This window comes from Snodgrassella alvi, assembly GCF_002777745.1.
In the GTDB taxonomy this organism is placed as follows: domain Bacteria; phylum Pseudomonadota; class Gammaproteobacteria; order Burkholderiales; family Neisseriaceae; genus Snodgrassella; species Snodgrassella alvi_D.
This window is the reverse complement of record NZ_MEIO01000049.1, coordinates 1-57,671: the sequence shown is the minus strand read 5'-3', so window position 1 is coordinate 57,671 and position 57,671 is coordinate 1. Positions and strand designations below refer to the sequence as shown.

Below are 57,671 nucleotides of genomic sequence, written 5' to 3'. Positions count from 1 at the left end.
GGAGAACGCTGTGTCTGGTTTCTTGGTACAACGCTGGATTCTTGGACTATTATGGTGCCACGTCATGTGTGGAAGCTACCGTGGCACCCCGGCAAAATGAGTTTTAATTGTGGCTTCGACCAGAATTCTGGCTGTTATCGTCACTATGAAATGCATACTCAGGCAGATTGGGCTCCCGCACAAGTACAATTAAGCCAGTACCCTGATCAGGAATTTCATTTTCAGGGTTTTCCTGATACCGAAACAGCTCTGGTCTATCTGACTCACCCACTGGCGGGTTTTTACTACCGTCGCAATGGTAAATTGGGTACTTATCGGGTTTGGCATGATCGTCTGGACGTGAAACCGGCAAAACTTGAATCAGCGCAATTTGGTCTGTTAAGCCGGATGAAATTGGTTAATGAGGATGAACAGCAGCACCCGTATAGTGTTCTGCTTCAACCAATTAATAAATTTACAATTTATCTCCCTCCTACAGCTTTATAGATTCAAGGTATATAAGAAATCGGATTTGATTATTGATCTTACTATTTAAGGCAAAGGTCAGTCAGAATAATTAATTTTGTCAATGCGCAAAGTAATCATTTAAAAAAATAGCAAGATATTGTCTGGCTTACATGATTTAACGGAAACGGCCGGATTTAATGGTTAGCCCCTGTTGAATTCTGGATGCCAGACTATAATTGCGTAATGCATGAGTTAGAGCCACAGCCAGTGCATCCGCAGCATCTGCCTGTGGTGTACCAGACAAGGATAGCATTTGTACCACCATGTGCTGTACCTGCTCTTTGGCTGCTTTACCCTGCCCTACTACTGCCTGTTTTACCTGTAGGGCAGTATATTCAAACACTGGTAATTCACCTAATGTCAATGCGGCGATTACTGCGCCTCGCGCCTGTCCTAACACCAGTGTGGCTGCTGGATTAACATTAACAAATACCTGTTCTACAGCAGTTTGTGTTGGCTGATAAGTTGCAATAACTTCCCGTAGGTTATGCACAATCACCCGGATACGCTCAGCCAGAGTAGCGCCCACAGTGGTTTTAATACAACCAGAGGCAACGTAGATATGCTGGCGACCGATTACATCAATAACCCCAAAACCGGTAACACGACTCCCGGGATCAACACCTAAGATACGGGTAGTAGTTTGCTCTGACTGCTGTGTTTGCATACTTATACTGCTTAATTACGAAAAATAGAATTGGTACTGGCAGGAAAATCAAATACTCTGTAAAAGCGGATTTCGCCAGCTGAATAAATAATGTTACTGTATATTGGCTATACCTGTTAGTTATTCACCACAGATTTTATTAACTAATTGATTAGCTTTATGTAATCTTTCTACTGTTCCCACATCCAGCCAATAGCCAGCATGATATTCACCACTAACTTGGCCTGTCTGCATGGCGGTACGCAATAAAGGTGCCAGTTTGGCACGAGTGTGTGGCTGAATATTGTTAAACAAGGCTGGATGATAAACGCCAACACCACTAAAAGTTAATGTCGGTTTATGAGATTGTGGTTGGATTACATTTCCTGTTTGAGTGAGGCTAAAATCACCTTCAGGATGGTGTTGTGGATTTTCAACCAGCCACAAATGCGCTAGTTTGCCTGTTTGTTGTATTTTTTTACCAATCTTTATAGCTTGGGCAAAATTAATATCGGTTAATACATCGCCATTAATAACTAGAAACGGCTTGTGGCCAAGTAAGGGTAAGGCGGTGGTAATCCCTCCAGCAGTTTCTAGACCTCCTTCTTCTTCAGCAGAATAACGGATATTCACTCCGTAGGTATCTCCTGTACCCAGAGTGGCTTCGATTTGCTGCCCTAACCAAGCATGGTTAATCACGATATCGCGGAAACCAGCGGCTTGTAAGTGCCGCAAGTGATGACCAATTAACGGTATTCCACTCACATTTAGTAAGGGTTTTGGGGTGGTGTCGGTAAGCGGACGCATACGTTCGCCGCGTCCGGCAGCAAGAATCATGGCTTTCATGGTCATTTAGTATTCCGTGATATAAGTGCACAGGTTGGATGAAGTGCAACCTATAATACAACAGGCAAAGCTGGTTGCTTTGCCTGAATGATAAGAGTAATAATAAATTAAAGGATCGACTTCAGTCTAAATCAGGTTTAATTCTGCTCCCGTATCGAAAATTGCTGCACCTTTTTCACCCTGCTCATACAGATTAATCCGCAAGCGTAAATCATTCGGCGAATCAGATTGACGCAAAGCTTCTTCAAAATCAATGATACCATCAACATATAATTGGAACAGACATTGATCGAAAGTTTGCATACCATCATTACCTGCTTTGGCCATCAGTTCTTTTATCTGCATTAATTTACCCTTATAGATATAGTCCTGAACAGTAGCTGTATTAATTAACAGGTCAGTCACAGCGCGGCGGCCTTTGCCATCTTTTTTCGTGGCCAGACGCTGGCCAATAATACATACCAGATTCAGAGCCAGATCCATCAGCACCTGTTTATGCTGTTCCTCCGGATAAAAATTCATAATACGTTCAATGGCCTGATTAGCACTACTGGCATGCAAGGTAAAGAAACACAGGTGACCAGTTTGCGCCATTTTCAACGCATACTCCATGCTTTCATCACTGCGCACCTCTCCCACACATACAACATCAGGCGCTTCACGCAAGGCACTTTGCATGGCATTGTCCCAACTTAAGGTATCCACACCTACTTCACGATGGGTAATGATACTTTTCTTGGGTTTGTGGACGTATTCAATCGGATCTTCGATGGTCAGAATATGGCCAGCAGAATTTGCATTGCGATAGTCCAGCATAGCGGCCATAGTGGTGGATTTACCGCTACCAGTAGGACCTGCCAGAATAATCAGACCACGTTTTTTCATTACCAGCTCATCTAACACTGGCGGCAGAAAAAGGCTCTGAGTAGTGGGAATATCGGTAGTAATCCGGCGTAATACCAAACCAACCCTACTCTGCTCATGATAGGCATTAACCCTGAAACGCACGCCATTTTTGGCTATTATGCTGTAGTTCAAGTCCAGCTCTGCCATGAACCGCTGACGTTGCGCCGTTGTCATGGTTGACATGGCAATTTTAGCGGTTTCTTCTCCTGTTAATGGTTTAGTCGGTGCGGGCACAATCTTGCCATCAATTTTCCAAGATGGAGGAAAACCCGGGCTGATAAAGATATCTGCTGCATTCAATCGTACAGCTTCCACAGCCATTTTTTCCAGCACTGGATGAATATGGACAGTTTCCCGCTCCAGTGTGACAGGAGGCGGTGTACTGGCAGCAGCGCTTGGACTGATATCTGTTTTATATGATTCTGTCATTGTATTTCTGGATTTTGCTGTTTTTTTGATCTCAGATGCAAGTGAAGCAGGTGTGGGTATTTTTTCAGCAACCGGTGCTGACACCTCTTCTGCAACTATTCCCGTTGTTGCCTTTGTAGCCGATTTGGCCGGTGATACCGGTTGTTCCGCTGCATCAGAGGGAACAACCGGAGTAACTACTGCGCTGGAAGTCGAGGTGACCGTCGCTGTAGAGGTGACCGTCGCTGTAGTAGCGGCGGGATGTTGATACTGATTAACCATATCTGCGAGTAAATCAGATAAACCGGACTCTTTGGTGGAGTCTTTCAACATACCCATAGCAACACGCCTTCCTAAATAAAAAAGATAGATAATTATCCCACCAATTGGTCTGGATTCGCTGCTTTGGAACGGGCAACTTCTAAACTGATACGTCCTTCGCGCAGCAATTGCTGTAAACACTGATCCAGTGTCTGCATCCCGACTTTCTGTCCGGTCTGCAAGGTAGAATTAATCTGAGCAATCTTATTCTCACGGATCAGATTACGTACTGCCGGTGTACTGATCATGATTTCGTGAGCTGCCACACGACCATTGCCATCCTTGGTTTTTAACAGAGTCTGGGAAATCACTGCCTGCAAGCTTTCCGAAAGCATGGAGCGAACCATTTCTTTTTCGCCTGCCGGAAATACATCCACAATACGGTCAATTGTTTTGGCCGCACCTGTGGTATGCAAGGTACCGAACACAAGGTGACCGGTTTCAGCAGCTGTTAGAGCCAAGCCAATGGTTTCTGGATCACGCATTTCCCCCACCAGAATCACATCTGGGTCTTCACGCAGGGCTGAACGCAAAGCATTAGCAAAACTGTGTGTATGTTGATGCAATTCGCGCTGGTTTACCAACGATTTTTTACTCTGGTGTACAAACTCAATCGGGTCTTCAATTGTTAGAATATGTCCAGCATCATTATTATTAATGTAATCAATCATTGCAGCCAGCGTGGTTGATTTACCGGAACCGGTAGGTCCAGTTACCAGCACCAGTCCACGTGGCTTCTCTGCGATTTTCTGAAAAATCGCTGGTGCTCTGAGTTCTTCAAGTGTGAGAACTTTACTGGGAATAGTACGCATAACAGCGGCGGGACCGCGTTCAGTGTTGAAAGCATTGACACGAAACCGCGATACATTGGGTAATTCAAACGAAAAGTCCGTTTCCAGATTTTGCTGATAATCCTTGCGCTGATAATCGTTCATGATAGAGGCAATCATTTTGCCTACTTCTTCTGCACTCTGTTCGGGCAGATTAATACGGCGAATATCACCATTAACGCGTATCATGGGAGGCAGACCAGCACTCAGATGCAAGTCGGAAGCTTTATTTTTAACGCCGAAGGCCAATAAATCTGTTAGCTGCATATTTACTCCGTTATGCTTGCCCACGTCATGCAGGCATAAAATATTATTCTTATTCTAATCAAGTTAGCGTCTCTTTAAAATGAAAATATTTGTCACCTTGATAAAATTTATATAAAAACAGCTAGATTGAATCCAAAAAACTGAAAATATTATTCAATATGAAAAATGCAGACTCTCTAATTAAACACTGGCAGCAGGTACTGGCTGACATAATCAGTGTGCGTCAGCAAACCGCAGCACCCCAGTCTATACAACTCATCGCTGTCAGTAAAACCTTTCCTGTCAATGATATCGCTACTCTGTATCAGGCTGGCCAACGTGATTTTGGTGAAAACTATATTCAGGAATTCACTGAAAAAACCAGCCTACTGGCCGATTTGGATATTGTCTGGCACATGATTGGCCATATTCAGTCAAATAAAAGCCGCATTGTGGCAGAACGGGCACAATGGGTGCATACCATTGATCGTGAGAAAATTGCCCGGCGGCTGCACGAACAGCGTCCAGAACATTTACCGCCACTAAATGTCTGTATTGAGGTTAATATTGCTGCCGAAGCTAATAAGCATGGTATTAGCACAGACAGTGCCGAATTACTGACTTTGGCCACAACCATCAGCTCTTTTCCACGTCTGAAACTGCGCGGTCTGATGTGTGTGGCTAAAGCCAATAGCACCGAGATTGAACTGAGACAGCAATTCAACCAGATGCAAACCTTATTGCAGCAACTGTGTGAGGCAGGATTTGCCGTTGATGTGCTGTCTATGGGTATGAGTGCGGACTTAAATACCGCGATTGCCTGTGGCGCTACCCATGTACGGGTAGGTAGTGCTATTTTCGGCCGCCGCAGCTAGGAACACATAGAAAATAATTAATTAAAAACAAAGAAATCAGATAAAAATTATGCCGGTAAGTATTTCTTACCGGCAGTAAAACTGCAATAGCCAATATTGGTTAAAACCTATACACAGATCAGGCTATTTTTTCAGCCTTAAACTGATATGTTGGCTGAGCGATTTCATTCTGTGCTGCAACCACTTGCAACTCATACTGCTGGCGTTTTAAGGTTTCCAGCATTACACCATAAACTGCTGCGGTAGTATGTTCAAACGACTCAAGCAGAGATTTACCAGACAGGTAATCTGCCAGAAAAATTCCACTGGTCATGTCACCTACACCTACGGGCTGGCGCGCTCCAAAATCGACCAACGGTCGATGAATATGCCAAACTGCTTCATGAGTAACCAGCAGCATTTCGAAACGGTCGGTCTGATAACCAGCGCGACTCAGATGCTTTACCAGCACAGCCTTGGGCCCTTGATTACATAACGCGCGGCAGGCTGCAATAGCCTCTTCAATATTATGAATGCGTTGTCTGTTGTTTAACTCTTCTAGCTCAAACAGGTTTGGAGCAATCATATCGCTCAATGGCAATGCTATATCACATAAAAATTCAGCCACACCACCAGCCACAATACAACCTTTTTCTGGATGTCCCATAACTGGATCACAGAAATAAATTGCGTGCGGATTAGTCTGCTTCACTTTCTTGACAATATCAATAATGGCATTGCCCTGTTCGGCTGACCCCATATAGCCACTTAATACTGCATCACAATTTTTCAGTTCATCAATTGCTGCAATGCCATCGACAATATCCAGCAAATGCGAAGCTGGCATTACCGTACCTTTCCATTGCTGATATTGGGTATGATTGGAAAACTGTACAGTATTTAATGGCCAGACATTCACTCCTAAACGACGGATTGGAAACACTGTAGCACTGTTGCCGGCATGGCCAAATACCACATGAGACTGAATTGAAAGTATATTTTTCATATTAATGCCATTTAATAATCCGGTAAATCAGGATGCCTGATTTGAAAATAATTGGCTAACTAGCCATACGTGCTAAACGAAGCTGATTATACGCAGATTATACTAGTCGAGATAAATCATTACCTATAACAACAACTCAAGCCGGAATTTTGCTTTTCACATCAATGGCGACATATATTTGTCCATACCCTATCTTATGCACCATACAAGCGATACTGTATAGGTTATTTATACAAAGTACATACGAGCAACCCGCACCCGACGAACCATATGTTTATAGCGGCTGTTAAATCTGAATAATATTTAATGACATAATTCATGAAATCATTTTCAGGTTGGACAATTCCTGTTCAGTATTCGAAGACAGAGGTTATGGTACTATGTATTAATTCGGAGATAGGTGTTTATTTTTTCCTGTCTATACAATGTCATGGCACATAACTAATCCATATCGCTTTATGGTCGGAGCCATGCCAGCTATAGCTCCCTGTCGCCACTATTTTATCTGGTTGCCGTACCAGTGCATGGTCAATCGACAGCAAAGCTGGCAGCCAGGTTGGCCGCGCTCGCGGGCTGGTCAGATGTACATCAGCTGCCTGAATAAAATCACGAAAAACTGGTGAAAAAGCACTGATATTCATATCACCCAGCACGATGACATTATTTTTTTCCTGCTTAATCATGGTAGCTAGTGCCTGCAACTGATTATTGCGCTCTTGTACCAGTGTCGCGGTAATCGGCGGTGGCGGATGAATACCATATACCACCAGACCATTTTGCAGTTGGGCGCGGATATAGGGATAAATATCGTTATCGGTGGTATAGCGTACTTCACAGCTTGTTAAAGGCAGATGTGAATACAGAGCCATACCAAAAGGAGAATCATTATACTCGGCACAATGCTGGGTAGTTGCTGCCAATGGCTGAAGTGCCGTACCCCAAGCCAGAGAAGTTTCCGTCAGAAAAATAATATCACTATTATTTCTCAACAGCCATTTGCTTTCAGTATCTATATACGCATTGATATTCAACACGTTATAGCTCAAGAAACGTACAGGTTTTGCTTGCGTGGTATCGGCTGAATGAGTATTGAACCATGGTGTTAAACACCAATAACAACCAGCAGCAGCAACAATAGCAAACACTAAACGCTGTTTTTTGCTTGGACAACAAAAACATACCAGAAAAAATAACAGCACATAAAACGGGGTGAAGTGCGAAAACAGTTCAAATATCCAATATACAGAACCCAACTGGCCAATAAATAGAGCAACTAAGGCTAACCAAGCCAAAATGTGTATGCGTTTCTTCAAACCGCTCATTAATTTAGAAATAGGTAGGTGCATTGAATTACATTCAGTTATATTTGAAATAATTTATTCTTATTGCAGAAAGTTAGTATATTACACTCGGGCTACATGATAATGATGCTAACACTTCCTTATCCATATTGAGAAGACAAAAATTATTTGAAAGAAATTCAAAACCAAAAGCTAACTTTTTAAAGGTGGCTTTTAATTTGATGCAGGCAAATCCAGTGATTCCCGTTCACTCTTATAGGTAAATAAGCACAGCAATTGCAAAACCATATCATTGCTGTATGGAATCTGATGATTTCAATACTGTTTTGATATTAACTTTGACATTTACTCTCTATCGTCTAGAGTCTCTTTTTTTAACTAGTTGTACAAACTCACCGCGATAGCTTTGCGGGTCTTTATCTTTAGCATTATTCGCCCAGCTGACTATCTGCTGGTAAAGTGGCCGAGACAATTCAGGGTTATGACGTAACTTTTACCCATATGCAGCTACAGCTGCCGTAAACCGCGCTTCTATTCCAGCTTTGCTAAAGGAGCTAACCAGCGCTTTCTTGTTTATAGGTAAAAACTAATCCACTTTTTTCCGGCATCAATATCACCGGCATCTACCTTGTCATGATCAAAGTCTTCCTGTTTTAACTGCCGTTTTTCATAGCCAATCTGATGATACTCCCATACTTGCTGTTGATTAAATTCTATTTGCGCTGTGGCATCTTTTGCTACAACCACTAAGGTGGCACTCATCTCTTGCTGCACCACTTTTTGCGCTGCTTTCAGATTGCCAATATAGCTGTAGTTACCATTACCTGCATCAGCTATCTGCACCATCATGGCATCATTAAAAATATCGTCACCAAAACCTAATGTGGATAAAGTTATCCCTTACTCTTTTTCGGTAGTCACAAATGCCTTCAACTCTTCATCGCTACTAATACCAACATTAAAATCACCATCTGTAACCAGCAATTTCCGATTAATCCCGCTATTGATTTTGCTATGTTCAGTCATTTTATAAGCTAGTTTCAGTTCTTCCCCGCCTGCGGTACTGCCTCTGGCCTCAAATTTATCAGTAGCGGCCAGAATTTTGGCTTTATTGCCACCTGATGTCGGTTCCAAAACAACACCAGCACTTCCTGCATAGCTAACAATGGAAGCTTTATTGGGTGGGCGCAGCTTGTTTACCAATAATTTTAATGAATGTTTCAATGAATCCAATCTATCCGAACCATACATCGAACCGCTGGAAAATAATTAATAAACTCTTCTACCCGCTCGGTATCCGGATACAACTGCTGCCCACGGATATAAATCGCCTGCTATTTGCATACCTTGCTGTATCCATATCCAAACTAAAAGTACTGACTGGCTCTGCAATCACCTGTTTTATCGGATTAGCTGAATAATTTTTATATTGTGCAGTATCTGGCTGAATGCTGCTACTATACACATAATTTGCAGTTTCATAGTTAGGATTCATTGCCTTTAAACTTTCATGCCTTTTAAATCCTATTTTGGAATCATAATCTGCTATTGGAACTGGCGCTTGAGCATTTGCTGTCGCTATGTCTTGTTCCTCATGTTCTGAGTGCATCGTCTTACAAGCACCCAATATGCTTCTATCAATATCATGAGAACACTGCGACTGGTCATGCGAATTGTTGATTTTATCGTTGCCATAAATCTCTTGAACTCTTCTATCTTTATTAAAATAAATTATGTTATCAACATATAATTTGCATATACCGTATTGTTTTTATTCATCTAAAATGAATTTAATAAACATCAATTTATGACAGGAATGGATACCTTGCTTTATGCGCTTACCTGACGATTTTTATCGTATGCATGTAACCAGCAAATAATAGTTATTGTAAAATTAATATTGATTTAGTTTATCAGGCTAGTAGCGATATTATTGATTCAGCTGTCCGATGTTTAATAAAAAGAGGAAAAATATATGAGCATTTATTTTCTTGGCGGTGGCAATATGACGTCTGCGATTGTTGCCGGCATGAGCAAACAAGGTGGCTATGATATTGTAGTCATTGACCGTAATCAGGAGAAGCGCGAGCATTTGAGCAACTGTTATCAGGTATGCAGTAGTGAGAAACTACCTGAATTGACTGCTACTGATGTCTTAGTGCTGGCGGTTAAACCACAGGATATGCAGCAGGCTACCGCCGGTATCAAAGTAAATGGTGCATTGGTACTGAGCATTGCCGCCGGATTAACCGTGGATATTCTGCGCCAGCTTTTAGGTAATCACCAGCGTATCATCCGGATTATGCCCAACACCCCGTGCCAGATCGGCTTAGGTATTTCCGGATTATTTGCACCAGCCACCATAGATACAGCCGACAGGGCTGTTGCAGAAAACATTATGCGCACCACGGGTGATGTAGTATGGCTGGAAGAAGAAAGTGGCATTAATCGTATTGCTGGTATCAGCGGCAGTGGCCCAGCCTATGTGTTCTATTTTCTCAATGCCCTGCAACAGGCAGCCATACGTGAGGGTTTCAGCGCAGAGGAAGCACGTCATTTAAGTCTGGGCACATTCAAAGGTGCAGTATCTCTGGCAGAACAATCTGGTCTTGAATTTGTCCAGTTACAAAAAAATGTGACTTCCAAAGGTGGCACTACGTTTGCAGCTACCTCGATATTTGATCAGCATCAATTGACACAAGTAGTGGCTGATGGGGTGTCCGCCAGTATTGCGCGGGCAGAAGAAATGCAAAAACAACTGGTTCCTTAAGGTATAGTGTGATTAGTAAAACATTATTTTTATTAGCCAGTGCTCTGGCCATTATGTGCTGGGCACGGCTTTTGTTACAATGGGGTAAATTACCTTTTCTGCATCCGTTAGCCCAGTTTTGCGTGCACAGTACCAACTGGCTGATACGTCCTTTGCGCAGAATCACTCCGCCACTGGGTCAATGGGACACTGCCTGTATTCTGGCTACCATCATCATTTATTATCTGGCTACAGCACTTAGTCTGTTTACTACCTTTACATGGATACAGCCGGATGGGCGTATTATCGCTGCCAGTCTGCTCTTTAGTATTCTGTTTTCGCTGAAAGCTCTGTGCTATGCATTATTTATCGGGCTGGTAATACAGATGTTTTTAAGTCTGTGCAAACCTTATTCAGTATTACTGCTTACCTTACACCGTATTTATATGCCACTAACCCGTCCATTTGCCTTTCTGCGAATTGGTAAATACGATTTTTCTGCGACAGTTGTTTTGATTGTATTATGGCTTTGTCTGGAATGGTGGTTACCACAGGCAACCAACAAAATTTCATACTGGCTGATTAGTGGATAATGTAGTTGAATGCAAAATTACGAAGAATTTATAAAAACATGCTATCATGCCCGAACTTTTTTAACAGCATGACAGTCAGCATCTGTTGTGTTCAAAGACAGATCAAGCTGTCAATTCCTGAGCTAATTGCTTAATCGAGCTACGCAAAAGAAAGACTGTATACAATGGCTAAACTCACAGAACAAGATATCCAAGCCTGGAATGGCCCTGAAGAGGAGTACATGAATGAAGAACATCAAACTTTCTTCCGTGATTTGCTGTTGAAACTTCAGGATGAACTGATTCATAACGCCAACAACACCGCCGGTCATTTACAGGAACAGGCTACTACGCCTGACCCGGCAGACCGTGCTACGCTGGAAGAAGAATACGCACTGGAGCTACGTACCCGTGACCGCGAACGTAAGCTATTGAGCAAGATTCAGGCCTCTCTACGCCAGCTGGATGAGGGTGATTATGGTTTTTGTCAGGATACAGGTGAACCTATCGGCCTGAAGCGGCTACTGGCACGCCCTACTGCAACTCTGTCAGTCGAAGCACAGGAACGGCGTGAACGGATTAAAAAACAGTTTGTGGACTGATTGTAAATAGATAACAGCCAAAACGCTTTCTATCCAGAAAGCGTTTTTTATTTTATAGTACTAGACATAGTGTCCATATCATTTGTATATCTGTCAGTTTTATATCATAGAAAATATTGCATGTATTAGTTATAAGTAATTTGCATTTCACTAATAATTCTTAAAAAACCTAATAATATTTTTGTATGGTCAATTTTATTGGACCTATCCACATAAAAATATAAATTATTGATTTATTAGCTTAAATCAACAAATAACAAATTTAATCTTTAATTTGTATCAATAACTAATATATTATTCGGTCAATGCATTAATATAAATTCTGTATCTTTGCTTTGATCACAGGTGATAATTCTTGAGATTATTTATTGTCTTTTGACCTGATGGCTAAATTTCTGTTATCAAAACGCAAAAATATTAATGACTATTTAGCTGTGATTAACAATATGAGCTGGTATGCTGCTTAAATAAATGGGAGACGTAATGATTTATTGTCAAGGTTGTGGTAAATAAATACAGAAACAGCAAAAAGTTGTCCTCATTGCGGAGCAGTAGTAAAAAATAACACTTGTACCAAAAGTCGTATTGTTGCCGCTTTACTTACTTTGTTTCTTGGTGGTTTAGAAATACATAAATTTTACTTAAATCGAAATCTGCAAGGCATATTGCACCTAGTTTTCTGCTGGACATACATCCCAAGTTTTATCGCCTTTATTGAATTCATTGTTTATTTATGCACATCCGATGAGAAATTTGCAGAAAAATACAGTAGTTAGAACATAATTATTCGTATCAAGGATTATTTAGTAGCTGATGATTTTTACTGTCAGCTTGTGAATTTAGAAAAGCTGTTTTTTAAATTTCACGGGTTGATAATATCAAATAAATTATTTCCCACACGTAAGTAATGCTTTTACTGGTGCAAAATCCTGACGATGCTGTGGCAATACACCAAATTGCTTTAGAGCAGCCAGATGTGCGGCTGTACCATAACCTTTATGCTTGGCAAAACCATACTGGGGATAGCGCTGATCAAGTGCATACATTTCCGCATCCCGCGCCGTCTTAGCCAGAATCGAAGCAGCAGAAATAGCAGCTATTTTCAGATCACCTTTTACTACTGCCTCTGCCGGTAGTGTCAAATCAGCTGGTATACGGTTACCATCTATCCAGACTTTGGCTGGTGTGACATCCAAGCCTGCTACTGCCCGTGTCATAGCGCGCATAGTTGCAAACAGAATATTATATTGATGAATTTCAGTTACATCAGCCGCTGCCACTGACCAAGCCGTTGCCTGCTGCTTAATCAGCACAGCCAGCGCATCGCGTTTCTTCTCAGATAATTTTTTTGAGTCTGTAAGACCGGGTAAGTCATAATCTGCAGGCAAGATAACTGCTGCGGCATAGACACTGCCAACTAAAGGTCCGCGCCCCGCTTCATCCACACCTGCATGACTAGGCAAAACTGCTAAATCTATACTCATATCTGCCCCGTTGCATGCTGTAATACGGCCTGTGCAGCCAGTTCATCTGTATTTAAGCGTAATTGCTGATGCAATGTTGAAAAATCAGCCTGCAAATTTTGTATTTCCTGCGGCGATTCATACCAGTGAATCACTGCTTGCGCCAGTTTTTGCGCTGTAGCGTTACCTTGTAGCATTTCGGGTACTACGCCTCTACCTAACAGGATATTTGGCAAGCCAACATACGGAACCTTGATTTTATGTTTGACATAAGCATAAGTTAAGGAGGAAATTTTATAACTGATTACCATCGGACACTGGCATAAAGCCACTTCCAGTGTGGCTGTTCCACTGGTAACCAGCGCCACATCTGCTGCCTGACAAGCCATTTCTGCATGTGCAGACATTAAACGAACTGGCAATTTCTGCCAGATTGGCTGAACCAGTATGGCTTGCATCCGCTGCCGTGTTGCCGTCGTTGCCAGTGGCAATAAGAACTGTGCCTGCGGATAACGCTGATAAATAATTTCTGCTGCCTGCAAAAACAGTGGTGCCATAAAATCAATTTCACTGACGCGGCTGCCCGGCATTAAGACAAATACTGGTGCCTGTTCAGGCAATTTCAGTTGCCGCCGTTTTGCCATTCGGTCAACAACCAATGGCAAAGTCTGGGCAAGGGGATGGCCGACGAAGCGGGCACGACCACCGGCCTGCTGATATAGCTCTGGTTCCATCGGAAACAGACACAATACCTCGTCTACTTGCTTAACAATTTTTTTTACTCGCTTACGCCGCCATGCCCACACAGATGGGCTGACATAATGTACGGTAGCAATGCCAACATGCTTTAAGCTTTCAGCAACGCCCAAATTAAAATCTGGCGCATCAATACCGACAAACACGTGCGGGCGGATTTTTTTCAGCGCCTGAATTAAACCGCGACGAATGGCGAGAATTTCCGGTAACTTTTTTACTACCTCAACAAAACCGCGTACCGCCAGTTTTTCCTGATCATACAGGCTCTGTATACCCGCAGCCAGCATTCTCGGCCCGCCGATACCGACAAACTGTACATGCGGATAGCGCGTACGAATAGCATTCATCAGATGAGCACCCAGTAAATCACCGGATGCTTCTCCGGCACACAAGGCTATGGTTAACAAGGGCTGTTCAGTTGCAGTTTTATTCATAGCGGGTTAGCAGTTTTATAAGCAACTATATGGTAAAGCGTAATGTATAGTAAGTTTAGCAGGCGATACCAGATTATAAAAGAATGGCGTATAAAATTTAAAAGCCCAAGCATATGGCTTGGGCTTTTATAATGGGGTGGCTGATGGGGCTCGAACCCACGACAACTGGAATCACAATCCAGGGCTCTACCAACTGAGCTACAGCCACCATAAAAACTTTTTCAAACTTTGGTGCGCCCGACAGGAATCGAACCTGTAACCCCCGGCTTAGAAGGCCGGTGCTCTATCCGGTTGAGCTACGGGCGCGTACTCTCAAATCTATCCGGACAAGGATTCAGTCGATATGGTCGGGGTGGTGGGATTCGAACTCACGACCCTCTGCTCCCAAAGCAGATGCGCTAACCAGGCTGCGCTACACCCCGACGAGAGAGGCGAACTATACAGCTCTAAAAAACTATCGTCAAGAGGTAAAGCAGATTTTTTTGCCATATTTTTGAATTATTGCCGATTTATGTTGGTGGCAGTAGATAAAAGCAGATGAAACCGCCGAAAAAAAATGCGACAATACTATTTTTCTGAATATTGGCTGCTGACTGCTGGCCAGCAGCATAATCTTTCCTTTTTTGTCTGGAATATTCTGATGACCGCACAACTCATTGATGGTAAAAAAATTTCCCAACAAATTCTACAAAATCTGGCTGCGCGCGTACAACAGCGGCTGGACAACCGGCTACACCGTCCCTGTCTGGCTGTGGTGCTGGTAGGCGAAGATCCAGCCAGTGCAGTATATGTACGCAATAAAAAACGTGCCTGTGAAACCATCGGATTTGAATCACGCAGCTACGAGTTGCCGGCACAGACCAGTGAAGCTGAATTACTGGCACTGATCGACGAAATGAATGCTGACAACGGTGTTGACGGTATTCTGGTGCAATTGCCTCTGCCTGTGCATATTGACGGTCAGAAGATACTGGAACGAATTGTGCCACACAAAGATGTAGATGGTTTTCATCCGTATAATGTAGGCCGTTTGGCAGTGAAAATGCCGTTAATGCGCCCATGTACACCTAAAGGAGTGATGACATTACTCAATGCTTATCAGGTTGAAATAACCGGTAAAAAAGCCGTCGTGATTGGTGCTTCAAATATTGTCGGCCGACCGCAGGCATTAGAATTGCTACTGGCACGTGCAACCGTAACAGTTTGTCATAGTGCTACTCAGAATCTGGCGCAGGAAGTTGCTGCCGCCGATATTGTGGTAGCAGGTGTCGGCATTCCAGAGTTTGTCAAAGGTGAATGGATTAAACCGGGTGCAGTGGTTATAGATGTGGGGATTAACCGACTGGAAAACGGGCAGCTATGCGGTGATGTAGAGTTTGAGACAGCCAAAGAACGTGCTGCAATGATTACGCCGGTACCGGGTGGAGTTGGCCCCATGACTATCGCGACCTTAATGGAAAATACACTGCAAGCGGCGGAAATTCACGATACACAGCAGCTCTAACATCACGCAACACAATTTAGAGGCGACGCTGCTTTGCAGTGCAATGCATAACATAGAAAGCATATATCGGCTTTTTAACCGGTGTATTGTTATGATGCAGTAGAATAAGACAGCTATACTGCATCAAAGATTATTCTATAAGCACTGGCAAAAATCCCCGGACACTGTATCAACCAGCGACACACGACAAGCTGGCAGCGTTTCTGAAGCAGTTGTCTTGGTTTATTTAACAAACTATTGTGGTATTAATGTAATGTATCAATTTTTTCTGGACGCATGGGCTGCCCTGCGTCTGTGCTTTTATCCTAAAACGCATTATCGTTACTCTCCGTTAATTATAGTGCCGGTTTTGCTGACGCTAGGCTTGATCAATATGGCCAATATGTCGCAGCTTTTGGGACATCAGGCTGGTATAACCGTTTTCATTCTGGCATTAACAGTGTTGCGCTGGGGTATTCTGGGTATGACAATGCAGACCATTTTAGGCTACTACAGCAAGCAGCCGGGGCAATGGTATGGTTATGTACTGGTTACTGAGGCGCTGATACTACCAATGATAGCGATGCTGTACTGGCCACAGGCATTAGCCACTGCGGGATCTTTCTGGCTGATATGGACAATGGTGGTGCAGGTATCTGGTTTTGTACGTATCAGCCAGCAAAATGTTTTCAAAGTAGCCTTGGCTTATATTATTTATTTTTTAGTTACCAGTCTGGCAGGGGGTATGCTGCTACTCGTATTCAGCACTATGGGCTGGCTGGATATAAACAGCATGGCACAGTCTTTCCAGCAAATATTGACCATGCCCGCTGCTGAAACAGGCATACGCTAATGCAGATGTGGAATCAGGCTGGTTCCGCTATAATAATACATGGTGTTTTTTGTGCGATTTAAACTATTTAGCACTGTTGAAACCCGAAATCACCTGACCGGTTTTGTTGATTTGAAAAGGAATAAGCATGACATTAAAAGTTGCCATTAATGGTTATGGCCGTATCGGCCGCCAGGTATTGCGTGCAATTTATGACTATAACCTGCGCAACCAGTTTGAAATTGTCGCGGTAAATGCCAGTGGTTCACTGGAAACCAGTGCCCATCTGACAAAGTTCGATACGGTTCATGGCCGTTTTACCGCAGATGTTTCATGTGATGATGATGCTTTAATCATTAACGGCGATCGTATCCGCTTTTTCGCTACCCGCAATCCGGCAGAACTGCCCTGGGGTGAATTAGGTGTTGATCTGGTATTGGAATGTACCGGTGCATTTACCAGCAAGGAAAAAGCCAGTGTTCATTTACACAGTGGTGCGAAAAAAGTTCTGATTTCTGCACCCGGGGGTGCCGATGTGGATGCTACTGTGGTATATGGTGTGAACCATCAGGTACTGACACCGGAAATGACAGTGGTATCCAACGGCTCCTGCACAACCAATTGTTTGGCACCAGTCGCCAAAGCCATTAATGACGGACTGGGCATGGTGAAAGGTTTGATGACTACCATTCATGCGTTCACCAATGATCAGGTTCTGACAGATGTTCGGCATAAAGATTTGCGCCGTGCCCGCAGTGCGGTGGAAAACCTGATTCCAACCAAAACCGGTGCGGCCAAGGCTGTGGGACTGGTACTACCTGAATTACAGGGTAAATTTGACGGTTTTTCGGTACGCGTACCCACAATCAATGTCTCACTGGTTGATTTAACCTTTGAAGCGGCACGTGATACCAGTGTAGAAGAAGTGAATGCCATCGTTAAAGCTGCCAGTGAAGGCAGTATGCAGCACATCCTAGGCTACAATACTTTGCCACTGGTTTCTACCGATTTCAATCACATGCCTCAGGCTTCGATTTTTGACAGTACTTTAACTAAAGTAACCAATGGCAATATGGTCAAAGTGCTGGCATGGTACGATAATGAATGGGGCTTTAGCTGCCAGATGCTGAATACCGCCCGTGCCATGTTTGGCATGGAAGTTACGCCGTTCGCCTAAGCTATTGTCGGCAGATGCAGGCTGTCTGAACCCACCGGGCTATTTCAGACAGCCTGAATGCATTCCGGACAGACGAAACGCAAACAATAAACTTCAGCTACCCAAAAAACGATAATCATGGCAGATTGAACTGATCAAACCAATAATTTTACTTTCCCAGTAACAAGCAAAACACGGATACTCTCCTCCTGCGTGATTGAGGCACAGATTATGCTTAACTATCATTTGCAACCCTACTCTCTGACTCAGCATTTGTGGCAAGTGCATTTCAGCTTTACACAATCGGATAGTCAGGATTTCAGCCTGAGTTTACCCAACTGGTTACCCGGCAGTTATATGATTCGTGATTTTGCCCGCCACATCATCACTTTATCGGCTTGTTGCAACAACACACCAGCATCAGCTGAACAGGTCAATAAAAATACCTGGGTTTGCAGCGGACAGGCTGGTAATTGGGAAATCTGCTATTTGGTTTACGCCTTTGATACCTCAGTGCGTGGCTCATTTTTAAATACTGAACGAGGCTTCTTTGATGGTGCTTGTCTGTTTTTACGCCATAACCAGCGTCAGCAGGAAACATGCCAGCTAAGTATTACCGGCTTGCCTGAAAACTGGGACATAGCTACTACTATGCCGCAAACATCACAACCACAGGTTTATCAGGCCAGCAATTACCGAGCACTGATTGATTATCCGGTGGAAATGGGTCATCTGCTGCGTCTACCATTTACAGCAGGCGGTATTGAACACGAAATTATCATCAGCGGACACTTTTCTCGGTTTGACCAGCAGCGTTTGGTAGATGATGTAGCCAAAATATGCGCCAGTGAAATAGCCATGTTTGCCGCACCGGCGCCATTTGAGCGTTACAGCTTTCTATTATTTGTCGGAAACGGCATTTATGGCGGACTGGAACACAGATCATCTTCGGCACTTATGGCTGATCGGCATGATCTGCCGCAAACAGATGGCAAAAATAATGATGCCTATATCACCTTACTGGGATTGTTCAGCCATGAATATTTTCATGCATGGAATGTGAAATCCATCATTCCAGCAGTTTTTGCCAGCAGTGAACTGAACACAGAAGCATATACACGTCTGTTATGGGCATTTGAAGGCATTACCTCTTACTATGATGACTGGTTTCTGGTTCGCAGTGGTGTGATTACTCCAGCTCAATATCTACAACTACTGGCCAAAACCATTACCCGAGTGCAACAAGGTACTGGCAGGCTGAAGCAAAGTCTGGCAGAGTCCAGCTTCACTGCGTGGACAAAATTCTATAAACAGAATGAAAACAGTGCTAATGCTATTGTCAGCTACTATCAGAAAGGTGCATTGGCAGCCCTGTGTCTGGATCACTATATCCGCCAGCAAACCGGACAGCAGAAAAATCTGGACGATATTATGCGTGCCTTATATCAGGACTGGCGTGAGCGGGGCATTGGTCTGACAGAAAATGAATGGCTGAAAATTGCCCAACAGGCTACTGGTATAGATTTAGCTCAGATTTATCAGCAATATATTATGACTACCACTGATTTACCCCTGTCTGAACAGTTGCAGCAGGCCGGAGTACAATTACACTGGGCGGCCTTGCCACGCCAGCATGGCGGTGCATATGTCGAACACATCCCCGCCAACGAACAGGCCTGTGCAGACTTGGGTGCCCGTTTTCAATCAGCAGCATTTGGCATCAGCCTACAGCAGGTATTTAATCTGGGTAGTGCCGAGAATGCAGGCTTGTGTGCTGGTGATCAGCTTATCGCTCTTAATGATGAAATCATTACTGATTTCAATAATCAGTGGGCACGTATTCATATTGGCGAATCAGTACGAATACATTTTATACGTGATGGACTATTACAACAGACTACCTTACTGGCACAGACAGCAGTAACTGACACAGCACTATTAAGCATTGATAATGCGATGCTGTTACAGCAGTGGTTACAGCCGCAGTCTTAGATTTAACCAGAGATTTTTACATTATCTACCTATTTACAAACGTTGTGTATTCATGCCTGCTGACAACTTACATCTAACTCTTGTCCTGCCGAGCTTATTGTGGCCACATCATGAAACTATTGTGCCAAAATTACAGTTGCCAGCACTGAATACCTTACGGCAGTGGAGCAAATATTTCTCACAATCTACCAGCAGAAGCCAGCTTTATCGGCAATATTTGTGGCAAGGTTCATGGCTGCAACTGGCAAGCCAGCAAATAAATTCAGACTCAAATAATTATAGTCTGATTGCCATTCCCATCAGCCAGACAGCCGGTATGCATCAGCTCCAGTATTTGGATGGAAAAATCCTTGGCCTGTCCATAGAAGAAGCGAAAGCTTTCTGTGAAGTGTTAAACACATGGTTACGGAAAGACGGCTGGCAATTTTGGCCAACAAACCCGGATTTATGGCTCGTTACCACTCCCCAGAAAATTGAATTTACTCTGCCATCCTTGCTGGATTTGTCTGGCAGCATTGATGGTACAGCAAAACCCACTGGAACCGACGCAACCTTGATCCTGCAACGGCAAACTGAACTGCAAATGTTACTGTATCAGCACCCATTGAACCAGCAGCGTATTGCACGCGGCCTGCCTGTCATCAATGGTTTCTGGTTTGAAACAGACTGCACCGGTACAGCTAACAACGAAATCCCACTTTATACTGACAGTTCATGGGCATTTCATGCGCATAATCTGCCAACCAATTACATCGAGTTAACTAACTTCACGCCCAGCCAGCAGGAAGTTGTACTGTTTAACGACCAATTGTGCTTACCGGTTAATCAAGGTGATCTTTATACCTATATGCAAATACTGCAACAATGGGAGCAGAACTGGTGGCAACCGCTACTGACAGCACTGCAAAACAGGCAAATTCACCAATTGGATATCCGATGCGAAGAGGGACTACTTAAAATTTGCAAACCCTGGTTACCCCCTTTCTGGCGCAAAACGAAACCTTTTAGCGGATTAAGCTTATGAAACCGGCTCGTATTCTTACCCGTCCAGTTGATACCGTTGCACAACAAACTTTACTTACACAGGGAGTTGAACCTTTACTGGCAAAACTGTATGCAACCCGAGCGATTAAAAACAAAAATGAAACTGAATACAGCCTGTCTGCACTGCTACCGTTTCAGAGTCTGAAAAATATTCAGACTGCCAGCGAACGGTTAGCACGAGCAATAAAGCAGCGGGAAAAAATTCTGATTGTTGCTGATTATGATGCAGATGGTGCCACAGCTTGCGCACTGGGTATGCGTGGATTACAGGCAATGGGCGCCAAAACTGATTTTCTTGTGCCTAACCGTTTCGACCACGGCTATGGGCTGACACCACAAATTGCCGAACTGGCTGCTCAGGCTGGTACTGATTTACTGCTTACCGTAGACAATGGTATCGCCAGCGTAACAGGAGTACAACGAGCACAACAGCTGGGCATGGATGTTTTGATTACCGACCATCATTTACCTGGCGAACAACTGCCTGAATGCATTATTGTTAACCCCAACCAGCCTGGAGATCATTTCCCAAGTAAGGCTCTGGCAGGTGTAGGGGTTATGTTTTACGTGCTGATGGCCTTACGCCACTATCTGCGCCAGCATAACTGGTTTAGCCAGCATCCTGAACCGAATCTGGCTCAATGGCTTGATCTGGTGGCATTAGGCACCATCGCTGATGTCGTTCCCCTTGATCAGAACAACCGCATTCTGGTTGCACAGGGTCTCAGGCGGATGCGTGCAGACAAAATGCAGGCCGGTATACGCGCTCTGTTTCATATAGCAAAACGCAAAGTGCAGCAGGCACATGCATTTGATCTGGGCTTTGCTATTGGCCCGCGTCTGAATGCGGCTGGCCGGCTGGATGATATGAGTCTGGGTATAGCTTGTCTGCTAAGTGACGATATGGAAAGCGCAACAGATTTAGCTGGACAGCTGGATGATTTAAATCGTGAACGCCGTCAGATTCAGCGCAGCATGCAGGATGAAGCCAATCTGCAACTGGCGACAATTAACACAGAAAACAGCTACAGTATTGTCGCTTATCATGATAACTGGCATCAGGGCGTAACCGGTATTGTTGCTGGACGGTTACGCGAAACTTTCCATCGTCCCAGTATCGTTTTTGCCCAGGCAGAAGACGGAACATTACGGGGCTCCGGTCGTTCCATCGCTGGTTTACATTTACGTGATGCACTGGATCTGGTCAGCAAACGTCGGCCGGAGATCATTCAAAAATTTGGCGGCCATGCCATAGCAGCCGGATTGAGTATAGCTCGAATACACCTACCAGCTTTCCAGCATGAATTTGAGGCAGTCTGTCAGCAACTTATCCAGCCGGCAGACCTCAATCACATCTACCAAACCGATGGTTCATTAGACAGTAAGTACCTGAATTTAGAAACAGCACAACAACTAGCCTCTCTGGTATGGGGACAAAATTTTCCTGAACCATGCTTTTGCGATGAGTTCAGGGTGATCCGGCAACAAAGCGTTGGTACTGGTCATATTAAAGCAGTGTTACGCAAGAACAACTGTGAATGTGAAGCTATGTTTTTTCGCTGTAACACCACCCTGCCAGAACACATCCGCGTGGTTTACCGGCTGATTGCCAATGAGTGGCGCCAGCAAATGGAACTACAATTATATGCAGATTACTGGGAAATTTGTGCCTGAACAGATATACAGGCTGTTTAAATACACAAATTCACTTATAATTAGCACAATTAAACATTAACATGTATTTACTATAGGATATCTGTTACTGGTTCCAAGGTAGTATGCTGGACACCCCAGTCTGTAAAGTGAAGCCGGAACAGGTGCAATATCTAACAAGTGTAAACTCAAAAGTTATTAAGACGGAAAGTAATTTGTATGAGTGTAGGATTGATTCGGGTATTGTATAAGCACCAGATTATTGATGCAGAAAAAGCAGAAAAACTGCGTCAGGAGTTGGAGCAAAAACGCCCGGTTATATCGGCACTGTTGCAGTCTGGTGCCATGAATGCCGATAAGCTGGCCAGTTTCCTGTCCAGTGTATTCAGTATTCCTTACCTGAATCTGGAACTGTATAACCAAAACCTGGTACCGTTAGATTTAATCAATCTGAAAATCATGCAGCAATACATGTGTGTACCAATACTGAAGCGTGGTAATCGCCTGTTTCTCGCTGTATCCGACCCTACATCCATCCAGCATTATCAGAAAATTGCTGCCGATGCAGGCTGCACACTGAATCTGATTATTGTTCGTGATGACCAGTTACGTCAGTTATTGGAAAATCTTGATCATGAATCAAGCAGTCTGCTAGAAGGCATGGACTCAGTCGGTGACAGTGAAGAGATTAGCAGCAATGCGATGTCTGCTGATGATGAAGATGGCGAAAATGGTCCGGTTGCCAAATTTGTCTTCAAAGTTCTGGGGGATGCACTGAACAATGGTGCTTCAGATATCCATTTCGAATTTTATGAAGAAATAGCACGAGTACGTTTCCGTATTGATGGGCAATTACGTGAAGTAGTCCGTATGCCACTGAATATTCGCAGTCAGATTTCCTCACGTATTAAAGTAATGTCCAAAATGGATATTTCAGAAAAGCGTATTCCTCAGGATGGCCGTATTCAGATTCAGTTCCGCAAGGGTGCCAAACCAATTGATTTTCGTGTCAGCACATTACCTACCCTGTTTGGTGAAAAAATCGTAATGCGTATCCTGAATTCGGATGCGGCCACCCTGAATATTGAACAACTTGGTTTTGAGTCATTCCAGAAAGAATTACTGCTGGAAGCCATTCATCGCCCCTATGGCATGGTGCTGGTTACCGGTCCGACCGGTTCGGGTAAAACCGTATCACTGTATACCTGTCTGAATATACTCAATACCGACAGTGTTAATATTTCCACCGCTGAAGACCCGGCGGAAATTAACCTGCCCGGTATCAATCAGGTTAACGTCAACGATAAACAGGGGCTGACATTCGCAGCAGCACTAAAATCTTTCCTGCGTCAGGATCCGGATATCATCATGGTGGGTGAAATTCGAGATCTGGAAACCGCAGATATTGCCATTAAGGCCGCACAAACTGGCCATATGGTTTTCTCTACCCTGCATACTAATAATGCTCCAGCCACATTGTCACGTATGCTGAATATGGGTGTAGCCCCGTTTAATATCGCCAGCTCAGTTAATCTGATTATGGCTCAGCGTTTAGTACGGCGTTTATGTACCTGTAAGGCACCTGCAGAACGTCCGCCTGAATATGCCTTGAAAAAAGCGGGCTTTTCAGACGAAGATCTGGCCAAAGATTGGACATTTTACCGGCCGGTAGGCTGTGAACGTTGCAAAGGCAAAGGTTACAAGGGACGTGCCGGTGTTTATGAAGTCATGCCAGTTAGTGAAGAAATGCAACGGATCATTATGAACAACGGTAATGAAGTGGATATCAGCAATCAGGCACTCAAGGAAGGGCTGGTAGATTTGCGTCATGCCGGCTTGCTTAAAGTAATGGAAGGCATCACGTCTCTGGATGAAATTCTGGCAAGTACTAATGATTAAAACTGATTACCTATTTATTCAATTAAGTCAATACTGTGGGAAAACATTATGAATAAGTCAACAGCAGTATCTAAAGCCAAATCCTCTGGTATCAATTTCAGTTTTGAAGGTAAAAATATCAAAACCGAACAGATCGTGCGCGGAGAAGTAGTCGCAAAAAACGAAGCAGAGGCTCGGGCCAAGCTGAACCGGCGTCAGATTCGTGTCATTCAGATTACCAAGGTTAAGAAACAGCGTCAGAAAAAAATCAGTCAGGCGGATATCACTGTTTTTACACGACAACTATCTACTATGATGAAATCTGGCTTACCCTTAATGCAGGCATTTGATATTGCAGCCAAAGGCCACTCCAATCCAGCCATGACTCAGTTACTGACAGAGATTCGTGCAGATGTCGAGCAGGGTACATCTTTGGCTGACTCTTTTGCTAAACATCCCAAATATTTTGACAATTTCTACTGTAATCTGGTGCGGGCAGGTGAAACTGGTGGTGTACTGGAAGGACTATTAGACAAACTGGCTGTATACAAAGAAAAAACCCAAAATATCAAGAAAAAAGTTAAAAGTGCCTTAACTTATCCGGTTGTTGTAGTAATTGTTGCCATAGCACTGGTTTTTGTGATGATGATGTTTGTATTGCCATCTTTTGCCAAAGTATACGAAGGTATGGGTGTACCATTACCTGGGTTAACTCAGGTTATGATGAATATCTCTGACTTTCTTGTGCATTATGGCATTTTTATTCTTATAGCGTTAGTTATTGCGGGAGTTGGCCTCTATAAATGGTTTCAAAACTCAGCAGACCTGCGAAAACGCTTTGATCATATGTTGTTAAAACTACCTATCTTTGGGCAAATTGTGCGTAAAGCAACAATAGCACGCTGGTCCCGTACTATGGCAACACTATTTGCTGCCGGTGTACCATTGGTAGAAGTATTGGATTCTGTAGCCGGGGCAGCAGGAAATATTGAGTATGAGGAAGCTACTCAGGAAATCCGCGCCAAAGTAAATCAAGGTATTTCACTTACCTCTGCCATGCAGGCAACAGAGTTATTTCCCAATATGGTAATGCAAATGACTTCTATTGGGGAAGAATCCGGTTCACTGGACTCTATGCTGAACAAAGCTGCTGAATTTTATGAAGATGATGTGGATACAGCTGTTTCACAATTATCTTCACTTATGGAGCCAATTATCATGGTTGTACTTGGTGGTATCGTTGGTGTGATTCTGGTAGCCATGTACCTACCACTCTTCAATATTGGTAATGCGGTAGGTTAATGACAAATGTTAACTGATACCCTGTTTTTTGGCGTAGCAGCACTAATATTGGGTTTTGTTATTGGTAGTTTTCTTAATGTAGTCATCTATCGCTTACCAATCATGATGGAAAGAAACTGGCAGACTGAGGCACGGATGGCATTACAGCTGCCAGCGGAAAACTCTGCCCGCTTTAATCTGTGTATACCACCCTCTGCCTGTCCGCACTGCCAACAGAAAATTCGCTGGTGGCAGAATGTACCGCTGTTAAGCTATCTACTGTTACGCGGTCGGTGTGCCGCCTGTGCAGTCCCCATCAGTCCTCGTTACTTTTGCGTAGAGTTATTAACTGGTCTGGCTTTTGCAGCAGTTGTCTGGCGTTATGATGTTACACTTGTCGCTGCAGGTGGTGTAGTACTGACAGCCGCGCTGATTACCCTGACTTTTATTGATGCTGATACCCAGCTTTTGCCTGACCAGATTACCTTGCCACTACTTTGGCTTGGTTTACTGTTTAACTGGTACAGTGGATTCGTCTCATTATCTGCTGCTGTCTGGGGTGCTACACTGGGCTATATGAGCTTATGGTCACTTTTCTGGTTATTTAAACTGCTAACTGGTAAAGATGGCATGGGCTATGGTGATTTCAAATTACTGGCTGCTCTTGGTGCCTGGATGGGAGCATCAGCATTGCCATTAATTGTATTCATGGCAGCAATTGTCGGCATTATTGCCTCGCTTATTCTTAAAGTTGCCCGCAGCCAGCCAATGGCTTTTGGCCCAGCACTGGCCATTGCCGGCTGGATTGTGTGGATGGCAAACAGCCAGATTAACCAATTGATTCACTGGTGGCTGCGTCTTTCCGGATTCGGTGCATGACACTCTGGATAGGTTTATCCGGCGGGATAGGCAGTGGTAAGTCCAAAGCGGCAAGCTGCTTTGCCGCTTTGGGCGTACCAGTACTGAATGCAGATGAGATTTCACATCAGATCACTGCACCACAAGGTCTGGCTTTACCTGCAATCCGGAAACGGTGCGGGAACAATTTGTTTCAGGCTGACGGAAGTCTGGATCGCCAGCAGCTGCGTAACTGGGTATTTGCCGATCCTCACAACCGAAAATTATTGGAAAATATTCTTCACCCCCTAATCTGGCAAAGCCTGCAACAAGCCAAACAGCAAATCAGTTCTAACCAACATTACGGAATTATAGAAATTCCCCTGCTGGCAGAAAAACCGGAATTTCAACAGCTGGTACAGCGGATACTCATTATCGAAGCACCGGTTGATATATGTATTCAAAGAGTTCAGCAACGTAGTGGTCTGGACGAAACGACAATCCGTGCTATCATGGCACAACAGACTGACAGTAATAGCAGAAAAGCCATTGCAGATGACATTATTATCAACGCTGGCAATTGGCAGGAACTTAATCAGAAAGTCATTCAGCAGCACCACTTCTATCAAGCTCTAACACCATCCAAGTTATGACAGATCTCATCCATTTCGAACATCCTTTGTCCGAGCGCGTCCGTAATTTTTTACGTATTACACACTTGTTCAAGCACTTCCATGAGGTAATGGTACGCAGTGAAATCTGGGCACATCATTGTGCGCTGTTCTCATTGTTTGAAATCATGGAAGCAGCAGCGCGTGCCGAGCTGAAACTGGATATTTTACAGGAACTGGAACGCCAAAAAGGCTTGGCACGACAACGTGGTGAAGAAGGTAAAGATGCACTGGAAGCCATCCAGACTGCAATTTCAAATCTGCAAAGTGTCCAGCAAAAATTCGGACAGCATTTACGTGAAAATGAATGGTTGATGGCAATCAAACAACGCATGTTTGTTCCAGGCGGTACCAGTCCGTATGATTTACCTTCATATTATTACTGGCAGCAGAAACATCCCGCAGAACGTGAAAGCCAGTTACGCCAGTGGATCCAAAGCCTATTGCCCACTTATGAAGCCATCAGGCTGCTATTGGAAATTCTGCGCCACAATAGTCTGTCGGTAGAATGTCTGGCAACAGCTGGCAATTACCAGCATAATAGTTTGGGGCAGAATATTCACCTACTCGGTATCAACGTTGCCCAAGATGCCGTGGCATTACCAGAAGTATCTGCTAACAAATATTTTACCCACATTCGTTTTTTACAGGCGTCACAACAACAGGCGCGCGGACCAGTTTTAACGACAGACATCCCGTTTACCCTAGTTATGTGCAGCTTCGATCCGGTAATTAAATAATGACAGAAAAAATCACAACTGTTAATTGTCCCACCTGTGGACAAAGCGTTGTCTGGATTCCAGCCAACCGCTTCCGGCCATTTTGCTCAGAACGTTGCAAACTGATTGACCTTGGTAGCTGGGCCAGTGGAAACTATAATCTGCCAGCAGATGAAAACCAGCCACTAAGTGAAGAAATAAAGCCATCAGAACCTTAGTTCATCAGCAAAACATATTACCAACTCTTGCAGATATTCATTCAACCTATGACATCCCCTGCTCTTTGCATCAATCAGGCTGTTAAAACCTATGCCAATGGTTTCAGCGCTTTAAAAGGTGTCAGTTTCATCGTTCAACCGGGTGAATTTTTTGGCTTACTCGGCCCCAACGGCGCTGGTAAAACCACACTTATTTCAGCAATGGCTGGCCTGATTCGCCTCACTTCCGGCCAAATCAGTATTTGTGGCCACGATGTACAACATGAAGCCAATACTACTCGTAAACTTTTAGGAGTAGTACCACAGGAACTGGTTTTTGACCCCTTTTTCAGCGTACGCGAAGCTCTGCAATTTCAATCCGGTTATTTTGGCTTGCGCAAAAACAACGAATGGATCGATGAAATCATTGTCAGCCTGGGGCTGGCAGACAAAGCAAATACCAATACCCGTAACCTGTCCGGTGGTATGAAGCGGCGTGTTATGGTGGCACTGGCACTGGTACACCGGCCACCTGTTATCGTACTGGATGAACCTACTGCCGGAGTAGATGTCGAATTACGGCAAAATCTGTGGCAATTCATTACCAAACTAAATACAGCCGGTCATACTATCATTCTGACAACACATTATCTGGAAGAAGCTCAGTCGCTATGTAATCGTATTGCCATGCTTAAACACGGTGAAATTGTAGCACTGGACAGTACCCAAAACCTGCTGGATACCGAAGCAGATTTGCAGCTGACATTAACTTTAGATCAACCATTACCAAATAACCTGCATCAGCATCTAATACAGAAAGATGGCAACAATTATTTATTGAAACTTGCTGACTACAGCCAACTGGCCACCCTGTTGCAAAATTTACAAACCCAGAACATCAACGTCAGAAACCTGCACATCATGGAAAACGATCTGGAAAACGTCTTCCTGCGCCTGACCAGCGATCATGTGAAAGACAGAAAATGAATACCATCGGTTGCTATACCCTGTTTAAAAAAGAAGTACTCCGTTTCTGGAAAGTAGGCTTTCAAACCCTGTCAGCGCCTATTCTGACTGCACTGCTGTACCAGCTGATTTTTGCTCAAGTCATGAAGGGACATCCTGATGTCTTACCCGGCGTCAGCTACAACGCATTTCTGATACCGGGCTTGGCCATGATGTCTATGCTGCAAAATGCTTTTGCCAATTCATCCTCAAGCCTGATTCAGTCACGTATCACCGGTAATCTAATATTTATCCTGTTACCGCCATTAGGTACTGCTGCTTTCTTCTGCGCCTATGTAGCTGCTTCCATCCTGCGCGGATTAATGGTGGGGATCGGTGTTATAGCAGTAACAGCCTTCTTCGGATTACATCAGCCCTATCATATTGGCTGGATAATCATATTCGCCCTGCTGGGCTGTGCAATTATGGGAATGTTTGGTCTTCTGGCTGGCATTGTCGCGGAAAAATTCGACCAACTGGCAGCATTCCAGAATTTTCTCATCATGCCCCTAACTTTCCTGTCTGGCGTATTCTATTCCATTAATAGCTTGCCAGCATTCTGGCGTTCTCTCAGCCATTTCAATCCAGTTTTTTACATCATCGATGGTTTTCGTTTTGGCTTTTTCGGCCAAAGTGACTCCTCCCCCTGGCTGGCATTAACCGTAGTTGGCAGCTTTGCTATTGGCCTGTGTATTCTTGTCTGCGTCATACTGAAATCTGGCTGGAAATTACGCAATTAGACAAACTAAAACGCTATAATAGTCACCATTTATCAATAGCCATTCTGGAGCCTGCCATGTTAACACCCGAAGAGGTTAAAGCCATGATTGCCAACCTTTTGCCATGCGAATACCTCGAAGTTGAAGGTGATGGTCATCATTTCTTTGCTCGGATTGTATCCAGTGTTTTTACCGGAAAAAGCCGTCTGGCTCGCCATCGAATGATTAAAGATGGTCTGGCACAACAGATTGCCAGTAATGAATTACATGCATTATCCATTACCACCGCGGCTACACCTGCTGAATGGGCAGTAAAACAGCATTAGTCAGGCAGACAGCCTTTATCTGCCATCATTGAGAATTTATATGGAAAAATTAAAAATTCGTGCCAACGGTGCATTAAACGGCGAAATCACTATTTCCGGTGCCAAAAACGCAGCTCTGCCTTTACTCTGTGCTTCACTCCTGACAAAAGACACCCTGCATCTGACCAATGTCCCCATGCTGCGTGATGTAAAAACCACCCAGAAACTATTACAAGGCATGGGCGCACGTGTACTGACAGACAACGTACAGGAATTCGAAATCAACTGTAGTGGTATCAACAATACCTGTGCACCATATGATCTGGTTAAAACCATGCGTGCTTCCATTCTGGTGTTAGGACCAACACTGGCACACTTTGGTAAAGCTCAGGTTAGCCTGCCCGGCGGCTGTGCCATCGGTTCACGGCCAGTTGATCAGCATCTGAAAGGACTCGAAGCCATGGGTGCCGAAATCAGCATTGAGCATGGTTATGTTAAAGCCCGAGCCCACCGTCTAAAAGGTGCACATATCGTCATGGATATGGTAACCGTAACTGGCACAGAAAACTTACTAATGGCCGCAACACTGGCAGAAGGCACTACCATTCTGGAAAATGCCGCCATGGAACCAGAAGTTACCGACCTTGCAGACTGTCTGGTTAAAATGGGCGCAAATATTCAGGGCATAGGTACACCTACCCTTACCATTACCGGCGTCGAAAAACTACATGGCTGTACCCATCGCGTAGTACCCGATCGCATAGAAGCGGGTACTTTCCTGTGTGCAGTAGCCATGACTGGCGGTAAAGTAATTCTCAAGCATGCTGCCCCTAAAACCATGCAGGCTATTCTGGAAAAACTGAGCGAAGCCGGTGCTATCATTGAAGCCGGTGACGACTGGATCAGTATCGATATGCAGCAACGCCCTAAAGCAGTAGATATACGCACTCTGGCCTACCCTGCATTTCCCACCGATATGCAGGCACAGTTTATGGTGATGAATACCATCGCCAGTGGTAACAGTAAAGTAGTAGAAACTATCTTTGAAAATCGCTTTATGCACGTACCCGAACTCAATCGCATGGGTGCCCGGATTTCCGCCGAAGGCAATACCGCAATTGTAGAAGGAGTGGAACAATTATCCGGTACCACTGTCATGGCCACCGATCTACGCGCATCAGCCAGTCTCGTACTTGCCGGTCTGGTTGCCAGTGGTGAAACCACCGTTGAACGTATTTATCATCTGGATCGTGGTTACGAAAACATTGAACAAAAACTGAGTGGCGTGGGCGCTATTATAGAACGCGTTAGCAACTAGTAAATATCACAATCAAACAAATAGGGCTACTGGGAAAATCTAAGTAGCCCTGTTGCTATATAATATCCACACGGATTCAAATATCAAAAAAAATCAGAATTGAATTTATGAGCATTCTGTTTCAATAAATATATCAAACAAACCACATAAAAATTATAAAGTAAACAATTATCCAGAATTTATATTTCATAATAATAAACAAGGCTGCTCTTAATCAAATCTCCTAATTACTATAAAAGAATATCCCTAACCAAATAGTATAGAAAAATATTGATTTATAAATATTAAAATCTGCCATTGCAATTGATACCGATTCAGATAGTCAACAATACAATTAATCAACTTTCTGTATCATTCTAAAATATCAGCTTACGGGTAAAAATATATAATTCCATATAAATTAATAGCAAACCTAAAACTGAATTTTCTCATACCATTAATGTGGTCAATTATAATTTAGTTTGAAAAATTTATTTGCATTAATCAACGCTTATTATGCATATCACTAGATCACATAATCCACCATTTCAGGCAACCTGAACATAGTCAGGCGTTGTGGCTTAAACCAGACTGTTTGCAATGGTTGCAAAGCCAGTGCACGAAATTCTGCTGGTGATAACCATACCTGTATACGTTGTTTATTATCTTTTCGTCGTAACCATAATCTAACCTGTGCACCGACAACATGTATTTCTTCCACAGCAGCAGAAGCAATGACATTATTCTCGCTATGAGTTAACACTTGCACGTCCTGCGGGCGAATATATACAGCTACATTCTGGCACGCACGTTCTCCCGTAGTGACCGGCTCATAATAGCTACCCACACACAACTGTCCCTGTTCAATACAGGCATCCTCAAAAATATTCACCTCGCCCAGAAATTCGGTTACAAATACATTTTCTGGATTATCATACAAAGACACTGGTGTACCACTTTGCTCAATTTTGCCTTGATTCATCACCACAATCTGATCCGCCATTTCTAGAGCCTCTTCTTGGTCATGCGTAACCAACACACTGGTAATACCCAACTGATGGTGAATTTCCACCAGCCATTGGCGTAACTCCTTGCGTACCTTAGCATCCAGTGCGCCAAATGGTTCATCCAGCAACAGCAGTTTTGGCTTGGTTGCCAAAGCCCGTGCCAAGGCAATACGCTGGCGCTGGCCACCGGATAATTGCTGCGGATATACTTTAGCCAGCCAGCCTAACTGTACCAATTGCAGTAATTCTTCTACCCGTGCGGCTATCTCCGCCTTACTGGGGCGCAAGCGTCGTGGCATCACTTGCAAGCCAAATGCAACATTATCAAACACAGTCATATGACGAAACAGCGCATAGTGTTGAAACATAAACCCAACCCGCCGCTCCCGTACATGAAAGTTACTAACATCCTCATCAGCAAAAAACAGCTCGCCAGAATCTGCATGCTCCAACCCGGCAATAATGCGTAACAAAGTAGTTTTGCCACAACCAGAAGGACCAAGCAAAGCTGTCAGAGAACCAGTTGGCACCTGTAGGTTAATATCCTGTAAGGCATGATAATTACCATAATATTTATTCAAATGTTTAATACGAATACTCATAATCATCACCCAACACACAGCACCTTACTGTTTAATCTGTTACAGCTACCCGCCGACGTTGCGCATCTCTGAACAAATGCACCTGTCGCCAGTTAAGATATTTCTGCAATATCAAAGTACATAACGCCAGAATGGCCAGCAAACTGGACACAGCAAACGCACCTACCATGTTGTATTCGTTGTACATCATTTCCACCAATAACGGCATAGTATTGGTTTCACCACGAATATGGCCGGAAACCATGCTAACCGCCCCAAATTCACCCATCGCACGGGCATTAGTCAGAATAATGCCGTAAACCAACGCCCATTTCAGATTGGGTAAAGTCACACGCCAGAACATTTGCCAGCCACTGGCACCCAGTATCAGTGCTGCCTGTTCTTCACTGCTTCCCTGTGCCTGCATTAATGGAATTAATTCACGTGCCACAAATGGAAATGTTACAAACAGAGTAGCCAGCACCATGCCCGGTACCGCAAAAATAATCTGTACTCCATGTGTTTCCAGCCAGCCGCCAAACCAGCTATTACTGCCAAACAACAATACAAACATCAGTCCAGCTACAACTGGAGATACTGCAAACGGCAAATCCAGTAATGTTGTCCATAGCTGTTTCCCGCGAAAAGAAAAATGAGTTAACAGCCATGCCATCGCCACCCCCAGCACTACATTAATCGGTACCACAATCAGAGTAATCAGCAATGACAAGCGCACAGCTGCAAATACTTCATCGTCAGTCAAAGCAGCCAGATAAAGTTGCCAGCCCTTTGCCAGTGCAAAGCTGAATACCGACAACAATGGCAGCAATAACAACATCCCCAAAAACAACAACATCATAGTAACCAGCAAATAGCGCAGCCAACGCGGTTCGGTGAGTAACTCATTAGTTTTAACTGTACTCATCAGTATCGCCCCTGCATACGCCGGCTTAAACGCCATTGCCATAAGTTCAGTGTAAATAAAATAGCAAAAGAAATAATCAACATAAATAGTGCTACCGCCGCTGCGGCCGGTAAATCAAACAGTTCAAATTTACTGACAATAATCAGCGGAAGAATTTCTGATTTAAATGGCACATTACCTGCTATAAAAATGACTGAACCATACTCACCAGTGGCACGCGCAAAAGCCATGCCAGCACCCATTACCAGTGCCGGCAACACTTCCGGCAACAGTACCTTGAAAATAATTGTTAATCTGGATGCACCCAATATCGCCGCTGCTTCCTCATATTCTCCTGACAACTCAGCAAGCACCGGCTGCACAGCTCGTACCACAAACGGTAAACTAACCAGTAATAATGCCAGCCAGATACCTGTAGGTGTAAATGCTATCTGCCAGCCGAATCGGATAAATATGGCGCCTATCCAGCCAGTAGGTGCATATAAAGTAGCCAGAGCCACCCCCGTTACCGCAGTCGGTAACGCAAATGGTAAATCCACCAGAGCATTGACCAGATCCTTGCCCCAGAAATGATAGCGCACCAACACCCATGCCACTAACATTCCCAGTAACACACTGGCCAGCATTGCCAGTAAAGACATTTTCAGAGTCAGCCATACCGCAGTAAGTGTCCGTGGTTCGGAAATGACCCGTATAAACCCATGCCAGCCCAAATCAGTAACTGTCCATACCAGCATCGCAAATGGTAATAACACCAGCAATGACAGCGATAACACACTTACTCCCAAACTAAGCGTAAAACCGGGCAATACAGATGGCTGTTTCAATAACAGCATAACTTTTTCTCCCATAGACCCAACGGATACCAACAACGTCGGCAGTAGTACAGTAAATATACCGGCATATATTAGAATTCACCTGTTCAGGCTATGTCCCGACAGTAAAATACCAACCACATCAATAAACATGACAAAGTATTATAAGTAGAATACATAAAACCAAGCAGCAATACCATTCTGCCATACTACAGATAACCAACAATATAAAAGGCTGCCCAGACAATTGAGAAAGAATATATTTTTGTAACCTAAGAAGCAGTAGTTATAACTCTTTATCAAATCAGCAGTATTGCCGGCAGCAGCATCAAGTAATATCATGGAGCAAGCTATTCAACATAAACATACCAATCTACAATAGGGAAAAACAATGCCCACCCCACTTCTGGACAAACACAAAGACGCTCCCCTGTCAGCAGATATCAGCTTTCTGACTCAGGCCTTATTCAATATCCTACAACATGAAACTACCACAGCGGTACAAACCGTATTACGCCAGCTACTCAATGGTAGTCAACCACAAACCACTATCCAGCAGGCACTCCCCACCCTCGACCTGAACCAACAGCAAGATCTGATTCGCGCATGCAGCCTGTTTGCACAGGTATTGAACATCGCTGAAGATGCCCATCACGAACGGCGGCGACAGGCATATGAAAACAATAGCCAGCATCCCGGGCGTACAAGCTTTATTCGCGTTATCAACCAGATTCAGCAACAACATATCAGTACTTCCGAGCTGGAACAAACCTTACAGCGCACCAGTATCAGCGCCGTTCTCACCGCCCACCCCACCGAAGTACAACGCCAATGCATCCTATGTTTCCATCGTCATATCCGTACCATTCTCAATGAGCGCACCTACGCCGACAAATATCATAGCGAACAACTACAGCAACAGACAGAAGCGATTCTGTTGGCATTATGGCAAACTGACGAAACCCGCCATTTCAAAATCAGCGTTAGCGATGAAATCTACAATAGCGTAACCTATTTCCCGTTAAGCTTTTTCAAGGCAGTACCAGCACTGTATCGCAAGCTGCAACAGCAGCTTGCCGACATCTACCCGCACACCAGTTTACCCAACGTACTCAGCATAGGAGGCTGGGTTGGCGGTGATCGTGACGGCAACCCCTTTGTCAATGCTGATACCTTGCTGGAAGCCTTTACCTTTCAGGCTAACACCCTGTTGCAACATTATCATCAGTGTCTGGATGAACTGCATCAGCTATTACCACTGTCATCCCGCCGTGTACAGGTTCATAACACTATTCTCCAGATGGCCGAACAATCCCCAGATACCGCCACAGCACACATCGAAGAACCATATCGCCGTGCCCTCACCTATATACAGGCACGCCTCAATGCCACAGCGCAGCGACTGAGAATTCAACCAGAAAGCCCGCATCACGGTTTGCCACCCTATCAACAACCGGCAGAACTACTACAGGAACTCAATAATATTTCCAGCTCGCTGCAACAAAATGGCAGCGCCCTGCTTAGCCATGGCAAATTAGCCGATCTGATTCGTTCTGTCTCGCTATTTGGCTTCCATCTGATGTCCATAGACTTACGCCAGCATGCTGCCAAACATGCCGAAGTAGTGGCCGAATTGTTTACCCACGCAGGTCTTGAAGCCTTTCAGACCTTAAGCGAAGCAGCCAAACAGCGCGTACTGTTACGCGAACTGAGCACCCAGCGTCCCCTATATAGCCCTTATATCCAGTATAGCCCTCACACCGTGCGTGAACTGGCTATTTTCCAGACCGCTACCCATATCAAAAATCACTATGGTGAAACAGCCATCAACCAGTGCATCATCTCTAATGCCGAAACCGTTAGCGACATACTGGTAGTCGCATTACTGCTTAAAGAAACCGGCCTCTTGAATATCAGCAATGAAAAACCCACAAGCCGTATTAACATCGTTCCCCTGTTTGAGACCATAGATGCCCTACATAATTGCCTCAGCATCATGGATAACCTGTTCAACCTGCCCTGGTATCGAGCCTTCCTGCACAGCCGTGACAACCTACAGGAAATCATGCTGGGTTATTCCGACAGCAATAAAGATGGAGGTTACGTCACCAGCCAGTGGTCACTGTATCAGGCTGAGTCCGAACTGGTACAACTATTTGACCGCCATCATATCCGCCTGCGACTATTTCATGGACGCGGCGGCAGTGTTGGTCGTGGCGGCGGTCCTTCTTTCGATGCAATCATGGCACAGCCAGCCGGCAGCGTGGCCGGCCAGATACGCATCACCGAACAGGGTGAAGTAATCACCGCCAAATACGCCGACCCCACCAATGCCGAACGCAACCTCGAAGCCCTGATTGCCGCCACCCTCGAAGCCACAGTGTTACCACCCCAGAACAGCGAACCTGACAGCAAACTGATGGATGCCCTGTCCGCCAGTGCATTCAAGTATTACCGCCAGCTGATCACCTTTCCCGGATTTATTGATTACTTCCTGCAAACCAGTCCCATTCAGGAAATTGCCAGCCTCAATATCGGCAGCCGTCCTGCCAGCCGTAAAACACTGAGCAAAATTCAGGATTTACGTGCCATACCGTGGGTATTTTCCTGGACGCAAAATCGCCTCATGCTACCCGCATGGTATGGCTTTGGCAGCGCTGTAGCCGATCTCATCGAACAGGACAGCAACAATTTACAGCGCCTACAGCAACAGGCACAACACAGCTCCTTTTTCCAGACCATGCTGTCCAACATGGATCAGGTCATGGCAAAAGCAGATCTCACCATAGCCAAAGCCTATGTCAGCCTTGCCAGCGATCAGGAAGCCGCCCAAACCATTTACACCATGCTGGCAAATGAATTTGAGCGCAGCCGACAAGCCTTACTCAACATTCTGCAACGCCAGCACTACCTGAGCGATAACCGCACTCTGGCACGCTCGCTGGCCTTACGCATTCCCTACCTGAATACCCTGAACTGGCTTCAAGTACATTTACTGCAACAACTGCGCCAGCAACCAAATAACAGCGAATTACTTCAGCTTATCCACCTGACCATTAACGGGATTGCTCAGGGATTGCGTAATACCGGCTAAATATCAGACAAAGTGACGGGCAGAAACCTCTTATCCTGCCCGTCTATTAGCTCTCTGACGACCCAACCACTCCCACTCGTATATTTGCACTTCTCACCCAAATAAAAACATTTAAATACCCAGACAAGAAAGCATCAATAAATTCCTTAACAAAATCAGAGCCGTAATTCTCTATAGTAAAATCTGCCATAAACCCATGCCTGAAGCTTGAAATCAAATCATAACGACCCAATTTAATAAAATAATTTACCTTTTTGCAGAGGAAAAAACATGCAACCGGAAAACAACACCGAAAACGAAACTCAGATCAACGATAACACCGAAACCACCGAACCAACTGTTGCTCCCGAACCCACAATCGAAGATTTGCAGGAACGAATCAACGAGCTGGAAGGACAAATCAAAGACGAACAACTACGCTCGCTCGCCACCGAACAAAACCTGCGCCGGCGTCATCAGGAAGAAATTGAAAGCGCACACAAATTTGCCGGCCAGAAATTTGCCAGTGCCATGCTGCCCGTTAAAGACTATCTGGAAATGGCGCTGCAAGATCAGAGCGGCAACTTTGATGCCCTGAAAATGGGCGTACAAATGACCTTGACCGAACTACAAAAAGCTTTCGACCAATCTAACGTGAAAGAAATCGCGCCTAAAGCCGGTGACAAACTCGACCCGCACCGCCATCAGGCCTTACAAAGCGTAGAAAGCGAACAGGAACCCAACACCGTGGTTTCCGTAATGAAAAAAGGCTATACACTTGCCGACCGCGTATTGCGCCCTGCTATGGTAACCGTAGCCAAAGCTGCTGACGCAGAATAAATCCGCTTACACAAAAACCGTCAGACATACCGTTGTCTGACGGTTTATATATAAACAGCCTTATCTCTGCCCAATTACATTCTGTTCGAAGAGCAAAAAACCAACATCCCGCTCCGGCTATCCATCTGATCAGTAAAACTGCACCTGAAATTATTGCTCAGCAATCACATCAATAAACACCAGCGGTTCCTTACCTATATTGGCCAAAGCATGCGATTGCCCTTTACGCGCAATTGTCACATCACCAGCCGTAACTTGATAAGATTTACCATCCGAATCAGTAAACAGACCTGTCCCAGAAACAATAATATAAGTATCCTCATTATGCTCATGCCGATGAAAACCAATTGAATCACCCGGTTGCAACGTCATCCAGCCAATCTCCTTGATCGCCTCATCCTTCTTTGCCGCATCTCGTCTGAATGCAAACTGCCCATACAAAGTGCCCTTACCACCTGCTGCGGCATCGCGATTAAAACCAATCAATTCATCTTTTGAATACACATCAGCCCATACCGTACTGGCCATAGCGGCCAGCATCAATGCAAGCAGCCATCTAGCTAACATCATTCCACCTCCATATCAAAAGTCACTTATAATCCGGCCACACTTTTTCAGAAGCAAGCCGGGTAACATTACACACCAGTATTACTTCACACGCTCCGGCTCCCCTGTCAGTGCGTGACAATGACGATACCACATACCTATTTCCCATATCGACCCTAACCAGCCAACCATCCACACGGACATTATCCCCAACCTTAATACCATTAATCTGAGCAGCTATTTTTTTATTTGCCGGAATCAAATGAACATTCGAAGCATTCAGATACATATCATCATAAGAATATGGCATAGCGCCTCCATCTTTAGTACCGGCAATACCACCAAAACGGCCTCTCTGCTCAAATTTCAGGCGCTTTACTATCTTTTCATTAGCCATAAACCCCCATCCCACAAACCAGTCAGTTGTAGAGATACTAGCGGGTTCATCATAAAGATAAGCAGCGCGATGTAATACACGTGCAGGCATACTAAACCCAGCCAAAGGAGTGATTTTCACTCTTGGCAACACAAACGGCTGCATCCCTTGTGGTATTTCTGTTTGCAATGGTTCATCACCCGTAGCCATCGGCGGAAACTGCGAACAATCCACACCGTCATTTAAATATGCAGGCATAACAACCCGTGGTGAATAAGGTGAAAATCGCCACCAGCCAACACATAATAACAAAATACCTATCAATAACTTCCGATATTGATAAAAAAATTCATGGCAAACCTACGCAAGAATATTTAATCCAGATTAAAGTTCTATACCAAAAATAATATTTTTACCTTAATAACTTACAACATTAATGCTAAATAAACATTAAAAACAAACATTCTAAGAGTGTAACTCTCTTCGAAAAGAAACAAAAATATAAACAATCTGGTTAGATATTAACATTTATTGTTCTTTATTCTGGCTTATCACTCATTAATCAAGTATAAACACATAACACCGATATTACCCTTATACTGTAAAAAAGGATAAAATCCATGCGCTTAACAAGCCTGTTTTTTATTTTTATCTGCATAGCCCTAAGAATGGCCATAGCAAAAGAAATAGTATTACCGGTAACCTTTATCAAAGATACCCATATTGCCAAAGTAGTCTTAAATATCAACGGCAAACCAAGCCAGTTTCAGCTTGATACAGGTTCACAGACAGCCTTGCATTTACCACTAAATACACTGCAACAACTGCCAGATACGATCAAAAACCAAAATACCAATAAAAGTCTGGATTTAAACGGAAAAATCAATCAAACACAAAAATTTCTGATAAAGCATCTAGATATTAACGGGCTTAACTTTGACAACATCAATGCAGAAGAACTGAAACCATGGGGCTGGAGTTATTCCAGCACTGAGGAACAGGCACCTACACCAGATGACAACCTACCGGTTATCGGTTTATCACTTTTTCAGAATCACATCCTTACACTGGATTTTGCGCATAAAAGAATCATAATCGACGATGGTAAGGATTCTGCCCACATAAACCAGCAATGGATTGCATTCCCCTACAAAATTCATCCCAAAGAAGGCATTGTCATCAACCTTACCGATCAGAAAAAACCATATAGCCTTGTTCTGGATACCGGAGCATCAATGTCCTTTATCAAAGGCAAATCACTGCCAGCAGCATTCAACGATAGCAAAAAACCACCCGCAGCCAAATCCGAACAAGCCACACTGCGCCTGAATAAAAAAGGCAATCCCCAGACTGTTAAAATCATTCTGACTAACCCATCCATCCGAAAAATCCCCATTCGTGCAGCTATTATGGACGGTATGCCTGAACGATTTGAATCAGACGGCTTACTCGGCATAGATTTCCTGAAACAATACAGTGTGAAAATAGACCAGAAAAACCAGCAGCTATGGATTAAACCGGCTATATAACATCAAACTATATATTACAAATTTATCTATTTAAAATTAAATTCAGAAGAGCATTCTACAAGTTTTTAATTTATAATATTCTTTTGTCATCATACCAGAACAAGTATATTTTTTCTAAAATATAGAAAGAATATACAATATCTAAATAACATAATGTTAAATTAAAGAATTAAATAAGCAAATCAGGCAATAAACAACTGACAAATAAGATATCTTTTTATCAATCCAATATCACGATAAATCAAACTATCTTTTTAAATACCAGTATCATTTTTAGATATTAATACTTTCCTACATTTTTATTGAATTAAAATTTTACCTTAGGTATACTTTAAACAAATGGATTGGGTAGCCCAGTCGGCGCTGTAGCCTTGAGTATTCTCAAGGCTATTCTGCTTTTTTGACTTTATTTTCTGGCAAAATATTTAGTCCATAATTCAGATAATTGTTTCCTACATTAAGCCGGCCACCTTCACAATAAAATTTTAACTTTAATACCTCAAAAGCCCTATTAAGTTTTCTCTCAGAATTATTAACATCTAAGTGATATCATTTAAGAATTCATCAGATAAAGCCTTGGAATTAAAATTGAAAGGGTATCCATGTTTTCTTATTTCTTTGTCATATAGAATAACCATATCATGCCAAAAAGTTTAAATTTCAATGCTTGAATTAAAGGTACCAATTTTTCAATATAAATACGCTTATTAAAAATGCAAAACGCCAAAACAAAAACTGGATAATTTTTATCATTATCCATAGTTGACGTACCGCTCTCATCTGCATAAACAAAAAACGGACTAAAAGAATTATAATAATCTGCTAATAATTTTTTTTACTATCAGCAGATTGATCCAAATCTAAGGATAATTGAACCTGATTCTCAATATTATATGCATTGCTAGTGGCTATCAGATTACATTTAGTCATATTTATTACTACATACTATTTAGTACAGAGTGCATATCTCCGCATTGCTATTTAATCAAACATCTAATATAAACAATAACTACAACTTGTATAAACTTTAATAGTAATAAATTTACTTCAACATCGAGCTCAAAAATGCCTGTGTCCGTGCATGCTGCGGATTGGCAAAAAAACTTCTCGCTTCACCGGATTCGACAATCACACCTTTATCCATAAACAGCACCTTGTTTGCCACTTCGCGCGCGAAGCCCATTTCATGGGTTACCACCACCATCGTCATTTTGTCTTCAGCCAACTGCTGCATAGTTTTTAATACTTCACCGGTCAACTCTGGATCAAGTGCCGAAGTCGGTTCATCAAACAGCATAATCTGTGGCTGCATCGCCAATGCCCGGGCGATGGCAACGCGCTGTTTCTGTCCACCAGACAACTGCGACGGATAACAATCCTGCTTGTTTTCCAAACCCACTTTACGCAACAGTTCCTGCGCCAGTGGCACAATTTCGTCACGCTGCATTTTTTTCACTGTGATCGGTGCTTCAATCACGTTTTGCAATACAGTCATATGCGGAAACAGATTAAACTGCTGAAATACCATACCCATACGCGTACAGATATTCTTAATCGTCCGTTCAGGCACATAATGAGCACGGTTATGGCTATTATTCTGCACCAGAAAATCATTTTCAATCGCAATACTGCCGGCATCTATTTTTTCCAGATAATTCAGACAGCGCAGCAAAGTAGATTTACCAGAACCGGAAGAACCGATGATAGCAACCACTTCCGAGCGTGCCACCTGAATATCCACACCTTTAAGCACTTCCACCTGACCAAAGGCCTTGTAAATACCGCGTGCATCTATCATTAAATCAGTCGTCGTAGCGTGCATAACGTTTCTCCATTTTCTGGAAGCCCCAGGTCAGAATCAGGGTCATAATCAGGTAGAAAGCAGCCGCCACAGAAAACGGCATCAGATTGAATTCACGCTGTACCAACTGATAGGTTACCCGCATAACATCCTGCAATGCCAGTACATACACCAGCGAAGTATCCTTAACCAGCGTAATGGTTTCATTGCTCAATGGCGGCAGGATTTTTTTCCACATTTGTGGCAGAACAATGCGGCGCATGGTTTGACCATAGCTCATACCCAGTGTTTTTGCCGCCTCATACTGCCCTTTACCTACTCCCTGAATACCGGCACGGAAAATCTCAGCAAAATAGGCTGCATAATTGAGTACAAACGCCACTACCGCTGTGGTATAAGCAGGCAGCAGAATATTAACTGCCGGCAAGGCAAAGTAAATAAAGAAAATCTGCAACATCAGCGGCGTGCCACGCATCACCCAGATGTAAAAATTAACAATATAGTCCAGCGCTTTAATGCCAGACAAGCGCAACAACGCCAATACCAGCCCCAATGGAATAGACAGCAACAGGGTAATGGCAAACAGACTGAGGGTAATTTTTGCCCCCGTCCACAATTCTGGCAGCATATTTAACACATCATTCACGTGTAATCCTTAAAACAACAATAACGCTGCCTGAACAATTCACATTCAGGCAGCGTTGATTCTAGGGTAAAAACAGCATTTATTTGACGATGTCGTTACCGAACCATTTTGTAGCAATTTTAGCAGATGTACCATCAGCTTTCATACTATCCAGAGCAGTCTGAATTTTCTGCTCCAGCGCCTGATCATCCTTGCGGAAAGCCACAGCATATTGCTCCGTACCAAAATTATCATTTAAAACCTTATATTCATTAGGCTTTTTAGAAACATAATAACGTCCAACCACCTCATCTACCACCAGAGCATCTACACGTTTAGCAGATACATCCATTAAAGCAGTCACATTATCCGAATACTTTTTCAACTCTTTGAATGACTTAGCCACATTCGGTTCAGCTTCCACTGCGTCCACAGCACTGCTGCCATCCTGTACGCCCACTACTTTACCGGCCAGATCCGCTTTGGTGTTAATTCCGCCATCTGGGCGTACAACAATAATCTGATGATTATCCATATACGGTTTAGATAACAATAGCTGCTGCTGTCGCTGAGGCGTAATAGTCAAACCATTCCAGAGCATATCCACACGCTTACTATTGAGTTCTGATTCTTTAGCGCTCCAGTCTATCGGCTTAAGCTCTACAGCCAGACCGGCACGTTTGGCCGCTTCACGCGCCATATCAATGTCAAACCCAACAAGTTCATTTTTTTCATTACGGAAACCCATGGGCGGAAAACTGTCATCAAGCCCCATAACTACCGTTTTACTTTCACTGGAACCAGAAGCTGTACCGGAGGCAGACTCACCACCACAGGCAGCAAGCACCACCGCAGCGACAGAGCCCAATAAAAATTTACGCATGGCGTTTTGCATATAAAATTCCTGATTCAAGGCAAATAGATAATCGTGTCATACACTATACCGGAATTTTTTTACACTTTCATCTGTCAATACAGAAAGCTTTACTTGCAGCAGAAATATCAATAGTAAAAACAGAAGCATTGGTAATTAAATACATAATTAACTTATATATTTAGCAAATCATATCGAACAGAAAGACAGCTTAAATAAGGCTGAATAACCTTCCGCTAACAGACAGAATTTATCGGCGTGACAACCAGCAAATACAAAGCATAGAACATTTATCAACATAATCTCAGAACTAAAGCTCCATACATATCACTCATCTCCACCATTCCTCAGTTATCAGCACATTCTATCTGCTCATATACATTTAATTTTTCCATAATTAATTGATTATGCGTGTACTTAATTTCTAATACTTGCAATATCTGCGCTGCACTCCTATATCAAAAAGTTTGTAATATATTGAGGATACAGTTCTTTAGCGTAAATAATGAATACAATTGATAAAAATAACGAGAAAATTAAATTCCCGATTAGCCTCAATCCTTTAAAACTGCAATAACTCCCATCATCACTCATCACCTAGTGAACATTTAACTAAATCAATGCCTGTCATTTCTAATTCAGGCTACTACTGAATGTACAGGGTGATGAACCATACGGAAAAACAGCCTGCCATCCTCTTCGATACGTCGGATTGGCCATTGATACACCTCACTGAGCAGCTCAGACCGCATCACATCCTGTGGTGTTCCAGAAGCAACTATCTGCCCTTCATTCATTAATACAATAAAATCAGAATGATTGGCCGCCATAGTTAAGTCATGCAACACCATAACCACTGAAAAATTATCATGATTTTCGCATAAATAATGCATAAGACGATGCTGATGGCGAATATCCAAATGATTGCAAGGTTCATCCAACAACAACACCGGTGCATTCTGCAACAAAGCACGTACCACATTGGCACGTTGCTGCTCACCACCAGACAAACTACCTATGCGTTGCTGTGCCAATGTACGCAAATCAAAAACATCCAGCAGGTGCTGTAATTTTGTTGTTGATACCAGTGCCTTCTTAAACCAGCCACCATGCGAATAACAGCCAAGCTGCACATATTCAGTTACAGTAAGCGGTAAATTATATTGTCCGTGCTGACCTACCCAAGCAATCTGACCACGCTTTAAATAACTGTCCACCGATTTCCCGCGTAACCATACTCCAGCACCATGCAGACCCAGCAGCGCACGCAATAAAGTAGACTTACCTGCACCATTCGGGCCAATAATACTGATATGCTGATTGGCCGGCAGATCAAGCTGTGGTACTGATAAAATACAGCGGCCGCGTGGTTGCACCTGCATACCGCGAACCGTAAACAAATTCTCCATATCCCGCACCTAGCGCCGCAATGGCTGCAAAAACAGCCACAGAAAAAACGGCCCGCCCAGTAAAGCAATCACAATACCCACCGGCAAATCCACCGGATAGCTCAGCCAGCGTGCCACACTGTCTACCAGTAGCAAAAATACCGCACCCAGCCAAGCAGATAACAGCATAATCCGGCGTCGACTGCCGCCCCAGCTACGGGCAATTACATTCGGTATCATCATCCCCAAAAAACCAATAATACCTGCCAATGACACAGCTGCACCCGTTAATAGCGCTGCGCCGATAACTGTCCACATTCGTGTACTGCCTACCGCCACACCCATACTAATTGCTGTTTCTTCACCAAGCATCAGAATGTCCAGCCGGCGTCCAACTGCCACCAGCACGCACAAGCCTAGTGTCATCACAGCCAATGCATACCAAGGCGAGATAAAACCAGCTTCAGCCAGACTACCGGCCAGCCAGTTGGTTGCACTGCGTAAGACCATATCATCCGACATAAACAGAATCAGGCTTACAAGTGCACCACAGAAAGCACTGATTACAAAACCCATCACCAACAGGCCCAATGTACCGCCACCCAGCAAACGATGTACCGTCAGAATCAGTAAACACACCAGCAGCGCCCCCAAAAAAGCCGCCAAAGGCACAGTCACAGCACCCCAGCCAAAGGCCAGAACCGCAATCACCCCCAATGCAGCGCCACCAGAAGTACCAATCAGGCTCGGGTCTGCCAGCGGATTATCAAACAACGCCTGCAAGGCTGCACCGGCAGAAGCCAGTGCAGCGCCAACAAACAGCGCCACCAGTACCCGTGGCAGCCGGATATCCAACGTTGTCTCATCCAGCGACTGCGGCCACTGCCACCCCCCCATACCCAGCCCCAGACAAAACCAGCTCAATAGCAGGCTAAGTAACACAGCAGTGATAAACCAAACCAATTTAGGCCAGAACACCCTCTTTACTATAGTCGGGTCAGATGTACCGGCCGTTTGCAGCACTTGCGCCATGATTATTGTGCCAACTGATAAAGTTTAGGGATAACCTGCGGTGTATTCAGGCCGTAACGAAACAAGTCATTTGAAGGCATAAAATAGATTTTCTTCTGTTTCGCAGCCGGTGAAGCTGCGATTTCCGGCCGTTTAAGTAATCCCTGTACACCACCAGTTAATTTCTGATTACGATCGGCAATCAGAATAATATCAGGTTTCGCTGCCAGCCAGGCTTCGCGTGACATCGGCTTCATACCTTCAATAGCTGCCGCGGCATTGATGCCACCAGCCCGCCTGATTAGCTCATCTGCTGCGGTACCCCGGCCAGAAACATAACGGCCATCATAGCTAATCAGATAACGTTTACCAGTTTTCGGCATCTGTTTAACCTGACTCAGCCAGCGATCCGCTAAAGCATCGGCCTCACTGCTTTTACCAATAAGCTGGCCAATCTTGCGAACCCCAGCAGCATAGCCATTAATATCATCTTTGGGCGCAACATTCACAGCCATAACACCCACACGATTCAGATTGGCATAAATACTGGTTGGCTGAGCCATCCACGACCCCAGAACAAGAGTTGGTTTTCTGGCTGCAATTGGTTCCACACTTAATCCATGAAACAAACCAATACTGGGCACATTCTTTAAAGCCGGATTAGTAGAAGCCATCTCACGGCCTACCACTTCTTTGGCACCACCCAGTTCCACCACAACATCAGCCACATCTGGCGTCAACGTAACAATGCGGGCAGCAAATGCAAATGGAAAAGCAGCGCACATTGCCGCTGCCAACAGTAATTTCTTCATGATTTACCCTTTGATAACTCACAGTATAGCGGCAGGCATGCCTACTACAGCTTATGATTACTCTTCATAGCCACAACAACGCATACCTGCTGTAGCCGTTTAGCCTGCTAACAAGCCATCCATAAGCTGATGCCATGATTGCATTTCATCATTGCCCTCTTCGCGACGACCAAAAATCTGCGCCACCGTCTGACGATTTTTGTCGAAACCCTCAATACAGGTAACATAGCCTTCACTAATTGGGCGACGTACTACCCATGTTTCCACAATATCACTATCGCGCAGGTGCAAATCAAAACCCTCTTCCGGCACCTTCGCATCCAGTACATTCAGATAGCCATGTGAACGCACCACATTGTGCACCTTACCAGTCTGAATCTGCACCAGTCCGCGGTTACCAACAAAAACCATAATTTCCAGCTTATTTGCCTGTACGTGCTCTAATACCTGCTCCCATACACTGCGATCCACCTGTCTGGTGCTGCCGGCAGGAGCATGACGGTAAGACTGCTGGCGATCAATCTTAAACGTTTCCAGCAAACCACCAAAATGATGTACATCTTTCAATTCATTCCAGCGTTCCTGAAAAGCCTGTTCCCGTTCCGGCGACAATGGCTCCGGCACAGCTACCTGAACCTCAGGAGCCGGCAGAAATTCCGGCTTACCGCTGGTTGCAAACTCATCAATCAGTGCCTGCCATGCCTCCAGTTTAGTATCATCACGCATGAACACCTTTTCAATATTCACGCCATACTCATCGTAAAACTGAATTGAACGCATGGTTTTATCGCCCATTACCACCGTTATGGCCAGCGCATGGTGCCAGTTATGCAGAAAAAAACGTAAATCCAGCCCACCCACATTCAGAGCCAGCCCAGTACGCGCAGTCAGCGTAACATGCTCATAAACGCCGATTTTCTCATGTACCGCTACATCATTGCGTACCACACTCAATACTTCGCCCAATGTTTCCAGCTTGAGCACCAGCTCGCGAATCTGACTACCCAGATAAATCGAATCAGGCGCATCCGCCATCAACGCACCTTCACTCACTCCCAGATCAGCGGCCGCTTGGCGAGGGAAATACATACCCTCCACCGTTGCTTTCTTATTCAGATATTGTTGCCATAAACTCATATTTTGTTCCTTTACGAAGTAATTATTAGTAGCAGATTTATTTAAAACGTGTAGCGTAAGCCAACATTAAATGTTCTTCCCGGAGCTGAATAGAAATCAGCATTATCTTTGGTTAGTTTGGTAGCACTGCCATCACTCTGACCAGAAGTGCCTGCCTGACTATTCACATTCGGCATCATGTAAGCTATGTCAGCCCAATTCCAATATTTCTGATTGAATACATTATTCACACCAACACGAAAACTCAAATGCCTAGTCGGCTTCCAGTAGCCACCTAAATCAACCAAAGCATAACTTCTTGATGGGTTGTAATATCCCGCATTCTGCACATCACTTTCATCTTTCTTGGCTGCATAAGTAAAATCCAGATTCGCTCCCCAAACATCTTTATCATAGGCCAAGCCCAGTTTTACCTTAACCGGCATAACAGAATTAAGTGGCTGATCTATCCCATCCTGACGAATCGAACCTCGCGAATAAGCAAGCGAACCACTTACTTTCCAGTCTGGGGCAAATTTCCAGCGTGCATAGGCTTCACCGCCATAGATATGTGCTTTACTGAAATTCTGAGCCTGCAATACCAGCGTTTGATAGCGGCTCCATACAGCCGGCAATGCCACCTGATCAGCAATATTCACATAATCAATAAAATTCTTATAATGATTATCAAATCCTGCTATGCCATATTCAAGTACACTATTCTTCCCGCGTATACCCAGCTCAAAATTATCAGCTGTTTCTGCTTTCAAATTTGGATTGCCCCAAGAGCTGTAATTACCCGGATTCCAAGAGGACGCCAATTGCTGTGCCGATGGAGCATTAAACCCACGCGCATACTGAAAATAAGGTACCAATAATGGAGCAAACTGATAAGAAATACCCAAACGCGGCGTAATGGCACCCTGATGTTTTTTACGCAAATCACCAATACTATTGGTAGTTCCAGAAAAAAAACCACTATCACTCGGATTCATACTATAGTAATGCGCAGACAAACCCGGGCTAACAATTAAATTACCCCACTGCAAATCACCATCAACATACATACTGGCGCGAATCGTCTTATTATCAGCGTTTGGTTTTGATCTGGCATAATATCCCTGCCAGTCACTGCTTAATTCATGGCGCACAAAACTCAAACCATAACGCCAGTCCTGATACAGACCATTGCCATCAAAATGCGATCGCCAATCCGTAGTCAAACCCCATACCTTATCCTTATTATTAAATTCAAACGCACAACGATTTTTCATACTCGGGATCAGACTGGTACAACCACGGACATAATCACGATGAGTCACCGAATCAGTTTTAGTCTGCTGCCAGTAAATCTGCGTTGTACCCTCATGGATTAACCCTTCATTACCATGAAAATCATGCCCCAACGAAAATCGTGTTTTCTTATTGTCATCTGTACCACGAACATCCGGATAAGTTTTATTGGCTTGTGACAACGAATCAGTCCACTGATTACGGCTCAGATATTCAGCAGTAAAATTGATGGTGTTTTTATCATTAATATCAAATTCATGCTTAGTTAGAAAATAACGGCTATTATGGTCAACAGGATCCGATTTAGTACGCAAAGCACCCCTGCCACCAATCTCACCTCGATTATCAGATTCATCACCCTTACGATAAGTACTCAGCACCATACCGCGCCAATCACCATTTTTTAAAGCTGCTGCCCCAGTTACCGCCGTAGATTTATCCACACTATTGTACTGAGTATCAACATAACCGCCCTGATCTTCGCCCTGCAAAATTTCATCCGCAGTGAGCGTATGCATAGCCACCACACCGCCCAACCCAAAGCCACGGGCATTTTTGCTGATATCCACACTACTGAGCGCAGAAACATCCATAAAATTACCACGACCAAAAATTGCATACTGTCCCGTATGCTTCATTTCGTTTGCTTCCGGTAAATCAATACCATCAATACTCATCGCCACACGATTACCACTCAGACCACGGATATTCACACTGTCGTTACCTTGTCGCGTCCCCTGAGTATCCAGCACTTCCACACCCGGAATATCCTTTAATGCAGTCTTCAAATCCACTGCACCCTTTTTCTCAATGGCGTCTGCCTTGATTTTAGTATCCTTAAACGCCGTGGGCATAGCACGTTCTGCATCAACATTAACTGTTGGCAAATGAGCCTCGCCTTCAGCATACCCTATTGCTGGAAAGCTCATACAGGATATAGCCAGCGCAATAATCTTGGGTGAGCAGCACATACTGAATTAACCCCTTTTGACGAAATTTAATATAAAGACGTCACATTGTAAACAATAATGATTCTCTTATACAAGTAAAAATGGGAATTATTATTATTAATATTTAGCCATATTATCCAAACATCCAGCAACCATCAATTACACCTACCATATAAAATATGGCATAAAGCATAAATACATCGTAAATACAGACAAATCCAACGTCTACAAAATACCATCCATTCAAATATAGATAAATAATCAAATATTTAAAACCAATTAGATAATATTCATACTTGAAAATGCATACACTTTATATTTAACTTATTCTGGAGCTAGAATTTATTCTTTGCAGTAACAAAAGCCTGAACGCTTATCTAATAATTATCTAATCAACACAACAAATACCTTTTATTTTTCCCACGTCTACCAATAACACCGTAATTTACTGGCAAATAATCCAACACAAATGCACATTGCATCACCTTACCCCGCCATCACCGTATCAACCTTCCTGAGATTCAATACCACACCCGACAGTCTTGCCTGCATATCAATAGCAAAACATTGCGCTTCACCTTCAGCAGCCCGTATCCTAAATCGAATACCTTGTCCCATTTACCACCAGAACCAATATTTAAAGCGTTTATTGTTTTTATTTAGCACAATTGTTAAAATAAATTTAATTCAGTAAATAATCAATTCAGTATTATTAGCCGGCTGATAATACAGATATCCGCAAGATTGCAGAAAAAAGTAATGTAGAAGGTGATTATCTTGAATAACAGCACTGCGCCTCATACTTTCTCACTTAAAGAGCGAATCTATCTTTTTTTTTCATCATTTTATTGCCACTTATCAGCATTCGCCTAAGCCTTCACTTTTACCCCTCACCACAACAGCTTCAGAGCATCAATCAGGAAATCATTAAGCTTTCATTACAACAACAAGAATTACTACAACAACCCAGAACCCACAATAGCTACCGCCAGCGTTGTGAAATCACAAACAAGATTAAACAACATAATTTCACTCTTACATATGCCAAACCACTCGCCATAGGCGGCATACTTAGCGGCAGCATCTGTTTTTTTACCGGAGTGATTACTTTATTCCTCATTCAACGCTTGGGCAGAAAAGCGGGTAAATCTGGAAAACAGTTGCGCACTAATTTTGCTATTGCCTCACACATCATACGGGCTATTCTACTGATATTGCCCATCAGCCTTTTTCTGTCTTTTTCATGCAGTCTTTTTATACTCACCGATGGTTTAATACTGACTAAATTAGCCATTGGTCTGATTGCTGTGGCAGGATTATGTCTCTCCATTTGGGAAATTTATAACAAAAAGAATATTACCGGAGGAGCCAGCGTAAACGGCGTACTTATCACATCAGAAACCAATCCCAGATTATACCAACTGGTTAAACAAATCGTTCAGAAGCTTGAGTTAAACGTTATGCCAGACAATATAGTATTTTGCATAGGACATGGTTTTAAAGTAAGTAATCAAACAATTTACCTGTATCCGCATGAAACCTCCTTGACTGAAAATACCTTATACTTGACTGGAAATACCTTATATCTGGATAGTACTTATATCAATTATTTAACCTTAGCCGAGTTAAGCAGCATAATAGCACACGAATTGAGCCATATTGCCAGCAATGACCCGAGCCTGCCTAAAGACTTTTATCGTCAGATTGACAGATTAACCGAAACCATTACTTCTTTTTCCCGATCTCGTTTATTCTATCCGGCATATCTGTTATCCAAACATTTTTACTGCTCATTCAACCGGGCAATACGGCAATGGAATCGTTCCAGAGAATATAGAGCAGATTCAAAGGCTTTAAAAATCATCCCCAAAGAATACCTTGCCTTAGCGTTGAGTAAGATACGTCTTCTGCAAGTACCCATCAATCAGGCACTGGATAATTATTACTATAACGCACATACAACCCATCTGCCTTTAGATTATGTTACCCACTATGTAGCACATTCAGAAATACCTTCGCTTAGAAAACTGCTAAAAAAACAACCATCTGTTTACGACACACACCCGACTTTAGCTCAACGGCTATCTTCCGTTAAATATCGCGAACTAAATCGCCTGTGCGGTTTGCTTACCAGCATCAGCCCCACCTCACTGCTAACAGACCTGTTCAGTCACGAATTAAACACACTGCAAGCAGATTACCAAAACAATATCCAGAAGATAGCAAAAACCAATATCAATTATCTAAAAACACACATCAATAATCGTCAGCAAACCATTACCATAAAACAGGGCGGGATTATCAGATTATTGCTGCGATCCTTACTGGCAAGCCTGTTCATCTTAATAACATACGCCTTTTTAATAGCTAACGAAAAACACGATTCTGAATGGCTAATAACCGTCATTATCCTTTCAATAGTCAGTATTTTTTGTTTACGCAGATGCTACAAAATGTATCAACGTATTGGTTCGCCACTGCTTACCATCACACCGCAAGGATTAGTCCTCCCCTGCTTCGAGAAAGCCATCCCTTGGGAGCAGATAATCCATTATCAGATAAATGAAATTATGTATAAAAAACTAAACCTTTATCTCAATCCTGCATTTAACCCGGGCAAATTTAAACCCAGCAGCGCAAAAATAAAATATAACAGACAAAATAATCATATCCAGATAACTGCCTATGAAATCAAAGGCAAAATAAATTTACCAGACTGCGCCCCTTTAATATCAGACTATATAATAACAGCTACGGCCCGAGTAGAACTGCAACTGTTTACGCAGAACAAAGAATAATTAAAACATCGCGGTAGCAGCTAGCAGAAGATTTTTACTGCGTATTGAAACAAATCATTCTTGTAAATAAATTTTTAAAATTAGAGATTTTCAGCTTTAACCATTAAGAAAACTGTATGCTACGCTGCTAACAGGTAGTTTACTCACTACAACTAATATTTATAATGATTATTCTTATCCTGAAGTAAGCCCCCGCTGCTATCTGGTATAAATAGCTGTAAAGCTTAAAATAGAATACTACCACCAACCTTACCACCTATAACAAAAGCATAGATATCCAGCAAATGAGCTTCCTTGAATCCACTGCCAAGATAGCTAGAATAACTTAAAGTAGCATTAGCTGTTAACTCGAACCGCATTTACACTTCAACATCATTTATCCACAAAATTAAACTTTGCCAGATAACCTATAAGCTACATCGCTAATCAAACCAAAACAGTATTAAATAATACAACTTAAATTCAACTGGTATCAACATGATAACCTTACTATCATTACCAGAAACTAATTTATGCTAACAGACTGAATACACTTGTAGAAAGAAATAATATGGATAGTAAAGAAAACAAAGTTGTAAATAAAAACAGTGAAACATTAAAAAAAGTTACAAAAAGTATTTCTGATTTTCTAATTCATTATATACAAAATAATCTTATAAAATTTTTATCCATATGTATTTTATGCTTTGGAGGATGGCTCCTATTGGTATTTTTCATTAATATCAATTATATGCCAGAAATTAGTATTGAATCGATATCATCTATTATTTATGCGATAGCCATTTTAGGCTTGGTTTTGTTTATATATTCTTTGCTATTTATCACTCTTCCTGGACTATTTCTCTCTTACGGAAAACAAAAATTTACTGGCGTTTCGAAATGGCATATATTTATATTAAATGTAGATGCGGCATTAATTTGGTTTTTAATTATAAGTCTCCAGCTATATGAATTTACTACTATAAATAAAAAAACTTTTATAATTTTAATAGCCACTATTATAATTATTTTATTCATAGTATCAATGATTTTAAGTAATAAACAATTTTTTAAAAAATATTTTGAACAAAAAAAAAGATACGTCACAAAGCTTAAAAAATCAGATATATATCATGTAAATATAAATAGAAAACAAAATTTTTTATGGTCACTAACAATTATTAGTGTCACAACCATATCTTATGCTATGTGTATTTTCTCTATTAGTTTTTTCTGGCTTAATGGAAGTATTAACACTGAAAATGATTACTCATTTATATTTAAAAGTATTTATTTTATTTTTCTAATTATTCTTTCAACAACGTTCATAGGAAGTTTAAAATTTCCAGAAAGCCTAAAATTTGCATTAGCACTTTCGCCATTATTATTATTTATAATACTTTTCCTAACAAAAAGTTTTTCTACCTTTTCACTCTACAGCATCAAAATTTTGCGACTTGGTGAGGTCAATTCTACAAGAATAGTGGTATCAGGAAAAACTTGTCAAACAATTAATTATTCGCTTGGAAAAAAAGTATGTGAAGGACAATCAGATGATTCAGTTACAGCTATATGTCCAGTTTTGATAAAATCTCGTATTGGTAATGAAATGGTGCTGGAATTTGCACCTTTATACAAAAATAAGTCAAAAGAAAATAATAAATGGAATAACTTTTTCTGGATAACTACCAAAAATACTGATAACAGGGATAGAAATATAGAAATGTCTCAGATTGTGATTCTGGATAAAAGCAAAATTTTAAGCTGGCAACCTCTTGCCAGAATCGAGGAAAAAGATTTTAATGATATTAAAAAAACATCTTCAGAACCTGCTGCCACTAGTGCGGATAATGATATTTTAAAACTGGTAACATTATATGATGCCAAACAGAAAATATCTGCGGGTACAGCTTCGGATGTAGATGAGTTCCTGCTTAAACATTGTAGAGAAGATATAGATGAATTCACGAATAAAAATCCTGCTCCAAACAAATAACTCTATTCATATAAATTTATTGAAAACAAATGTATACTGTATTCATTGGTGAGGCTGTTAGCTGAATATAATATTCTTCTCTTATTTGTCTCATCTATTTCTTAACCTTTACTGGTTAATTTATCCGGGGTGCCACAGGCTGAGATTACACCCGTTGAACCTGATGCGGTTAATACCGACGAAGGGAGTATAAAACAAGCTTTTGCAATAATAAGTCTGTTTTGTTACTCCTTTTAATATATTATTTATTAAAGGAGCGTTGATGCCATCATTCCAATCCCTTATTGATTCCTGTCGGGACGACTGGAATCGCTATATTCAGCATGATTTTGTACTGCAATTGGGTAAGGGAACTTTAGCTAAATCGTGCTTTCAGCATTATTTAAAACAGGATTATCTTTTTTTGATTCAGTTTTCGCGGGCATGGGGGCTTGCAGTTTATAAAAGCCACGATATTTTTGAAATTCGGCAGGCTTTAGCTGGTCTTAAAACTATTGTTGAAGTTGAACTGGATTTGCATATTCAGTACTGCAAGCAATGGGGCATAAGTAAACAGGAACTAGATAATCTGCCGGAAGCTAAAGCCAATATTGCTTATACGCGTTATATGCTTGATGCCGGACAGCAGGGTGATCTGCTGGATTTGCATATCGCACTGGCTCCCTGCCTAATTGGCTATGGCATGCTTGCGAACTGGATTCAGGAACAATCATGGTATCAGGCGCACAACAATCCTTATCTGAGCTGGATTGAGATGTATACAGGTGATGAATTTCATGCAGCCATGCAAACAGAGATTAACTGGATTAATCAGCGTTTGGCCAATATTGATTCGCAGCGTTTTGAGCAGTTGGTGAAAATTTTTACCAATGCAACGCGATTAGAGGCTGATTTCTGGCAAATGGGTCTGGATAAAAGCTATTAAATTGTGAGCAATATCGATTTTTCTGTCAGCATAAATGCTGGAAAAGTTAATCATTAGATGGATACTAACTAGGCATAATTCTGTGTGGTTGAATTATCCTTTGTATTTTCCTGAATTGATTTCCGATGTGCTGCTTATAAAAATATATTACCGATAATTCAGGGTGGATAATGAGTTTTGGCTCTTTTAGTGTAAATACCCCAAACTTAGTACAAGATTCAAGTAGAAAATTATGCTGCTTGTTTTAGGGTTTTATATTCAATCGGCGTCATATTATTTAATGCTTCATGAGGCCTTTCCGTGTTATAAATGGTTAGCCATTCTTCGGTTACCTTTCTTGCTTGTTCCAGATTATTAAATAGATATAAATCTAGTACCTCTGTGCGATAGGTGCGATTAAATCGTTCAATATATCCGTTTTGATATGGGCTACCTGGTTGAATATAATCTATGGTTATACCATGTGACTTTGCCCAGTCGATGAATGTTTTTCCGGTAAATTCCGGTCCATTATCCACTCGTATTTTGAGTGGATAGCCATGATATTCGGCCAGTTTATTTAGGTAACGGGTAATCCTGCCAGCAGGTAAACTAACCGCAATATCAATGCCTAACGCCTCACGATTAAAGTCATCTATCACATTGAAGGTTCTAAAACGCTGTTGATTGCGACTGCTGTCACTCATAAAATCCATTGACCAGCATTCACCTTGTTTATTGGGTGCTGATAGCCTTTCTGGGCTTCGTGGAGGAATGCGTTGTTTACGCTTTACCCTGAGATTAAGCTTTAATTCACAATACACCCGATACACACGTTTATGATTCCATTTATAGCCGAGCTTTCTGATGCGATTAAAACATTTAGGAAAGCCCCAGCGTAAATGCTTATCGGTAA

General features: G+C 43.0%; 55 protein-coding genes, 3 tRNA genes, 2 pseudogenes and 1 riboswitch (1 of these 61 running past the window's edge). Of the genes and pseudogenes, 28 read left to right on the top strand and 32 right to left on the bottom strand.

Annotated features, from left to right (window positions below):
* Positions 1-486, top strand: partial view of a DUF2071 domain-containing protein gene (locus BHC51_RS06300; protein WP_100153588.1) — the 3' portion only. The gene continues 300 nt to the left of window position 1, outside the view; only the last 486 of its 786 coding nucleotides appear in the window; the start codon falls outside the window, past its left edge; it ends in the stop codon at positions 484-486.
* A gap of 136 nt (positions 487-622) precedes the next feature.
* On the opposite strand, the gene ruvC is transcribed toward BHC51_RS06300, so the two are convergent.
* The 4 genes from ruvC to BHC51_RS06280 form a co-directional block, all read right to left on the bottom strand.
* On the bottom strand, positions 623-1,174 hold the full coding sequence (gene ruvC, locus BHC51_RS06295; RefSeq protein WP_100100731.1) for a crossover junction endodeoxyribonuclease RuvC: 552 nt from the start codon (positions 1,172-1,174) through the stop codon (positions 623-625).
* Positions 1,175-1,294: 120 nt separating this feature from the next.
* Positions 1,295-1,999, bottom strand: coding sequence for an N-acetylmuramate alpha-1-phosphate uridylyltransferase MurU (gene murU / locus BHC51_RS06290; protein WP_100136181.1), 705 nt, complete (start codon positions 1,997-1,999; stop codon positions 1,295-1,297).
* Between the two features lie 126 nt (positions 2,000-2,125).
* Positions 2,126-3,652, bottom strand: a complete 1,527-nt coding sequence (locus BHC51_RS06285) for a PilT/PilU family type 4a pilus ATPase (RefSeq protein ID WP_306807527.1) — start codon at positions 3,650-3,652, stop codon at positions 2,126-2,128.
* A 35-nt stretch (positions 3,653-3,687) separates the two neighbouring features.
* A complete protein-coding gene (locus BHC51_RS06280) occupies positions 3,688-4,731 on the bottom strand; it encodes a type IV pilus twitching motility protein PilT (protein WP_100100732.1) in 1,044 nt (347 codons plus the stop codon).
* A gap of 158 nt (positions 4,732-4,889) precedes the next feature.
* Between BHC51_RS06280 and BHC51_RS06275 the strand changes: the two genes are divergently transcribed.
* Complete coding sequence (locus BHC51_RS06275) at positions 4,890-5,585, top strand: YggS family pyridoxal phosphate-dependent enzyme (protein ID WP_100153587.1); 696 nt, start codon at positions 4,890-4,892, stop codon at positions 5,583-5,585.
* 118 nt (positions 5,586-5,703) lie between these two features.
* Here BHC51_RS06275 and pdxY read toward each other — a convergent pair whose 3' ends face one another.
* From pdxY to BHC51_RS06250, 6 genes and pseudogenes are all read right to left on the bottom strand, one after another.
* Positions 5,704-6,570 carry a pyridoxal kinase PdxY gene (gene pdxY, locus BHC51_RS06270; RefSeq protein WP_100100734.1) on the bottom strand — a complete coding sequence of 289 codons (867 nt, stop codon included), beginning with the start codon at positions 6,568-6,570 and terminating at the stop codon, positions 5,704-5,706.
* Positions 6,571-6,998: 428 nt separating this feature from the next.
* A complete protein-coding gene (locus BHC51_RS06265) occupies positions 6,999-7,883 on the bottom strand; it encodes an endonuclease/exonuclease/phosphatase family protein (RefSeq protein ID WP_180296448.1) in 885 nt (294 codons plus the stop codon).
* Between the two features lie 340 nt (positions 7,884-8,223).
* Positions 8,224-8,349: pseudogene (locus BHC51_RS13290) on the bottom strand (hypothetical protein); the annotation flags it as partial.
* A 95-nt stretch (positions 8,350-8,444) separates the two neighbouring features.
* Positions 8,445-8,717 carry a YfbK domain-containing protein gene (locus tag BHC51_RS06260; RefSeq protein ID WP_180296690.1) on the bottom strand — a complete coding sequence of 91 codons (273 nt, stop codon included), beginning with the start codon at positions 8,715-8,717 and terminating at the stop codon, positions 8,445-8,447.
* A 54-nt stretch (positions 8,718-8,771) separates the two neighbouring features.
* Positions 8,772-9,122 carry a VWA domain-containing protein gene (locus tag BHC51_RS06255; RefSeq protein ID WP_100100737.1) on the bottom strand — a complete coding sequence of 117 codons (351 nt, stop codon included), beginning with the start codon at positions 9,120-9,122 and terminating at the stop codon, positions 8,772-8,774.
* A gap of 31 nt (positions 9,123-9,153) precedes the next feature.
* Positions 9,154-9,480 carry a VWA domain-containing protein gene (locus BHC51_RS06250; protein ID WP_100100738.1) on the bottom strand — a complete coding sequence of 109 codons (327 nt, stop codon included), beginning with the start codon at positions 9,478-9,480 and terminating at the stop codon, positions 9,154-9,156.
* 366 nt (positions 9,481-9,846) lie between these two features.
* Here BHC51_RS06250 and proC point away from each other — a divergent pair, with 366 nt between their 5' ends.
* From proC to BHC51_RS13175, 4 genes are all read left to right on the top strand, one after another.
* Complete coding sequence (gene proC / locus BHC51_RS06245; RefSeq protein ID WP_100136147.1) at positions 9,847-10,641, top strand: pyrroline-5-carboxylate reductase; 795 nt, start codon at positions 9,847-9,849, stop codon at positions 10,639-10,641.
* A gap of 8 nt (positions 10,642-10,649) precedes the next feature.
* A complete protein-coding gene (locus BHC51_RS06240) occupies positions 10,650-11,213 on the top strand; it encodes a YggT family protein (protein ID WP_257381752.1) in 564 nt (187 codons plus the stop codon).
* Between the two features lie 164 nt (positions 11,214-11,377).
* Positions 11,378-11,794, top strand: a complete 417-nt coding sequence (gene dksA, locus BHC51_RS06235) for an RNA polymerase-binding protein DksA (protein WP_037407116.1) — start codon at positions 11,378-11,380, stop codon at positions 11,792-11,794.
* Between the two features lie 509 nt (positions 11,795-12,303).
* Entirely contained in the window at positions 12,304-12,570 is a 267-nt protein-coding gene (locus BHC51_RS13175; protein WP_306807355.1) for a TM2 domain-containing protein, read from the top strand.
* A gap of 111 nt (positions 12,571-12,681) precedes the next feature.
* Here the strand turns inward: BHC51_RS13175 and rnhB are convergent, their stop codons facing one another.
* The 5 genes from rnhB to BHC51_RS06205 form a co-directional block, all read right to left on the bottom strand.
* Complete coding sequence (rnhB, locus tag BHC51_RS06225; protein ID WP_100100740.1) at positions 12,682-13,278, bottom strand: ribonuclease HII; 597 nt, start codon at positions 13,276-13,278, stop codon at positions 12,682-12,684.
* The gene (lpxB, locus tag BHC51_RS06220) at positions 13,275-14,447 is read right to left on the bottom strand and encodes a lipid-A-disaccharide synthase (RefSeq protein ID WP_100153586.1); all 1,173 of its coding nucleotides are present in this window, start codon (positions 14,445-14,447) and stop codon (positions 13,275-13,277) included. Before lpxB ends, rnhB begins: the two co-directional genes overlap by 4 nt.
* 132 nt (positions 14,448-14,579) lie before the next feature.
* Positions 14,580-14,655, bottom strand: a tRNA-His gene (locus BHC51_RS06215).
* A 21-nt stretch (positions 14,656-14,676) separates the two neighbouring features.
* Positions 14,677-14,753: transfer RNA gene (locus tag BHC51_RS06210), tRNA-Arg, on the bottom strand.
* Between the two features lie 38 nt (positions 14,754-14,791).
* Positions 14,792-14,869, bottom strand: a tRNA-Pro gene (locus tag BHC51_RS06205).
* Between the two features lie 218 nt (positions 14,870-15,087).
* On the opposite strand from BHC51_RS06205, the gene folD reads away from it, so the two are divergent.
* The 16 genes from folD (at position 15,088) to murA (ending at position 31,537) form a co-directional block, all read left to right on the top strand.
* Positions 15,088-15,951 carry a bifunctional methylenetetrahydrofolate dehydrogenase/methenyltetrahydrofolate cyclohydrolase FolD gene (gene folD, locus BHC51_RS06200; protein ID WP_100100785.1) on the top strand — a complete coding sequence of 288 codons (864 nt, stop codon included), beginning with the start codon at positions 15,088-15,090 and terminating at the stop codon, positions 15,949-15,951.
* Between the two features lie 253 nt (positions 15,952-16,204).
* Complete coding sequence (locus tag BHC51_RS06195) at positions 16,205-16,783, top strand: hypothetical protein (RefSeq protein WP_100100742.1); 579 nt, start codon at positions 16,205-16,207, stop codon at positions 16,781-16,783.
* 127 nt (positions 16,784-16,910) lie between these two features.
* Entirely contained in the window at positions 16,911-17,939 is a 1,029-nt protein-coding gene (gene gap, locus BHC51_RS06190) for a type I glyceraldehyde-3-phosphate dehydrogenase (RefSeq protein WP_100100743.1), read from the top strand.
* Between the two features lie 210 nt (positions 17,940-18,149).
* Positions 18,150-19,910: a M61 family metallopeptidase gene (locus tag BHC51_RS06185; protein WP_100153604.1), complete on the top strand. Its 1,761-nt coding sequence runs from the start codon at positions 18,150-18,152 to the stop codon at positions 19,908-19,910.
* Between the two features lie 52 nt (positions 19,911-19,962).
* Positions 19,963-20,934 carry a hypothetical protein gene (locus BHC51_RS06180; protein WP_143558804.1) on the top strand — a complete coding sequence of 324 codons (972 nt, stop codon included), beginning with the start codon at positions 19,963-19,965 and terminating at the stop codon, positions 20,932-20,934.
* Positions 20,931-22,628 (top strand): single-stranded-DNA-specific exonuclease RecJ, encoded by a 1,698-nt coding sequence (gene recJ, locus BHC51_RS06175; protein ID WP_100153584.1) that lies wholly within the window; start codon positions 20,931-20,933, stop codon positions 22,626-22,628. The genes BHC51_RS06180 and recJ overlap by 4 nt, the downstream gene beginning before the upstream one ends.
* A 198-nt stretch (positions 22,629-22,826) precedes the next feature.
* Positions 22,827-24,506, top strand: a complete 1,680-nt coding sequence (gene pilB / locus BHC51_RS06170; RefSeq protein WP_100100746.1) for a type IV-A pilus assembly ATPase PilB — start codon at positions 22,827-22,829, stop codon at positions 24,504-24,506.
* Positions 24,507-24,554: 48 nt separating this feature from the next.
* Positions 24,555-25,787, top strand: coding sequence for a type II secretion system F family protein (locus tag BHC51_RS06165; protein WP_100100747.1), 1,233 nt, complete (start codon positions 24,555-24,557; stop codon positions 25,785-25,787).
* Positions 25,788-25,793: 6 nt separating this feature from the next.
* A complete protein-coding gene (locus tag BHC51_RS06160; protein WP_100100748.1) occupies positions 25,794-26,645 on the top strand; it encodes a prepilin peptidase in 852 nt (283 codons plus the stop codon).
* Positions 26,642-27,256: a dephospho-CoA kinase gene (gene coaE / locus BHC51_RS06155; protein ID WP_100153583.1), complete on the top strand. Its 615-nt coding sequence runs from the start codon at positions 26,642-26,644 to the stop codon at positions 27,254-27,256. Before BHC51_RS06160 ends, coaE begins: the two co-directional genes overlap by 4 nt.
* Positions 27,253-28,014 (top strand): cell division protein ZapD, encoded by a 762-nt coding sequence (gene zapD, locus BHC51_RS06150; protein WP_100153582.1) that lies wholly within the window; start codon positions 27,253-27,255, stop codon positions 28,012-28,014. Before coaE ends, zapD begins: the two co-directional genes overlap by 4 nt.
* Complete coding sequence (gene yacG, locus BHC51_RS06145; protein WP_100100751.1) at positions 28,014-28,211, top strand: DNA gyrase inhibitor YacG; 198 nt, start codon at positions 28,014-28,016, stop codon at positions 28,209-28,211. The genes zapD and yacG overlap by 1 nt, the downstream gene beginning before the upstream one ends.
* A gap of 48 nt (positions 28,212-28,259) precedes the next feature.
* Positions 28,260-29,177 carry an ABC transporter ATP-binding protein gene (locus BHC51_RS06140; RefSeq protein ID WP_100100752.1) on the top strand — a complete coding sequence of 306 codons (918 nt, stop codon included), beginning with the start codon at positions 28,260-28,262 and terminating at the stop codon, positions 29,175-29,177.
* Positions 29,174-29,935: an ABC transporter permease gene (locus BHC51_RS06135; protein ID WP_100136156.1), complete on the top strand. Its 762-nt coding sequence runs from the start codon at positions 29,174-29,176 to the stop codon at positions 29,933-29,935. The genes BHC51_RS06140 and BHC51_RS06135 overlap by 4 nt, the downstream gene beginning before the upstream one ends.
* Before the next feature lie 56 nt (positions 29,936-29,991).
* A complete protein-coding gene (locus tag BHC51_RS06130) occupies positions 29,992-30,240 on the top strand; it encodes a BolA family protein (RefSeq protein ID WP_100136157.1) in 249 nt (82 codons plus the stop codon).
* Between the two features lie 40 nt (positions 30,241-30,280).
* Positions 30,281-31,537 carry a UDP-N-acetylglucosamine 1-carboxyvinyltransferase gene (gene murA / locus BHC51_RS06125; RefSeq protein ID WP_100100755.1) on the top strand — a complete coding sequence of 419 codons (1,257 nt, stop codon included), beginning with the start codon at positions 30,281-30,283 and terminating at the stop codon, positions 31,535-31,537.
* Positions 31,538-32,042: 505 nt separating this feature from the next.
* Here murA and BHC51_RS06120 read toward each other — a convergent pair.
* The 3 genes from BHC51_RS06120 to cysT are packed head-to-tail and all read right to left on the bottom strand — an operon-like array spanning position 32,043 to position 34,865.
* Positions 32,043-33,125, bottom strand: coding sequence for a sulfate/molybdate ABC transporter ATP-binding protein (locus tag BHC51_RS06120; RefSeq protein WP_100100787.1), 1,083 nt, complete (start codon positions 33,123-33,125; stop codon positions 32,043-32,045).
* A 31-nt stretch (positions 33,126-33,156) separates the two neighbouring features.
* A complete protein-coding gene (gene cysW, locus BHC51_RS06115) occupies positions 33,157-34,029 on the bottom strand; it encodes a sulfate ABC transporter permease subunit CysW (RefSeq protein ID WP_100153581.1) in 873 nt (290 codons plus the stop codon).
* Positions 34,029-34,865 (bottom strand): sulfate ABC transporter permease subunit CysT, encoded by an 837-nt coding sequence (cysT, locus tag BHC51_RS06110; protein WP_100124237.1) that lies wholly within the window; start codon positions 34,863-34,865, stop codon positions 34,029-34,031. Before cysT ends, cysW begins: the two co-directional genes overlap by 1 nt.
* Positions 34,866-35,235: 370 nt before the next feature.
* Here cysT and ppc point away from each other — a divergent pair, with 370 nt between their 5' ends.
* Together ppc and grpE are read left to right on the top strand one after the other, a co-directional pair.
* Positions 35,236-37,938, top strand: a complete 2,703-nt coding sequence (gene ppc / locus BHC51_RS06105; protein WP_100153580.1) for a phosphoenolpyruvate carboxylase — start codon at positions 35,236-35,238, stop codon at positions 37,936-37,938.
* A gap of 270 nt (positions 37,939-38,208) precedes the next feature.
* On the top strand, positions 38,209-38,757 hold the full coding sequence (grpE, locus tag BHC51_RS06100) for a nucleotide exchange factor GrpE (RefSeq protein WP_100100758.1): 549 nt from the start codon (positions 38,209-38,211) through the stop codon (positions 38,755-38,757).
* A 150-nt stretch (positions 38,758-38,907) separates the two neighbouring features.
* On the opposite strand, the gene BHC51_RS06095 is transcribed toward grpE, so the two are convergent.
* Together BHC51_RS06095 and BHC51_RS06090 are read right to left on the bottom strand one after the other, a co-directional pair.
* Positions 38,908-39,297, bottom strand: coding sequence for a cupin domain-containing protein (locus tag BHC51_RS06095; protein ID WP_100100789.1), 390 nt, complete (start codon positions 39,295-39,297; stop codon positions 38,908-38,910).
* Positions 39,298-39,346: 49 nt separating this feature from the next.
* Positions 39,347-39,937: a hypothetical protein gene (locus tag BHC51_RS06090; RefSeq protein ID WP_100153579.1), complete on the bottom strand. Its 591-nt coding sequence runs from the start codon at positions 39,935-39,937 to the stop codon at positions 39,347-39,349.
* 362 nt (positions 39,938-40,299) lie between these two features.
* On the opposite strand from BHC51_RS06090, the gene BHC51_RS06085 reads away from it, so the two are divergent.
* Positions 40,300-41,208, top strand: coding sequence for a hypothetical protein (locus BHC51_RS06085; RefSeq protein ID WP_100153578.1), 909 nt, complete (start codon positions 40,300-40,302; stop codon positions 41,206-41,208).
* Between the two features lie 610 nt (positions 41,209-41,818).
* Here the strand turns inward: BHC51_RS06085 and BHC51_RS13285 are convergent.
* From BHC51_RS13285 to BHC51_RS13065, 10 genes and pseudogenes are all read right to left on the bottom strand, one after another.
* Positions 41,819-41,989 (bottom strand): annotated as a pseudogene (locus BHC51_RS13285) (DUF3800 domain-containing protein); the annotation flags it as partial.
* A gap of 261 nt (positions 41,990-42,250) precedes the next feature.
* A complete protein-coding gene (locus tag BHC51_RS06080; RefSeq protein ID WP_306807139.1) occupies positions 42,251-43,030 on the bottom strand; it encodes an amino acid ABC transporter ATP-binding protein in 780 nt (259 codons plus the stop codon).
* On the bottom strand, positions 43,011-43,655 hold the full coding sequence (locus BHC51_RS06075; protein ID WP_100090123.1) for an amino acid ABC transporter permease: 645 nt from the start codon (positions 43,653-43,655) through the stop codon (positions 43,011-43,013). Before BHC51_RS06075 ends, BHC51_RS06080 begins: the two co-directional genes overlap by 20 nt.
* Before the next feature lie 79 nt (positions 43,656-43,734).
* Positions 43,735-44,529, bottom strand: a complete 795-nt coding sequence (locus tag BHC51_RS06070; RefSeq protein ID WP_218965882.1) for an amino acid ABC transporter substrate-binding protein — start codon at positions 44,527-44,529, stop codon at positions 43,735-43,737.
* A gap of 617 nt (positions 44,530-45,146) precedes the next feature.
* On the bottom strand, positions 45,147-45,917 hold the full coding sequence (locus tag BHC51_RS06065; protein WP_100153577.1) for an ABC transporter ATP-binding protein: 771 nt from the start codon (positions 45,915-45,917) through the stop codon (positions 45,147-45,149).
* A gap of 9 nt (positions 45,918-45,926) precedes the next feature.
* Complete coding sequence (locus tag BHC51_RS06060) at positions 45,927-46,928, bottom strand: FecCD family ABC transporter permease (protein WP_100153576.1); 1,002 nt, start codon at positions 46,926-46,928, stop codon at positions 45,927-45,929.
* Between the two features lie 2 nt (positions 46,929-46,930).
* On the bottom strand, positions 46,931-47,719 hold the full coding sequence (locus BHC51_RS06055) for a heme/hemin ABC transporter substrate-binding protein (protein WP_100153575.1): 789 nt from the start codon (positions 47,717-47,719) through the stop codon (positions 46,931-46,933).
* A gap of 99 nt (positions 47,720-47,818) precedes the next feature.
* On the bottom strand, positions 47,819-48,856 hold the full coding sequence (locus tag BHC51_RS06050; RefSeq protein ID WP_100136164.1) for a hemin-degrading factor: 1,038 nt from the start codon (positions 48,854-48,856) through the stop codon (positions 47,819-47,821).
* A 41-nt stretch (positions 48,857-48,897) separates the two neighbouring features.
* Positions 48,898-51,099: a TonB-dependent hemoglobin/transferrin/lactoferrin family receptor gene (locus tag BHC51_RS06045; protein WP_100153574.1), complete on the bottom strand. Its 2,202-nt coding sequence runs from the start codon at positions 51,097-51,099 to the stop codon at positions 48,898-48,900.
* A gap of 465 nt (positions 51,100-51,564) precedes the next feature.
* The gene (locus BHC51_RS13065) at positions 51,565-51,696 is read right to left on the bottom strand and encodes a hypothetical protein (protein WP_257381753.1); all 132 of its coding nucleotides are present in this window, start codon (positions 51,694-51,696) and stop codon (positions 51,565-51,567) included.
* A 230-nt stretch (positions 51,697-51,926) separates the two neighbouring features.
* On the opposite strand from BHC51_RS13065, the gene BHC51_RS06040 reads away from it, so the two are divergent.
* Positions 51,927-53,876, top strand: a complete 1,950-nt coding sequence (locus BHC51_RS06040) for a M48 family metalloprotease (protein WP_100153573.1) — start codon at positions 51,927-51,929, stop codon at positions 53,874-53,876.
* 224 nt (positions 53,877-54,100) lie between these two features.
* On the opposite strand, the gene BHC51_RS13060 is transcribed toward BHC51_RS06040, so the two are convergent.
* Positions 54,101-54,235: a hypothetical protein gene (locus BHC51_RS13060; protein ID WP_257384779.1), complete on the bottom strand. Its 135-nt coding sequence runs from the start codon at positions 54,233-54,235 to the stop codon at positions 54,101-54,103.
* A 191-nt stretch (positions 54,236-54,426) separates the two neighbouring features.
* On the opposite strand from BHC51_RS13060, the gene BHC51_RS06035 reads away from it, so the two are divergent.
* Complete coding sequence (locus tag BHC51_RS06035; protein ID WP_100153572.1) at positions 54,427-55,851, top strand: hypothetical protein; 1,425 nt, start codon at positions 54,427-54,429, stop codon at positions 55,849-55,851.
* Positions 55,852-55,966: 115 nt separating this feature from the next.
* Positions 55,967-56,056, top strand: a riboswitch (TPP riboswitch).
* A gap of 57 nt (positions 56,057-56,113) precedes the next feature.
* Positions 56,114-56,776: a thiaminase II gene (gene tenA / locus BHC51_RS06030; RefSeq protein WP_100153571.1), complete on the top strand. Its 663-nt coding sequence runs from the start codon at positions 56,114-56,116 to the stop codon at positions 56,774-56,776.
* A gap of 230 nt (positions 56,777-57,006) precedes the next feature.
* On the opposite strand, the gene BHC51_RS06025 is transcribed toward tenA, so the two are convergent.
* Positions 57,007-57,671, bottom strand: a 665-nt coding sequence (locus BHC51_RS06025) for an IS3 family transposase (RefSeq protein WP_143558803.1), incomplete at its 5' end; no start/stop codon positions are given.

Excerpts from the sequence above, each read along its gene's own strand:
- BHC51_RS06050 (WP_100136164.1), bottom strand. The coding sequence starts at position 48,856 with ATGAGTTTATGGCAACAATATCTGAATAAGAAAGCAACGGTGGAGGGT.
- zapD (WP_100153582.1), top strand. The coding sequence starts at position 27,253 with ATGACAGATCTCATCCATTTCGAACATCCTTTGTCCGAGCGCGTCCGT.
- BHC51_RS06275 (WP_100153587.1), top strand. The coding sequence starts at position 4,890 with ATGAAAAATGCAGACTCTCTAATTAAACACTGGCAGCAGGTACTGGCT.
- cysW (WP_100153581.1), bottom strand. The coding sequence starts at position 34,029 with ATGAGTACAGTTAAAACTAATGAGTTACTCACCGAACCGCGTTGGCTG.
- BHC51_RS06065 (WP_100153577.1), bottom strand. The coding sequence starts at position 45,917 with ATGGAGAATTTGTTTACGGTTCGCGGTATGCAGGTGCAACCACGCGGC.
- pilB (WP_100100746.1), top strand. The coding sequence starts at position 22,827 with ATGAGTGTAGGATTGATTCGGGTATTGTATAAGCACCAGATTATTGAT.
- BHC51_RS06045 (WP_100153574.1), bottom strand. The coding sequence starts at position 51,099 with ATGTGCTGCTCACCCAAGATTATTGCGCTGGCTATATCCTGTATGAGC.
- BHC51_RS06135 (WP_100136156.1), top strand. The coding sequence starts at position 29,174 with ATGAATACCATCGGTTGCTATACCCTGTTTAAAAAAGAAGTACTCCGT.
- recJ (WP_100153584.1), top strand. The coding sequence starts at position 20,931 with ATGAAACCGGCTCGTATTCTTACCCGTCCAGTTGATACCGTTGCACAA.
- ppc (WP_100153580.1), top strand. The coding sequence starts at position 35,236 with ATGCCCACCCCACTTCTGGACAAACACAAAGACGCTCCCCTGTCAGCA.
- BHC51_RS06165 (WP_100100747.1), top strand. The coding sequence starts at position 24,555 with ATGAATAAGTCAACAGCAGTATCTAAAGCCAAATCCTCTGGTATCAAT.
- BHC51_RS06180 (WP_143558804.1), top strand. The coding sequence starts at position 19,963 with ATGCCTGCTGACAACTTACATCTAACTCTTGTCCTGCCGAGCTTATTG.
- yacG (WP_100100751.1), top strand. The coding sequence starts at position 28,014 with ATGACAGAAAAAATCACAACTGTTAATTGTCCCACCTGTGGACAAAGC.
- folD (WP_100100785.1), top strand. The coding sequence starts at position 15,088 with ATGACCGCACAACTCATTGATGGTAAAAAAATTTCCCAACAAATTCTA.
- pdxY (WP_100100734.1), bottom strand. The coding sequence starts at position 6,570 with ATGAAAAATATACTTTCAATTCAGTCTCATGTGGTATTTGGCCATGCC.
- proC (WP_100136147.1), top strand. The coding sequence starts at position 9,847 with ATGAGCATTTATTTTCTTGGCGGTGGCAATATGACGTCTGCGATTGTT.
- BHC51_RS06185 (WP_100153604.1), top strand. The coding sequence starts at position 18,150 with ATGCTTAACTATCATTTGCAACCCTACTCTCTGACTCAGCATTTGTGG.
- BHC51_RS06055 (WP_100153575.1), bottom strand. The coding sequence starts at position 47,719 with ATGAAGAAATTACTGTTGGCAGCGGCAATGTGCGCTGCTTTTCCATTT.
- BHC51_RS06285 (WP_306807527.1), bottom strand. The coding sequence starts at position 3,652 with ATGGGTATGTTGAAAGACTCCACCAAAGAGTCCGGTTTATCTGATTTA.
- tenA (WP_100153571.1), top strand. The coding sequence starts at position 56,114 with ATGCCATCATTCCAATCCCTTATTGATTCCTGTCGGGACGACTGGAAT.
- gap (WP_100100743.1), top strand. The coding sequence starts at position 16,911 with ATGACATTAAAAGTTGCCATTAATGGTTATGGCCGTATCGGCCGCCAG.
- ruvC (WP_100100731.1), bottom strand. The coding sequence starts at position 1,174 with ATGCAAACACAGCAGTCAGAGCAAACTACTACCCGTATCTTAGGTGTT.
- lpxB (WP_100153586.1), bottom strand. The coding sequence starts at position 14,447 with ATGAATAAAACTGCAACTGAACAGCCCTTGTTAACCATAGCCTTGTGT.
- BHC51_RS06095 (WP_100100789.1), bottom strand. The coding sequence starts at position 39,297 with ATGCTGGCCGCTATGGCCAGTACGGTATGGGCTGATGTGTATTCAAAA.
- murA (WP_100100755.1), top strand. The coding sequence starts at position 30,281 with ATGGAAAAATTAAAAATTCGTGCCAACGGTGCATTAAACGGCGAAATC.
- BHC51_RS06195 (WP_100100742.1), top strand. The coding sequence starts at position 16,205 with ATGTATCAATTTTTTCTGGACGCATGGGCTGCCCTGCGTCTGTGCTTT.
- rnhB (WP_100100740.1), bottom strand. The coding sequence starts at position 13,278 with ATGAGTATAGATTTAGCAGTTTTGCCTAGTCATGCAGGTGTGGATGAA.
- murU (WP_100136181.1), bottom strand. The coding sequence starts at position 1,999 with ATGAAAGCCATGATTCTTGCTGCCGGACGCGGCGAACGTATGCGTCCG.
- BHC51_RS06120 (WP_100100787.1), bottom strand. The coding sequence starts at position 33,125 with ATGAGTATTCGTATTAAACATTTGAATAAATATTATGGTAATTATCAT.
- BHC51_RS06130 (WP_100136157.1), top strand. The coding sequence starts at position 29,992 with ATGTTAACACCCGAAGAGGTTAAAGCCATGATTGCCAACCTTTTGCCA.
- BHC51_RS06280 (WP_100100732.1), bottom strand. The coding sequence starts at position 4,731 with ATGCAGCTAACAGATTTATTGGCCTTCGGCGTTAAAAATAAAGCTTCC.
- BHC51_RS06070 (WP_218965882.1), bottom strand. The coding sequence starts at position 44,529 with ATGCAAAACGCCATGCGTAAATTTTTATTGGGCTCTGTCGCTGCGGTG.
- grpE (WP_100100758.1), top strand. The coding sequence starts at position 38,209 with ATGCAACCGGAAAACAACACCGAAAACGAAACTCAGATCAACGATAAC.
- BHC51_RS06260 (WP_180296690.1), bottom strand. The coding sequence starts at position 8,717 with ATGGTGCAGATAGCTGATGCAGGTAATGGTAACTACAGCTATATTGGC.
- coaE (WP_100153583.1), top strand. The coding sequence starts at position 26,642 with ATGACACTCTGGATAGGTTTATCCGGCGGGATAGGCAGTGGTAAGTCC.
- BHC51_RS06250 (WP_100100738.1), bottom strand. The coding sequence starts at position 9,480 with ATGCACTCAGAACATGAGGAACAAGACATAGCGACAGCAAATGCTCAA.
- BHC51_RS13060 (WP_257384779.1), bottom strand. The coding sequence starts at position 54,235 with ATGCGGTTCGAGTTAACAGCTAATGCTACTTTAAGTTATTCTAGCTAT.
- BHC51_RS06140 (WP_100100752.1), top strand. The coding sequence starts at position 28,260 with ATGACATCCCCTGCTCTTTGCATCAATCAGGCTGTTAAAACCTATGCC.
- BHC51_RS06035 (WP_100153572.1), top strand. The coding sequence starts at position 54,427 with ATGGATAGTAAAGAAAACAAAGTTGTAAATAAAAACAGTGAAACATTA.
- BHC51_RS06255 (WP_100100737.1), bottom strand. The coding sequence starts at position 9,122 with ATGTATGGTTCGGATAGATTGGATTCATTGAAACATTCATTAAAATTA.
- BHC51_RS06080 (WP_306807139.1), bottom strand. The coding sequence starts at position 43,030 with ATGCACGCTACGACGACTGATTTAATGATAGATGCACGCGGTATTTAC.
- BHC51_RS06160 (WP_100100748.1), top strand. The coding sequence starts at position 25,794 with ATGTTAACTGATACCCTGTTTTTTGGCGTAGCAGCACTAATATTGGGT.
- BHC51_RS13065 (WP_257381753.1), bottom strand. The coding sequence starts at position 51,696 with ATGGGACAAGGTATTCGATTTAGGATACGGGCTGCTGAAGGTGAAGCG.
- BHC51_RS06085 (WP_100153578.1), top strand. The coding sequence starts at position 40,300 with ATGCGCTTAACAAGCCTGTTTTTTATTTTTATCTGCATAGCCCTAAGA.
- cysT (WP_100124237.1), bottom strand. The coding sequence starts at position 34,865 with ATGCTGTTATTGAAACAGCCATCTGTATTGCCCGGTTTTACGCTTAGT.
- BHC51_RS06090 (WP_100153579.1), bottom strand. The coding sequence starts at position 39,937 with ATGCCTGCATATTTAAATGACGGTGTGGATTGTTCGCAGTTTCCGCCG.
- dksA (WP_037407116.1), top strand. The coding sequence starts at position 11,378 with ATGGCTAAACTCACAGAACAAGATATCCAAGCCTGGAATGGCCCTGAA.
- BHC51_RS06060 (WP_100153576.1), bottom strand. The coding sequence starts at position 46,928 with ATGGCGCAAGTGCTGCAAACGGCCGGTACATCTGACCCGACTATAGTA.